Consider the following 56,232-nt stretch of genomic DNA (forward strand, 5'->3'; position numbering starts at 1 on the left):
TGATATTGAATCCGGGCACTACGGCGATACAGACCTTGCCGGGGTTCGCGCCGCGGGTGTGTATCACTGGCCAGGCGCGATTCACGAAGGCAACGGTCAGATGCAATTGATCATTGATGACAGTGCTACCCCCGACCAAAGAACCGCCATTCAAGCCATCATGATGGGTGAAGACACCGATGAGTTGGCAACCATGTGGTACGTCTTTAGTGCGATGTCTCCAACAAAGTACGAGACCCTGTTTGTCCCGATCGAGGCAAACTGGAATCGAGAAGAGAGAACAGGCTTTGCCAAAGTCTCTGGCGTTTTCGACGTAGAGGTAAATCCGATTCCGCATATCGTTTCAGGAGCACCCCATCGGGCCTCTATTCACCTGCCCAACGGATTCGAATACCGACACGCCGAGGCCGCCTCGGGGACCGCCAAGACACATGGCGGTGAAATCAGTCTGACCTTTGACGCGACCCACGCACATCTGGCGCATCTCAATATCTCGGGCCACGGTGTACTGGGCGCTTAAACGGGGGTTGGCATGGCTGTGAATTCGCCTCGCCCCGGCGTTGTGGATCGCGTGCTGCGGCATGACAACGGGATTGTTCTGTCATGCGTGCTTCTAATCATACTAGGGGCCTCGTGGTATACCGTCACCGGTATCGGTATGAATATGACAGCCATCGACATGACCCGGATGGCGGGTCCGGTCGGCAACCCCATGCAAATGGCGACCGAGGTCCGATGGACGCCGACATATGTTGTCCTGATCTTCCTGATGTGGTGGGTCATGATGATCGCGATGATGACCCCCAGCGCCGCGCCTACTGTTTTGCTTTTCACCGCGATCAAACGAATGGGGCCAGACAAGGCCCGTGCATCTAGACTCAGCTTGTACTTTCTGACTGGTTATCTGGTGGCATGGGCCGTGTTCAGCGCTTTTGCTACAGGGGCGCAATGGGGGCTTGAGCTGATCGGCTTGTCTGACGGGCCGATGATGACGATCAAGTCCAAGGCGTTCGCGGGAAGCGTTCTGATCGCGGCGGGGCTTTACCAGCTCTCGAACCTGAAAACCGCCTGCCTGCGCCATTGCCGCAGCCCGGCCCAATTTCTGGCGGATCACAACAGACCCGGTGCCTATGGCGCGTTTCGCACTGGCGCGTTGCATGGCGCCTTCTGTCTGGGTTGCTGCTGGGCTTTGATGCTGCTGTTATTCGTTGGCGGGGTCATGAACCTCTATTGGATCGTCGGCATCGCCATCTACGTCGCGCTGGAAAAACTGATGCCACGGGCGCGGTGGCTTGTTCCGCTTACTGGTTTGGCGTTGATCGCCGCAGGCATTTGGCTGGTTGCAAACCTACAAATCGCGGCAGGGTAATACGCGCATGAGGGCCAAAGGACCGGCCAAATTTCGGGTCCTGCATCAACTTTTAACAGGAGGTAATCATGCCTATTTTCATTACTTACGCATCCTATTCGCAGGATGGCGTCAAGGGAATGCTGAAGAAGCCCGTGGATCGTTCAGGTGCGGTCAGGGCATTGCTGAAGAAAGCCGGTGGCAAACTGTTGGCATTCTACATGACCACGGGCGACAATGACGTGGTGGTCGTCAGCGAATTGCCGGATGGCACGGATGCCGTGGCTATCGGTATGGCCGTTGCAGCATCAGGCGCAGTGTCCAAGGTTGAAACCGTGCGCGCGTGGAAGGCTAAGGATTTTGTCGCTGTTTCCAAGAAGGCCGCGAAACTTACCGGAGCCTACAAGGCGCCAGGCCGTTAATCAGGAAATACGCGCGGAGGGCCTGTAAGCCGGATCTTGTTCCGGGGTTGCCCCCTTTGATGACCATTCCTCTAGGCCGTGCATTGCTGCGCGGCTCAAGCTGCCAACCCGGTCCCTCTCGGCCAAGACGCGCTTAGCGGCGGTATCGGCTGACGCCGACCGGCCCGCGCGGGGACCCTATTTGGCATTGCTCCCGGTGGGGCTTGCCGTGCCGCCGCTGTTGCCAGCGGCGCGGTGGGCTCTTACCCCACCGTTTCACCCTTACCCTGGGCCGAGGCCCCGGGCGGTCTGATTTCTGTGGCGCTTTCCGTCGGGTTGCCCCGCCCGGGCGTTACCCGGCACCGTTGTCTTGTGGAGTCCGGACTTTCCTCTCGGGCTTACGCCCCAGCGGCCATCCGGCCCTCCGCGCTGGCGTTGGGTATGCTTTGGGACAGGTGGCGTCAAGAGTGGATGGGGCAATGAAGGGGCCAGCCCCTTTTTGGCCTGCGGCCAATTCAACCCCGAGATATTTTTGGCCAGATGAAGTGCGGATCGACTTACTTGGGCAGCGGTTCGAGGTCGGCTGGCACCAGAGGGCCTTTGCCCCATGGGCGGTATCTGAGACGCACGGCTGCGAGCAGTGTATCGTCGTCTGCCTCAGCCGTGTAACCTGCGGAACGGGCCAGAGCCCGGAATGTTTGGGTTTGATTTTTGTGCGAGTTCTCTTGGCACCGCAGACCGGCAAGCTTGGAATGTTCTAGGCGTTGCCATGGAAAGCGTGAACCAGGATCGGATTTACGGCCCGGAGCCATATCGGAATGGCCAATCACCCGTTCCGGCAGGATCGACCACCGTCGCATGATTTGACCAAGAAGGGTTTCAAGCACCGAAAGTTGGGGTTCAGGGAAGGGATGAAAGCCTGTGTTGTCCATTTCAATCCCAATCGAACGGGAGTTGATATCAGTCTGGCCTCGCCACTCCCCCGCTCCGGCGTGCCAGGCCCGGTGGTCTTCACTGACCATCTGCCACAGTGTTCCATCCCTACCGATGAGATAGTGTGCCGAGACTTCGCAGGCAGAATCACAAAGTCGGTCCAGCGCTGCCTTTGCACTGTCCATTGCCGTATAGTGCAATACGATAAGGGATGGCGTCAGCCCTCCCTTGCGTTCACTAAAGTTCGGGGATGGGCGCCAGATAGGTGTGAGTGATTCAGTTGTTGACGGCACTGCGGAACAGGCTGGGATCCCAGCCGCAGGCATAGCCGTCACCATCCGGGTCGAGGCCTTTACGGTCGCGCTGTGGACCACCATTTGCAAGGAACTCGATCTGTGCCTGATCGGGCGACGGGAAACGCGCGCAATTGCGTTGCGCCTTGGCCTGCAGATTGAAACCCGCGCGGCTGTAAAGTTGCGTTCCGACCGGGTTCGAGGTGTTCAGCGCATATTGCACAATATTGGGCTGGCCGTCCGAACCGCGCGGTGGAACGGCGGTGGGGGCGACCACCTCATAGGTTTGGCGGTTTTGTTCGATCAACGCCGCATCAGATTCGATGGTGCGGCGGCCAGAGACGGCTTCGAAATCCTGCTCATCGGAAATCGCTGTGTTTACAGGATCTTCGACGGGTGACGGTACTGGCGTGATTGCGCTTTGACCGGACGTATTGGCCAGTGCAGCGGCGGTAGCCGAGGCGAGGTCCGCATTGTCGCCGGTTGGCAACGCTGCCGTGCCGCCCGATGCGCCAAGCGGCTGTTCGGTTACTTCAGTCGGGCCAAGCAGCGGGTTTCCAGTGTACCCTTGTCCTGCCAGCTGTGCCTCACGCTGAGCCTGATAGGATGGTGTGTTGAAATCCGTACCGCCTATGGGGGCCACCGTATTGCAGGCGGCCGCCAACCCGATTGCGGGGATCAGAAGCGTAAAGCGCATCCAGCTGCTCCGTCTTGCGTTCTCTTGCCTGTCTTTAGGCTTACCACCATTTACCCGGCTTGGCCACAAACCCAGCCGCGTTTTCCAAAGCGTAGGCCGTGTTCAGCAGATCACCCTCTTCCCACGGGCGTCCGATCAGTTGCAAACCAAGCGGCAGACCTTGCTTGTCCAGACCAGCAGGTACCGAGACACCCGGTAGGCCAGCCAGGTTCACCGTCACCGTGAAGACGTCGTTGAGGTACATCTGAACCGGATCGGCTTCGGTCATTTCGCCCAGACCAAAGGCTGCGGACGGCGTTGCCGGGGTCAGGATCGCATCGACACCTGCGGCGAAAACATCTTCGAAATCTTTCTTGATCAGCGTCCGCACGCGGCGCGCACGGTTATAGTACGCATCGTAGAAACCGGCCGATAGCACATAGGTGCCAACCATGACACGGCGTTGCACCTCGTGACCGAAGCCCTCGGCGCGCGTTTTCTCGTACATCTCGGTGATACCGTCGCCCTGCGCCAGCGTAGCCCGGCGGCCATAGCGGACACCGTCATACCGGGCGAGGTTCGAAGACGCCTCGGCCGGGGCGATCACATAATACGCAGGCAGCGCATATTTGGTGTGGGGCAGTGAGATATCGACGATCTCGGCACCTGCGGCTTTCAGCATCTCGGCGCCGTCGGCCCACAGCTTTTCGATCTCGGCTGGCATGCCGTCCATACGATATTCTTTCGGGATGCCGATCTTCTTACCCTTGATGTCACCGGTCAGCATTGCCTCGAAATTCGGCACGGCCAGCTCAGTGCTGGTAGAATCCTTGGGATCGTGGCCGCACATCGCCTCGAGCATGATGGCTGCATCGCGCACGTTCTTGGTCATCGGACCCGCTTGGTCCAGCGAGGACGCAAAGGCCACGATGCCCCAACGCGAGCAACGGCCATAAGTCGGCTTGATGCCAGTGATGCCTGTAAACGCGGCTGGCTGGCGGATCGAGCCGCCGGTATCAGTACCGGTTGCGGCCAGACACAGGTCCGCCGCCACAGCCGAAGCGGATCCGCCCGACGAACCACCGGGTGTCAATTGCGCGTCGTCATTGCCACGACGCCACGGGCTAATCGCATTTCCGTAAACCGAGGTCTCGTTGGACGAGCCCATCGCGAATTCGTCCATGTTCAACTTGCCCAGCATCACCGCACCAGCATCCGCCAGTTGCTGCGAAACGGTGGATTCGTATTCGGGCTTGAAGCCTTCCAGAATTTTTGAGGCCGCCTGCGAGGGCACGCCCTTGGTGCAGAACAGATCCTTGATGCCGATCGGCAGACCACACATCGACGGCGCGTCGCCATCCTTGATCCGCTCATCCGCAGCCTTGGCACGCTCCAGAGCGATCTCGGGTGTCTTGTGGACAAATGCGTTCAGCGCGTCGGCTTCATCTATGGCCTTCAGGCAGGATTCGGTCAGCTCGACCGAGGTTACGTCACCCTTACGCAGCGCGTCGCGGGCCTCGGCCAGGCCCAGTTTGTTCAGATCGCTCATGTCTTACTCCACCACTTTGGGGACTGCGAAAAAGCCCTCGCGTGCGTCGGGGGCGTTGGCCAGAACCTTGGCCTGCTGGTTGCCGTCGGTCACCACATCCTCGCGACGTTTCAGACGCATCGGCTCGACCGAAACCATCGGCTCGACGCCTTCGACATCGACCTCATTCAGTTGCTCGATGAACCCAAGGATGGTGTTGAACTCGGACGCCAGCGCGGGCAGCGCGTCATCCTCGACCTTGATCCGGGCCAGTTTGGCCACCTTGGCGGCGGTGCTTTGGTCAATCGACATCGGAAAACCTCATATGCGTTAGGGGGCATTTACCCGTCTGATGCAGCAGTCGCAAGAGTACCAGGGGTTGGATGTGATCTTGTTTCGCCGAACGACTGCAGGCCGCTATTCAAATCAGAATGTGTCACACACAAAAAAAGTAAACCGATTAGTTCAGATCACATCTTGAAAAACTAAACTGTACTGTTCATTTCATATCCACGACATAGCCGCAAACCGGAGAATGAAAATGAAAACCTTCATCACTGCAGCCCTTTTGACAGCAACCATTCTGAGCGCACCGGCTATGGCTTTCGGTGTCCCCACGAACAACCTGATCCCCAACCTGTTGTTCCCTGAACCGGTTCAAGAACCGGTCACGCGGGGCCAAGTAAATTCGAGCAAATAACATAGATGATGTAGCCGGGCCGTCCCCCTCCGGCCCGGCCGAGATGCAAAAGGCTGCTGCATCTCCGACAACCAACAGCTACGATGGTCAGAACTAACCCGCCGGACTGCATCGAAAATCCGGCAAACCAACGGAGCGGAAGATGAGCGCACGCAAGCAATCGGTTCTGGACGCGATAGATGCGGCCAACAGGCAAGACACCAACCTCGACGATGGCCAGCCCGTCGAATTGCTCTACGGACAGCGGATGAGCGCCGAGTTGGACCGACTGTTCCCCGACGCTTCGGATATTTTGCAGATCGCCGCGCGCGGGCAGCACGTGGAACGCTGGAAGCTGGCTCGGAGCGAATACCCCGAAGGACGCGCCGGATATCTGGCCTGGCGCAAGGCGCAAGGTGTACACCACGCCGAGATTGTCATGGCGATGATGGAGCAAGCTGGTTACAGCGCGGACGAAGTTGAAACCGCTGGTCGCATGCTACGCAAGCAGGGCATCAAGCGCGATGACGAGGTTCAGGCGCTGGAAGATGTGATCTGCTTCGTGTTTCTCAAATGGTACTTTGCACCCTTCGCGGAAAAGCACTCGGCCGAGAAAATCCAACGCATCGTCGAGAAAACCGCGCGCAAGATGTCAGCTGAGGGTCGAGCGCGGGTTTTGACCGAGTTTGACCTGCCGGAACATCTGGCTGCCGCGTTTCAGGGCTGAGGCACGCGGGTCATGTGCCTGCGATACACCTCAATCATCCAACCCAGCATGACGGCGTTCAGGATGTGCCACATGAAATGCGTACCCAGTGGCACCTGCGCGCAAATGGGGTCGTCCAGCGCACGAAAAGTGATCGAGGCAATCAGGATCACCGCTCCGGTAGCGAGGCCACGGGCGGTATCCGGCACACGATTGCGCAACAGATAGGCATAAGTCAGGATCAGCAGCGGCACCGGCGCATAAGCTGCTGATCCCCCCAAGCCGGGAACGAATTGAAACAGAGGCACTGTTGCGACTGCATAAGGAATGAACAGCGCGGCCAGGAGCGCAGCAGGCAACAGATTCATATGCCAGACATCGCGATTGATCGCGAAGATATAGACCAGAATAAAAAGCAGAATCGGCACGACATCCGCCATCGCGGACCAAACCTGCGCGTGGGTGTGGAACAGGTAACTGCCCACACCGATCGCGGCCAAAATCAGCACCAACATCATAGCCAGCGGCATCCCCTGCCCGCGCACCCGCCACCACATGATTAGCGCTGCAACTAAAAACGCCGCGTTTGTCACGGCGTTGATCGGCTCGGCCCAATAGGCAGGCGTCAGCCGCTCGCAATAGCCGTCAATTTCCTGAAACCAGTCCATGAACTTTTACATAGCCGATGCTAAGTTGATGCCAACAGTTTGTTTTGGGAGGACGTTTTCATGAACATCATTTGGCTGGGCCACGGCAGTTTCCGCATCGAAACCGTTGGGCAGGTTCTGCTGATCGACCCCTGGCTGACCGGCAATCCGGTGTTGTCCGAAGAACAGCACGACGCCGCGTTGGACGGTGCGACGCATATTCTTCTGACCCACACCCATTTCGATCACGTGGCCGACGTGGTGTCGCTGGCCAAGCATCTGAATGTACCCGTGGTCGGCCAATACGACCTGATGGGATATTGGAGCGAGGCCGAAGGGCTGGAGACCATCGGGTTCAACAAGGGTGGCACAGTTGACCTGAACGGTGTGATGGTGTCGATGGTGCCCGCGTCGCACAGCTCGACCTTTTCAACACCCGAGGGACTGCGGACCGGAGGCAGTGAGGTTGGCTTCATGATCGCCTCAGAGGGGCGTATGCTCTACGTGTCCGGCGACACCGATATCATGGCCGATATGGATTGGATGGGCGACTACTACAAACCCGATATCGGCATTCTGTCGGCGGGTGGGCATTTCACCATGGATATGAAAGCGACGGCTTATGCGGCCAATCGGTATTTCAACTTTAAGACGGTGATTCCCTGTCATTACAAAACCTTCCCGGTTCTGGAGCAATCCGCTGAGGCGCTGGTCGACGGGTTACCGGGTGTCGATGTGATCGAGCCGGAGGTTATGAAACCCATCACTCTTTAGGGTCGCGCCGCGCGGCAAAGAAGGCTTTGAGCAGGTCAGCAGCTTCCTGCCCCGCGATTCCGTCATAAACTTCGGGGACATGGTGCGCCTGTTTATGGGTAAACACCCGCGCACCATGCGCCACACCGCCGGATTTCGGATCGGCGGCCCCGTAATAGATGCGCCGAATACGCGCCGCAGCCAACGCAGCCGCGCACATCGCACAGGGTTCTAAAGTTACATAAAGATCGTGATCCAGCAGGCGTTCCGACCCGACCTCGGCACAGGCGGCGCGCAGGGCAAGAATCTCGGCATGCGCTGTGGGATCACTCAGCTCACGCGTCCGGTTGCCCGCCGAGGCCACAACGCGACCGTCAGGCGCGACGATAACGGCCCCCACCGGGACCTCTCCGCGACCTGCTGCGGCCCGCGCCTCAATCAGCGCTTTGTCCATATGCGATCTGAACTCCATGCCCCTGACTGCATCAGAAACCTGTCTTTCGCAAGCGGGCGGGATGCGCTATGGGCTGCGGATGAGCAAAACCCCTCCTCCCGGCGACCGGATCGCCAAAGTGCTTGCCCGCGCGGGCGTTGCCTCGCGCCGTGAAGCTGAACGCATGATCGAAGCCGGTCGTGTGACCGTGAATGGCAAGACAATCGACAGCCCTGCGCTGAACGTCACAGCCAGAGACAAGATCACAGTGGACGGCAAACCGGTTTCCGAGCCGGAACCCTCGCGCTTGTGGCTGTATCACAAGCCGCCCGGCCTGGTGACGACAACACGCGACGAAAAAGGGCGCGCGACCATCTTTGACAACCTGCCCGAGGACATGCCGCGCGTCATGAGCGTTGGGCGGTTGGACCTGAACTCGGAAGGGTTGCTGCTGCTGACCAATGATGGCGGCATCAAGCGCAAGCTCGAGCTGCCCTCGACCGGATGGTTGCGCAAATACCGTGTGCGCGTGAATGGGCGCCCCAAGGACGAGGATTTTGCACCTTTGCGCAAGGGGTTGGTGATCGACGGTGAACGGTTCTTGCCGATGGATGTCTCTCTGGATCGCCAACAGGGCGCAAACGCTTGGCTGACAATCGGTCTGCGCGAAGGAAAGAACCGCGAGATTCGCCGCGCGATGGAGGATATCGGATATGCCGTGAACCGCCTGCTGCGCGTGTCATACGGGCCGTTCCAGCTGGGCAGCCTGAAACCCGGTGAGGTTGAAGAAATCCGACGCCGCGTGATGCGCGATCAGTTGGGACTGGACGCGGAACCCGAAGACAAAGCCAAACGCCCGGCGCGACCGCAAAGAAAACGGGCACCGATCGGCAAGAAAACTCGCAAGTGACGCAGGTTTAGCAACCTTCCCCCTAGCGCCAAGCCCGCGCATCTCCTAAATTTTCCGTAGTTGCTGCGATTGGGGAACGCCATGTCAGGGACCGGAGTACAAAAACTGGCCTACGCGGCCCTGCTGGTGCTGTTATTCGGCGTCTGCACCGGCGTGCTTGGGGGCTTGTAGCGCATGGCAAAACGATATGGCGGAAAATACAGCCCCGAGGGCGATGGGTCCGGCGACGATCAGACACCACGAGGTCAGTTTCAGGGCGCGCGTGTCGAGCCCGCAGGTGCGCGTGCCAATATTCTGTTCCTGCCAGCCATCCCCCTGATTTTTCTGTCGCTGAACGACGGTGCGATTGGGATGACTATCGGGCTGATCGCAGCCGGTATATTGACCGCTGCCGCTTTCCTGTTGCGCGAAGGCCTACGCGCCGAAGCTGCATATAACGCGCGCCGCACCGCTCGTCGCCCGTCCTTTCCCCGCAAGATATTCGCAAGTGTGCTGACCGGTCTTGGCGCCGCGCTGGCCTCATATCGCGCGGAATATTTGGATGCCGAGACTGCCGCTCAGGCCAGCCTACTGGCCCCGATCCTCTTTGGAGCCGTGGCAACGGTGCTGCATTCCGTATCATTTGGCCTGGACCCGATGAAAGACAAAGGAATGGAGGGGATTGACACCTTTCAGCAAGACCGCGTGGCCCGCGTTGTTGAAGACGCCGAATCCAACCTGACGAAGATGACCGACGCCATCAAACGCGCGGGCGATCGCCGGGTCGAAGCACGCGTTGAACGGTTTCAGGACACTGCCCGCGACCTGTTCCGCACTGTTGAAGAAGACCCCCGCGATCTGGCAGGGGCCCGCAAATACCTGACGGTCTACTTGCAGGGCGCACGCGACGCGACGATTAAATTTGCAGACGTTTATGCCCGCACGCGGGATGCGCAGGCGCTGGCGGATTACACGTCTCTTCTAGATGATCTAGAGCAGAATTTCGCAGCCCGCACCCGCAAGATGCTATTGGATGATCGCAGCGATCTAACAGTTGAAATTGATGTGTTGCGCGAACGGCTGCAACGCGAAGGCGTCCGGTTGGACTGACCGGCCGATTATTTGAGAGAGGATTATTCCCATGTCCGAAGAGATCAAGACCAAGGCGGTCGAGGCTGAAACACTGGTAGAGGAAGTAACGGCAGTTGCCCTTCCCGAGCCATCGACCGAAGTCGTCTCGCTTGAGGATGCCGACGAGCCGGTCAGCGCAGAAATCCGCAAGCGGATGAATGAGATCGACATGGGCAACACCAATTCGATCGTCGCTTTTGGATCATCCGCACAAGCGGAGTTGCAGGAAATCAGTCAGGCTATGCTGGCAGACGTCCGCAACAAGGACGTCGGCCCCGCCGGCGATAGCCTACGCAACATAGTGACCACGATCCGCGGTTTCTCGGTCAGCGAGCTTGACGTGCGCCGCGAGCGTAGCTGGTGGGAAAAACTGCTGGGCAAAGCCGCACCTTTCGCCAAGTTCACCGCCCAGTACGAAGAAGTTCAAGGCCAGATCGACAGGATCACCGATGACTTGCTGGGCCATGAGCACACACTGTTGAAAGACATCAAATCGCTGGACCTGCTCTATGAAAAAACCCTTGGGTTCTATGATGAACTGGCGCTCTACATCGCAGCCGGTGAGGAAAAGCTGACCGAGCTGGACAGCCACGACATTCCCGAGAAAGAGGCCGCAGTCCAGGCCGCGGCCGAAGACGAGCAAGTCATGAAAGCGCAAGAGCTGCGCGACATGCGCGCCGCGCGCGACGATCTGGAACGCCGTGTTCACGACCTGAAACTGACACGCCAGGTGACTATGCAGTCCTTGCCCTCGATCCGGCTGGTTCAGGAAAACGACAAGTCGCTGGTGACAAAGATCAACTCGACCTTGGTCAACACCGTGCCGCTGTGGGAAACGCAACTGGCGCAAGCTGTTACCATTCAACGCAGCGCCGAAGCCGCAGCAGCAGTACGCGACGCAAACGATCTGACCAATGAGTTACTGACCTCGAACGCAGCCAACCTGCGCGAGTCGAACAAGATGATCCGAGAGGAAATGGAACGCGGCGTATTCGACATTGAAGCGGTGAAACAGGCCAATGCTGACCTGATTGGTACAATCAACGAAAGTCTGGCTATTGCAGACGAAGGCAAAGCCAAGCGCGCCGCTGCCGAGCAGGAGTTGCAGAAGATGGAGGCCGAACTGCGCGACACACTCGCCGCCGCCAAGGCGCGGAAGGATGGTACCGGTGACAATGCCGGAACGGCGGTGCCGGGCTGACGGCAGGTTAGGTGTGCGGTTTAAGGGCCATCTGAAACCCGTATTGGGCGTGTTGTCGTTGTTGGCCTTGGCCAATTGCGACGAAACGCTTTCGTCTTCAGTTGCACCACAACCACGACCGGCAGTCGTGGCACCTGCGCCCAACGCCTATGTCCCCCCTTCTGCGGCAAGTCAGGATCTGGCCCGTTTCTATCAGCGAGTAGAGCGCGACCTTCTGACCCGTGGCCTGCTGCGGGTGGACGGTGGCGGCCCGGACACGCCCTACGATGCCGACGATCTGGCGCGTAATTTCGAAGCCATCGCCTTTTATAGCGAATATCCCGATCACGCAGTGACCGCCTCGTCGCTCAGGACGGATGGGCAACTCAGCCGTTGGACAAGTCCAGTGCGCGTTCAGACCGAGTTCGCCCCGTCGGTTCCGCCCGATGCACGCGAACAGGACACTGCACAGGTCGAGGCGTACACGGCGCGGCTGGCCAAGCTGACGGATCACCCGATTTCAGTTGTTAATCGCAAGGCCAACTTCCATGTGTTCTTTGCTGGCAAGGATGACGGCAGTTATGTGGTGGCACGTCTTAAGCAGCTCATTCCCAATATCAGCCAGGCCTCTCTGGATCTTGTCGCGAACCCACGTGCCAATATCGACTGTTTCGTTTTCGCTTCGGCCACAAGCAATGCTCCGAACCGTTACGTGCGCGCAGTGACGCTGATTCGAACCGAGTTGCCCGACTTGTTGCGCCGCAGCTGCATTCATGAAGAGATTGCTCAGGGCCTCGGACTGTCCAATGACAGCCCCACCGCACGGCCCTCGATTTTCAACGACGATGATGAGTTTGCGCTGCTGACAAGTCACGACGAGAAACTACTGACAATGCTCTATGACCCGCGCCTGACACCCGGCGTGACAGCCGAGGACGCCCGCCCCGTGGTGCGGATCATTGCACGCGAATTGATGGGCCAGCAGCTCTGAACCCAAGGAAAGGAGACCCCGATGGGTATTTTCGATTTTCTGACCGGAGAATTTATTGACGTCATTCACTGGGTCGATGACACCCGCGACACCATGGTCTGGCGGTTCGAGCGAGAGGGACACGAAATCAAATACGGTGCCAAGCTGACTGTCCGCGAAGGTCAGGCGGCGGTGTTCGTGCATGAAGGCCAACTGGCCGACGTATTCACGCCGGGTCTTTACATGCTTGAGACCAACAACATGCCGATCATGACGACCCTGCAGCACTGGGATCACGGCTTTCAGTCTCCGTTCAAATCCGAGATCTATTTCGTCAACACGACACGGTTCAATGATCTGAAATGGGGCACCAAGAACCCGATCATGCTGCGTGATCCCGAATTTGGTCCGACCCGCATCCGGGCCTTTGGCACCTATACCGTACGTGTGAAGGATGCCGCGAAATTCCTGGTCGAGATCGTCGGCACCGATGGTGAGTTCACCATGGACGAGATCAGCTTTCAGATTCGAAACATCATCGTTCAGGAATTCAGCCGCGTGATCGCCGGGTCGGGCATTCCAGTTCTGGACATGGCCGCCAATACCGCCGATTTGGGCAAATTGATCGCGGCTGAGGTTTCCCCGGTGCTGGACAGCTACGGGCTGGAGATGCCCGAATTCTACATCGAAAACATCTCGCTGCCGCCGGCGGTCGAGGCCGCGCTGGACAAGCGCACCTCGATGGGGCTGGCAGGTGATCTGGGCAAGTTCACACAGTATTCCGCGGCCGAAGCCATGACTGCTGCAGCCAATAATCCAGGTCAGGGCGGAGGCATGGGTGCCGGCCTTGGCATGGGAATGGGCGTGGCTATGGCACAACAGATGTCGAACATGGCAGCGGGTCAGCCTCGCGGCCCGTGGGGCAGTCCCGCACCCGCTGCCCCGCAACCCGCGGCACATGCGGCACCGCCGCCTCCCCCGCCTGTCGAGCATGTGTGGCATATCGCGGTTGACGGTCAGACCAGCGGGCCATTCTCGAAGGCCAAGATGGGCCGCATGGCAACGGACGGAGAGATCACCCGCGACACCCATGTCTGGACGGCTGGTCAGGACGGCTGGAAAAAGGCTGGTGAGGTGCAGGAACTGGCACAGCTGTTCACCATTTTGCCACCGCCTCCGCCCGGAGCGTGACCCTTCAGACGCGGGCGTAAGAACAGGCTCTCACGATGACCAAAGAACACAGATTTCCCTGCGAGCAATGCGGCGCGGATTACAGGTTCAATCCCGGTGATGGCAGTCTGACCTGCGACCATTGCGGACATTCCGAAGCAATCGGCGCTGGCCCCTGGGGTGGCGCCAGCCTGAAGGAACTGGATTTCGACGCTGCAATAGCGGATCAGCTGCCGGACAGCGAGATCGAGGAAACGCGTGTTCTGTCTTGCCCCAACTGCGCGGCTCAGGTCGAATTTGACCCCGCCACCCACGCCACCGAATGCCCGTTCTGCGCGACGCCAGTGGTTACGGATACCGGGACCAATCGGCACATCAAACCGCGCGGCGTGCTGCCGTTTGCTCTGGACGAGCGCACTGCTCACAAGGCGATGGGGGATTGGCTGGGTCGTCTCTGGTTCGCGCCCAACGGGTTGAAGGAATATGCCCGTAAAGGCCGTAAGATGCAGGGCATCTATGTTCCGTATTGGACCTTCGATGCGGACACCACGTCCAGCTATCACGGGGAACGAGGTACCATTTACTATGAAACGCGAACCGTCATGCGTGATGGCAAACGTGTTCAACAGCAGGTGCCCAAGGTGCGTTGGTCGCCGAAATCTGGTCGGGTGAAACGGTTCTTTGACGACGTTCTGGTGCTGGCCTCAAGATCTTTGCCCAAATCCTATACAGACGCGCTGGAGCCCTGGGACCTGCCCGCATTGGAACCTTATCAGCCGGAATATCTGGCCGGGTTCAGGGCCGAGGCCTACACGGTCGAATTGCAGGAAGGATACACCGAGGCCCGCGGGTACATGGCCCGCGTGATCGAGCGGGATGTTCGTTTCGACATTGGCGGTGACCGTCAGCGGATACATGCGATTGATACGGATGTGCGCGACGTGACCTTCAAACATATCCTACTGCCGGTCTGGATGGCGGCTTACAAGTATCGTGGCCAGACCTATCGGTTCGTCGTCAACGGGCGCACTGGGCGTGTTCAGGGAGAACGCCCTTGGTCAGCCATCAAGATCACCGTTGCCGTTGTGATGGGCCTGCTTGTAGCCGCTGGTGTCGGGTACCTGATGGCAACTGGCCAGCAGGGCTGACACGGGCCGCGACCCAAAAGAGTGTGAAATGTTAGCGCTTGACTTCTGTTGGTCCGACGCCATTCTGCGCCGCGTCAACGCCGAGGGGGAGGCACGCGTGGCACAGCCCAATCTGAACCAATTGCTGACCGCCCGGCATTCCTGCCGTGCATTTCTCTCTGATCCGGTGCCAAGGAAACAGATCGAACAAATCCTGACCAGCGCTGCGCGTGTTCCCAGTTGGTGCAACGCGCAACCTTGGCATGTCGTGATTACCAGCGGTGCAGAAACCGACCGCTTTCGTGCCGCATTACAGGAAGAGGCACAAACAGGAACCCCGGCCCCTGATCTGCCTTTTCCAACTTCGTATTCCGGGGCCTATCAGGATCGTCGTCGAGCCTGCGGGTGGGCTTTGTACGAGGCCGTGGGCGTGGAACGAGGAGACCGCGCAGCCTCGGCCCGGCAGATGATGGAAAACTTTACCCTGTTCGGCGCGCCGCATTGCGCACTCCTTACGAGCCCGACCGAGTTGGGGGCCTATGTTGCGTTGGACTGTGGCGGGTTTATCACTGCTTTTTCACTGGCGGCACAGGCTCTGGGCATAGCCACGATCCCACAAGCTGCGCTAGCAGCCTACAGCCCGTTCATTCACCGATATTTCGACATTCCGGACGACCGCAAATTTTTATGCGCGATTTCATTCGGATATGCCGACAATGAACACCCAGCCAACAGTTTTCGCACCGACCGCGCCGATCTGAATGAGATCGCCCAGTGGCTCGGGTAGCATACCAAGCGGAGAAAAGTTTTGCGCGCAGTATTACAACGCGTTTCGCACGCCAAAGTATCGGTAGACGGTCAGGTAATCGGCCAGACTGGACCGGGGTTAATGATCCTTGTCTGCGCAATGCAGGAAGATGATGAGATGAAGGCGGACCAGCTGGCTGCCAAGATTTCGAAGCTGCGTATATTCAAGGATGACGCAGGTAAAATGAACCGCTCGGTTGTGGATATTGAAGGCTCGGCGCTGGTGATCAGCCAATTCACTTTGGCCGCCGATACGTCTCGTGGCAACAGACCGGGATTTTCCGAGGCTGCGTCGCCGGAAGTTGGCAAGCATCTGTATGAAGTCTTTGCCCAGCGTCTTCAGGCCTGCGGTGTGCCCGTAGAAACCGGAAAATTCGGTGCAAATATGGCGGTTGAACTGGTCAACGATGGGCCGGTTACGATTTGGATGGAAAGCTGATGGACAGAAAAGAGCAAGCAATTCGCATCTGGCAGGCCGGTGTCGATGCCGTAGGTGGGTACACGGCAACCAGCAAGGTCTTGAGCGATGTTTCCGAGCCAGATCAGATTCTGGCCGTGGGCAAACCCGCAGCGGCGATGGCCCGTGCCGCATTAGATCATTTTGGCCCGCGCCCTACGCTGGTTGTCACCAAGGACGACCACGGGCGTGACCTGCCTGATCATGTAACGGTAATCGAGGCCTCTCATCCCGTTCCAGACGAGCGCAGCCTTCTGGGCGGTCGTGCCCTGCGTGAGACGGTAGAGGCAATGGATTCGGATTCGCATCTGCTGCTGCTGGTTTCAGGCGGTGCGTCCTCGTTGGCCGAAGATTTGCTACCGGGAAAGTCGTTGGAAGACTTGGAGCGATTGAACAAGAAGCTTCTGTCAGAAGGTCTGGACATCACGGCCATGAACGCCGAACGGCGCAAGCTGTCGCGGATCAAGGGCGGTGGATTGCTGTCCCATTTCAAAGGGAAAAAGGCGACAGTTCTGGCGATTTCCGATGTGCCGGGCGACGATCTCAACGTTGTCGGATCGGGGATTGGGGCGCTGCCTGCCTCAGTTAGTTTTCAGGCCCACACACAGATCGTAGCCTCGAACGCTCATGCACGTGAAGCCGCAATGGAGCTGGCGCAAGGCGTAGGCTTAAATGTGCATACCAACGAAGAATGCTTGCACGATGATTTCCTGAACGTTGCCGGAACGTTGGGCAAGCGTATCCGCGACATGCCCAGCGGTGTCATGGTGTTCGGTGGAGAGCCCACTGTGGTTCTACCGGAAAACCCTGGTCGCGGCGGCCGCAACCAAGCGCTTGCACTGGCACTGGCTCAAGAAATTTCTGGGTGCGATGGAATAACGATTGTTGTCGGGGGAACCGACGGCACAGATGGACCCACCCAAGCCGCAGGAGCCGTTATTGACGCTACTACGTGGGGTGACGGCGCTGAAACGGCTTTGCAGAATGCCGACAGCGGCAGTTATCTGGAACGTGCCGGGGCATTACTGGTCACGGGTCCGACTGGAACAAACGTGATGGATCTGCTTGTCGTAATCCGCTCATGATTTGACGATTCCCGAGGCGCCCGGATTTTGAAAAGCCCGGACAGTGCGGTAATGACGCCGCCTGCGAACGCGCTACGTGATATCGAAGATTTTCCTAACATCGGCATCGAGATGCCTGATGGCTGCGGCTTGTCCGCCCGCGTCTGGCGCGCCAGAGATGCGTTAGAAGACCCCGTCCCCGCCGTCTTGGAGTTTCTGCCCTATCGCAAGCGGGATGGCACTTCGGTCCAGGATGCCTTGACCCACCCTTGGTTTGCGCAACGCGGCTTTACCTGTATCCGCGTGGACATGCGCGGCAATGGCGGCAACACAGGTCTGATGGAGGACGAACACACCCATCAAGAACTAGACGACGCAGTGACAATGATTCAGTGGGTGGTACAACAACCTTGGTGTACTGGTGCGGTTGGGATGATGGGGATCAGCTGGGGCGGCTTCAATACACTTCAGGTCGCGGCCATGCGGCCCGACCCGCTGAAGGCAATTGTCACCTTATGTTCTACCGCCGACCGATATGCCGAAGACATCCACTATAAAGGCGACTGCCTGCTGAATGAAAACCTGGGATGGGGAGCGACAATGTGGTCTTATTCATACCGCTCGCCAGACCCGGCCTTGCGTTCGAACTGGCATGAGATGTGGGCGGATAAGACGACCTTTTACCTCAGGGCAAAATTGAATGCCTTTGAGGGCGAAAACTTGATATCAACGAAGGAACTGGAGGATTCCATACCACGTTATCAGGACTGAATTTCTGACATACGCTAGCAAGACTTTTGTCCTTGCCCGCGTAACCGAAATGCGCCTACTTTGACTCATGCGTCAATAAAAAGCCCACGAAGGGCTGCTAATACACTCAACTGGGAGATCTTTGAATGAACGAACAACTCACTTACATGACCAAGCAGGTTTCAGCTGGCAAGCTGACTCGCCGTGAATTCATGGGGAAAGCGGCAGCTTTGGGTGTGTCTGCTGCAATGGCCAGCACCATATTCGCCGATGCAGCACGCGCGGCAGGTCCAAACAAGGGCGGCGATTTCAAGATGGGCATGAGCAGCGGCGAATCCACCAATTCGCTGGACCCGGCGACTTATGCCAGCCCGGTACCCGCGATGAACGGACGCCTGTTTGGGGATACTCTGGTTGAAGTTACTCCGGACGGTATGATCGAGCCCCGTTTGGCCGAGAGCGTCGAAGGAAGCGCCGACGCAAAAGTCTGGACCTTCAAACTGCGTCCCGGCGTCGAATTCCACAACGGCAAGACCATGACCAGCGAAGATGTGCTGAAGACCATGGAACGCCACTCGAACGAAGACTCGAAATCCGGTGCCTTGGGCATCATGAAGGGTATCGAGTCGATGAAGGCAGACGGGGAATATTTCCAAGTCACGTTGACCGAGGCGAACGCCGACCTGCCCTATCTGATGTCCGACTACCACCTGATCGTTCAGCCCGATGGCGGAATGGAAAACCCTGGCGACGGCGTCGGTACAGGCCCATACAAGCTTGAAACAAATGAACCGGGTGTCCGGCACCTGTTCTCCAAGTTCGAAAACCATTGGAGCGATGAAGGCCATTACGACAGTGTGGAAAACATCGTGATCAACGATGCCACAGCCCGTATGGCCGCGCTGCAATCAGGTCAGGTGCACATGGCCAACCGTGTCGAACCTAAAGTAGCCGATCTGCTTGGACGAGCACCAAATCTGACCGTCGAGTCGACGCCGGGCCGCGGGCATTATGTATTCATCATGCATTGCGACACAGCGCCCTTCGACAGCAATGAACTGCGGATGGCGCTGAAATATGCGATCAACCGCGAGGAAATGGTCGACAAGATTCTGCGTGGATACGGATCTCTGGGTAATGACATGCCTATCAATGTCTCCTACCCGCTGTTCGATACTTCGATCCCCCAACGCGAGTTTGATCTGGAAAAAGCCAAGGAGCACTATCAGAAATCCGGACATGACGGATCCCCAATCATCCTGCGTACTGCGGATGGCGCGTTCCCCGGCGCGGTGGATGCGGCAGCCTTGTTCCAGCAATCGGCGGCACAGGCCGGTATTCCGCTGGAGATCAAGCGTGAACCGAATGATGGATACTGGTCCGAAGTGTGGAATGTACAGCCTTTCTGCGCCTCGTACTGGTCGGGACGTCCGGTTCAGGATCAGATGTATGGCACTGCCTATCTGTCGACCGCAGACTGGAACGACACCCGGTTCAAGGTCGAGGAATTTGATGCCCTTCTGCTGCAGGCGCGGGCGGAACTCGATGCCGAAAAACGCAAAGAGCTGTATTCCAAGATGGGATACATGGTGCGCGATACAGGCGGCCTGATCTGCCCGATGTTCAATGACTTCATTGATGGTATCAGCACTCAGGTTGCCGGCTGGGTGACTGACCCGAATGGCGAGTTGATGAACCAGTACATTGCACGCAAAACCTGGTTCGCCTGATAAGGGCCACGGATCATGCATCCTATCATCAAACTGGTTTCCCAGCGCTTGGCGCTGGGTCTCCTGCTTCTCTTCGGTGCATCGGCTCTGATTTTCGGCCTCACCGAAGCCTTGCCGGGGGACGCTGCACAAGCGGTCCTTGGCCAATCCGCAACCCCCGAGGCGCTGGCAAACCTGCGCGAAGAAATGGGCCTCGACCGCCCGGCCCTGACCCGCTATTTCGAATGGCTGGGTGGCATTGTGCAGGGCGATCTGGGCCAGTCTCTGACCAATAAACTGGACATCGCCGAAAGTATCGGAAAACGCTTGGGGAATACCCTGTTTTTGGCGAGTGTTGCGGCGATCGTTTCTGTGCCGCTTGCCATCTTTCTGGGCCTGCTGGCCGTCCAGTACCGCAACCGTTGGCCAGATAAACTGATTTCTGCCATCACACTTACCACGGTTTCGATCCCCGAATTCCTGATTGGCTATGTCCTGGTCTATTTCATCTCGGTCAAGCTGGGATGGTTTTCCTCGCTGGCGATGATCAATGACACGATGTCCTTTGGTCAGAAACTCTATGCAGTTGCCCTGCCCGCTTTCGTTCTGACGTTGGTTGTGCTGGCGCAGATGATGCGAATGACGCGCGCGGCGATTTTGAACCTTATGCAATCGGCCTATATCGAAACAGCCGAATTGAAGGGCCTGACCACGTTTCAGGTTATCGCGCGGCATGCCTTTCCCAATGCCATTTCACCCATCGTCAACGTTGTCATGTTGAACCTGGCCTATCTGGTTGTGGGCGTCGTGGTTGTTGAAGTGGTGTTCGTCTACCCCGGCATGGGTCAATACCTGGTGGATTCGGTGACCAAGCGCGACGTACCGGTTGTTCTGGCGTGCGGCGTTGTATTCGCCGCCGTCTATATCGGCCTGAATATGGTTGCCGATATCGTGTCGATCCTCGCCAACCCAAGACTGAGGCACCCGAAATGATGAAGAATATTCCTATTTCGGCTGCAATCGGTCTGTTTTTCACCGTCCTGTACTTTGTCGTTGCTTTCGCCGCACCGTTGATTGCGCCTTATGGCATGGCCGAAGTGGTCGGCGACGTGTGGGAGCCGTCAAGCGCCGAGCATCTTCTAGGCACGGACAATATCGGTCGCGACCTGCTAACCCGTATGATCTATGGCGGGCGCACGACCATCTTCATTGCGGCGGCGGCCACGATCCTCAGCTTTGTTACAGGCACATCGCTGGGTCTGCTGGCAGCGGTGCTTGGCGGATGGGCCGATCAGGTGCTCAGCCGGACGGTTGACCTGATCATGTCGATCCCGACCCTGATCCTGTCTCTGGTCATTCTGGCAATTGTTCCCGTGACGATCCCGATCCTGATTCTGGTAATGGGTCTGCTGGATGCCACTCGACCCTATCGCCTGTCACGATCCGTCGCTGTGGACATCAACGTGATGGACTATGTCGAGGCCGCCAAACTGCGCGGTGAAGGCCGGGTCTGGATCATCTTCCGGGAAATCCTGCCCAACGCTCTGTCCCCGCTGGTGGCTGAGTTGGGTCTGCGGTTCATCTTCATGGTTCTATTTATCTCGACCCTGTCCTTCCTGGGGCTGGGCGTCCAGCCGCCGCTGGCGGACTGGGGCGGTATCGTGAAGGAAAACAAGGACGGTATCGTCTATGGCATCGGTGCGGCGCTTTACCCTGCCGTGGCCATCGCGACGCTGGCAATCTCGGTCAACCTTGTGGCTGACTGGGTCTTGAACCGTACCACATCGCTGAAAGGAGGCCGGGGATGAGTGAACCGCTTCTCAAAGTCCGAGACCTCAAGATCGGTGCAACGGTCTACCCGCCGGGTGAGAAACCCCATGACATCGAAATCGTGCACGGGGTCAGCTTTGACCTCGCGCCCGGCAAGGTGCTGGGGCTGATCGGTGAATCCGGGGCCGGCAAGTCCACTATCGGTTTGGCCTCGATGGCCTATGGTCGGGGTGGAGTGAAAATCACCGGCGGCGAGGTTTGGGTCAACGGACGTGACATCCTGAAAACGTCCCACGGCGACATCCGCAAGCTGCGCGGAGGTGAGGTCACGTACGTGTCTCAGTCTGCTGCGGCATCCTTCAATCCCGCCAAGAAGATCATGGACCAAGTGGTTGAGGCTGCGGTTGAACAGAAAAAGTTCAGCCGTAAAGAGGCCGAGAAGCGCGCGCGCGAGTTGTTCGCAAAGTTGGGCCTGCCTGATCCAGACAACATCGGCGACCGTTATCCGCACCAGGTTTCGGGTGGTCAATTGCAGCGCTGCATGACCGCGCTGGCGTTGTGCCCCGAGCCTGATCTGGTTGTGTTCGACGAACCCACAACGGCGTTGGACGTGACCACGCAGATCGACGTTCTGATGGCGATCAAAGAGGCCATCGCAGATACCGGCGTTGCCGCGCTCTATATTACGCATGACCTTGCGGTTGTTGCACAGGTGAGCGACGACATCATGGTGCTGCGGATGGGTAATACGGTCGAATACGGCAACACCGATCAGATCATCAACAACCCGCAAGAGGATTACACCAAGGCGCTGGTCTCGGTGCGTTCGATTGAACACGAAGAGAAAAAGCCCACGCCGGAACCGGTGTTGACCGTTGATGGTATAACAGCGCGGTACAAGGGGCTGAATTTCGACGTGCTGCACAACGTCAATGTCGAGCTTCATCCGGGGCAAACGCTGGCAGTTGTGGGTGAATCCGGGTCCGGCAAATCCACGCTGGCGCGGGTAATCACCGGCCTGCTGCCCCCACGCGATGGAGAGATCAATTTTGCCGGTCGCAAGCTCTCGCCTGACCTCAAGGGTCGTACACGTGAGGACCTGCGCGAATTGCAGATGATCTATCAGATGGCCGACGTGGCGATGAACCCGCGTCAGACCGTCGGCACGATCATCGGCCGCCCGTTGGAGTTCTACTTCAACATGCGCGGCGCGGAAAAGCGCAAGCGGATCGTGGAACTGCTGGATGAGATCGAACTGGGCGAAAAGTTCATCGATCGCTATCCGGCGGAGCTCTCGGGTGGTCAGAAACAGCGTGTCTGTATTGCGCGTTCACTGGCGGCCAAGCCCAAGATGATCATCTGTGACGAGGTCACCTCGGCGCTCGATCCTCTGGTGGCGGACGGCATCCTGAAGCTGCTGCTTGATTTGCAGAAGATTGAGGATGTGGCCTATTTGTTCATCACTCACGATCTGGCAACGGTCCGCGCGATCAGCGACAGTATCGCTGTGATGTATCAGGGCCGCGTGGTCCGCTATGGTCCGAAATCACAAGTGCTGAGCCCGCCGTTTGATGACTATACCGACCTGCTGCTCAGCTCGGTTCCCGAGATGCATCTGGGCTGGCTCGAAGAGGTCGTCGCCCATCGCAAGATGGAAAGCGCCGGGAACTGATCGGACTGACAGCAATCTGATGAAACTTAAGAATCCCGGCACAAAGTCTGATGGCAGGTGTCGGGATTTTGCTATTGGGGACGCGAACAGGCAGCCCATACGCAGCGAATCCCGTAGGGTCGCATGAAGTTCAAATAAAAGGGTCGGGATATGGACCGCAAACTTCTTCTCATCATTCTGGACGGTGTTCCATGGCGCAACTTCCGCCGCCTGTTCGGCAATCTGGAAGGCTGGGTCGACAGCGGCGACGCGCAGGTCTGGAAACTGCGTGCGGTGCTGCCCTCGACCTCGGCCAGTTGCTATGCCTCGATCCACACCGGCGTTACACCGCAGGAGCACGGTTGCACGGGCAACGGCAATGTCTTCCGGCTGAGCCATAAGGACGTGTTCAGTCAGGTTCGCGAGGCAGGAGGCATCACTGGTGCCGTCACGCACAGCTACTGGTCGCAGTTTTTCAATCGCCACCCGTTCGATTACGTCCGCGACATCGAATATGACGAACCTGAAAGCAAGACGATCAACCACGGCCGGTTCCACAGCATGACCGGTTACGGCAAGGCCAATCAAATGACGCCTTCGGATGTTGATCTGTACGCAACGCTGACCAATCTGTGCCTACGGTTCGGATTGGACTATGGCATCCTGCACACCTGCACACTGGACAGCATGGGTCACCGATTCTTCCACGATTGTGAGGAGATGGACCACGCCTGTTTCGTTGCGGATGAAATGCTAGCCCCCTTCATCCCCCGTTGGCGTCAGCTTGGCTACGAGGTCATCGTCACCGCCGACCACGGTCAGGACGAACGCGGCCACCACGGCGGACGAAGCCCGCTACAACAGGAAACAGCATTATACTATTTCGGAGACGCCAAAGGCCCCGAGGCAGATGCGGTGATAGACCAGCTACAACTGGCACCCACGATTCTGGATCGCATGGGCGCACCGATTGCAGAGACAATGAAAGCCAAACCGTTCCTGATGTAATCAGTCGTAGGACCAGATCCCCTGCCCCAGCGCCTCAATGGCAATCGAGATCCGCTCAAAACTGTCTGCGGCGCGTTTCACTGATGTACGCGCCCGTAGATAGCCGTGCACAAGGCCGGGTTCGTTGATCCAGTGCGCCTTCCCGCCCGACGCGACGATCTTTTCGCAATAGGCCGGACCATCATCGCGTAACGGGTCACAATCGGCGGTCACGACCACAGTGGGCGGCAGACCCGAGAAATCGGTATCCTGCAAAGGCGCAAATGTCGGATCATCCTTCGGGGCAGAGCCGCCACAGCGCACCTTTTCGTAGAATCGGATTTCATCTAACGTCAAAAGCGGCGCTTGGGCGTGTTCAACGCACGATCCTGCCGAAGTGTCGCCACCCAGACCAGGATAGATGAGTACCTGCCCCAGTACGTTCTCCAATTGCCCTCGCCCTTGTTGCGCCACGGCAGCCGCCAGATTGCCGCCCGCGCTGTCCCCAGCTAGTACCAGGGGATCGCCAAACTCCCGCGCCACCCATTTCGTCGCGGTCCAGGCGTCCTGAAACTGCGCGGGGTGGACGTGTTCGGGGCACAAGCGATAGTCGACGGCAATGACCCGATACCCGGTTTGCGCAGAAATCTCAGCACAAACATCGTCGTGGCTGTCCAACCCGCCCACGACAAAACCGCCGCCATGGAAATAGACGACGGTGCGCGTTGGATCTCCGGCTGTATAGACGCGCACAGGTACGCCATCGGCGGACCGGTCCTGCACATCCAGTCCCGAAGGACGGGGTTGGCGAAAGTCCTGACACATCGCGTCATAAACGCGGCGCTGTTCCGCAATCGACAGGTCAACCGCATCGTCCGGATAGCTTTCAGCCGTTCGTCTTATGAACGCCCATGTTTCTTCATCAATCAGACGTTCATAATCCATTGTCCCTCCGCGGTCAGGCAGCCCATTCCCAAGGCCGGGTGAACGATCCCAGCACTTTACTGACATCGTCCTCGGATGAGCCGTTCGCGTCAAGCTGCGCAACAAGTCCACGCTTCTTGTCGTCGATCACAGACACAACGCGCGCATCGACGCCAGCCTCTTCCAGCGAGCCGTTATAGATGCGCGTGATCGCCTGTTTGCGCAGTTCCGGCTTAAAGACCTTGCCCACCGCCGTTTTCGGCAGCTCGTCCAGAATGGTCATGTGCTTGGGCTGCGCCGCGCGTTCGTGCACTTGCACACGGCAATACTCCATCAGCTCTTTTTCGGTTACGCTGGCCCCTTCGACCAATTCGACAAAGGCACAGGGCACTTCGCCCGAATATGCGTCTGGCTGACCGATAGCCCCGGCAAAGGCAACCGCATCGTGCCCCAGCAAGGCCTCTTCGATCTCAGCCGGGTCGATATTGTGACCGCCGCGAATGATCAGGTCCTTGGCGCGTCCTGTGATCCACAGATAGCCATCCTCGTCAAACCGGCCCAGATCGCCTGTGCGCAGGTATTTATCGAAATGATAAAGGTCTACGTTCTTGTCGGCTTCGGTGTAGGTATTTCCGGCATAGACACCGGGGTTCGAAATACAGATCTCACCAATCTCGTCCGCGCTGCATTCTTTGGGTCCGTCCGGCCCGTCTTGAAGGATTTTCACATCCGTATAAGGGAACGGTATTCCGATCGAACCGATCTTCTTTTCCCCGTCCACCGGATTGCACGACACCAGACAAGTTGCCTCGGTCAGACCATAACCCTCGACGATGGTCACACCCGTTGCTTCTTCAAAACGGCGGAACAATTCCACAGGTAGCGGCGCGGAACCCGAGAAGGCGGTTTTCACGCTTGAGATATCGGCGTCCACCGGGCGTTGCATCTTGGCAGCGATGGCTGTTGGGACGGTGATGATAAAGCTGACATTCCAGCGTTCGATCAGCTTCCAGAAATTATCGAACACCCCGTCGCCGCGATACCCTGCTGGCGTCGGGAACACCACATGCGCACCCGAGGAGACAGCGGCCATCACGATCACATGCACGGCAAAGACGTGGAACATCGGCAGCGGACACATGATCACGTCTTCTTCGGAAAACAGCAACGTGTGACCCAGCCAGCCATTGTAGATCAGACCCGAGTATTTATGCTGTGCCACTTTTGGCATTCCGGTGGTTCCGCCGGTGTGGAAATAGCAGGCAACACGGTCTTCCTTGCTATCCTCGAAAGTCAGCGTCGTAGGCTGATTGGCCAGCTCTTTGTTGAAATTTTTGTAAGTCGCATGAGCGAGTTGTTCCTTGTCACCCATTTTGGGGCGCAGGAAGGGCACCAGCCAGGATTTGGGTGGTGTGAGGTATCGGTTCAGGTCAATTTCAAGAATGGTTTTGACCTTGGGCGCATGGCGCACCGCCTCTTCGACCTTTTGCGCCACATCCGTTTTGGGGAAGGATTTCAGCGTCACCACCACCTTGGCTTCGGATTCGCGCAGAATGGCCGAGATCTGCTCGGGCTCCAGCAGCGGATTGATCGGATTAACGATCCCGGCAACCGCGCCACCCATCATGGTAACCAGCGTCTCATTACAGTTGGGCAGCACATAGGCCACCACGTCTTTTTCACCGATTCCGAGCGAGCGGAACAGGTTTGCAGCCTGATTGACTTTACCCAACAATTCGGACCATGTCAGCGTTTCAGCCTTGTCGGTCGGACCGGAAAACAGCTGAAAGCTGATCGCATTGCTGTTCGGAAACTTTTCCGCCGTGCGTGACAGCAATTGATGGAAGGTAGCCGGAACATCGCGGTCCTCCCACGCCATTTCCTGCTCAAACCTTGCCTTGTCTTCCAAACCCACAAAGGCCATGTGGCTCCTCCCTTATCTCTCCCGTGTCCGGCACGGGTTTTGTATCCACCGCCAAGATGGAAGCAAAACCGCGCAGGTTCAAGAAATGCCTTAGCTGTGAAGGCAGCAAAGAGGTAGAATTACGCTGCGGACTAAGCGGGCTTGCCCAAGCGTCAATTTATTCCGCGGCCATGCCATCGGTAAACTGCAGTCGCGCCAAACGGGCATAAAGCCCATCCTGCGCCACCAGATCGTCATGGGTGCCTTGGGCCACAATACGTCCGGCCTCCATTACCACGATCCGGTCTGCCTTTTTAACGGTCGCCAGCCGGTGCGCCACGATCAGAGTAGTGCGACCTGCGCGCATCTGATCGACAGCCCCCTGCACCGCACGTTCGCTTTCCGCATCCAGCGCCGATGTCGCCTCGTCCAGCAACAGAACCGGCGCATCTCGCAGAATCGCACGCGCAATGGCAATTCGTTGTTTCTGACCGCCAGACAGCATCACGCCACGTTCGCCGACAAAACTGTCGTAACCCTCAGGCAAGATCGAGATGAATTCATGTGCGGCAGCTGCACGGGCGGCGGCTTCGACCTCAGCGTCGGTCGCATCGAGACGACCAAAGCGGATGTTTTCGCGTGCCGAGGCAGCAAAGATCACCGGGTCCTGCGGCACCAGCGCCATGTGGCGGCGGAAATCAGCCCGATCAGTCTCACGCAGGTCGACGCCATCCAGACTGACCTGCCCCGAGGCCGGATCGTAGAACCGCTGGATCATCTGGATGACGGTTGTCTTACCCGCCCCCGAAGGGCCGACAAAAGCTACTGTCTCACCGGGGTTCACCTTCAGCGTCAGGTGTTCCAATGCCACGACATCGGGGCGCGAAGGATAACGGAATGTCACGTCGTCAAAGCGGATTTCACCGCGGACCGGAGATGGCATCGCCTTGGATTTGACCGGATCGGTAACCGTATCCTGCGCGTTCAACAGCTCGACCAGACGTTCGGTCGCGCCAGCGGCGCGCTGCAATTCGCTCCAGATTTCGGACAAGGCCGCCACGGACCCAGCCATAATGATCGAGTAGATGACGAACTGGATCAGAACGCCTTCGGTCATTACGCCGTTACGGACATCATTCGCCCCCATCCACAGCACACCGACTATGCCAGAAAATACAAGGAAGATCACAATCACCGTCAGAATCGCGCGCGTCCGGATACGGCGCAGCGAAACGACATAGGAGGTCTCGGTCATGTCGCCGAACTGCTGGCGGCTTGCCTGTTCATGGGTGAAAGCTTGAACAGTTTGCACCGCGCCCAGGGCCTCGCCCGCATTGCCGGATGAGGCGGCGATCCAGTCCTGATTTTCCCGGCTGATCACTCGTAACCGGCGCCCCAGCACCAGAATCGGGACAACCACCAACGGGATGAGCAGCAACACCATGCCGGTCAGCTTGGCCGAGGTCAGCAGCATCAACGCCAGTCCACCTATGAACAACAGCATATTGCGCAGCGCGATGGAAACGGAGGAACCCAGAACGGACTGTATAAGTGTCGTATCCGTAGTGATCCGACTTAGAACTTCACCGGTCATGATACGTTCATAGAACTCGGGGCTCATCCCGATAACGCGGTCGAACACTGCCTTGCGGATGTCGGCCACGACGCGTTCGCCCAAACGGGTCACCAGCGCATAGCGCAGACCGGTTCCTACGGCCAGAACCGCAGCGATACCGAGGGCGGCCAGGAAATACCACTCCAGCAGATCACCGTCTTCGATACGAAAATTGTCGACCACGCGACGCACAGCCAGCGGCAATGCAAGGGTCATGCTGGCGGTCAGCACCAACGCCACGGTCGCGCCTGTCATCAGCAGCCGGTAAGGGCGCATAAAGGGCCAAAGCGACCTTAGAACTCCAATTTTCTTGGACTTTGCTCGTTCTTCGCTAGCACCTGGTGCTGGACTGGCTGAGGCGGTTCTTGCCATGCTTGGCCCTTAGATCGTTTGTATTCTGGTGACCGCTTCTTGGCGGCAGCAAACAGCGCGGTCAAGCTGTGCAGCACAAATTGGCACCTGGTCAGGGCCTTTTGACGCAGAATTTTGGGGCTGACTTGGAGCGGGCGGCGGGAATCGAACCCGCTTCATCAGCTTGGAAGGCTGAGGTAATAGCCAGTATACGACGCCCGCTCAGCGCAGGTCGGTTTAAGGGATGCGTCAGGTGCCGTCAAGCGCCCTTCGGTTGTAGATTTCAATTTCCGAACAGCCCAAAAGACGGGAACAGCAAACACCCTGCAATTTATCCCTGATCGGGCAGCCACGAACACGAATCTAGATCAGCCGAAACCCGGATCATCATGTCGTATCGAAGCGGTTGTGCAGCCGTTTGGCCGATCAAGGTTGCCGGATAGGTCGTTGCAGCGGCCAGCGCATCCTGCAATGGAACACCAACTTGTGTGACCAGAGTGCGAATGGCCGTAGTTAAATCGAGATCCGCCCCGGCCAGTGTTCCGTCCTCAAGCGTCAGGCGCCCATCCGTTCGCGTAATCCGACGACCCTCCAGCTCGAACGCGGTTTGATCGGTGCCCGCCACAGCCATGGCATCACTAACCAGAAAGATCTGACCGGGCGCGGTTTTGGCGGCCCATGCCGCGCGCATCACCTCGGGGTGAACATGGATGCCATCTGCGATCATCCCTGCCGAAAGCCCCCCATTGGCCAGCGTCGCCCCGACCAGACCGGGTTCGCGATTACCCATCTGGCTCATAGCGTTGAAAAGATGGGTGACACAACGCGCGCCCGCCGTGGCATAGCGCTGACAGGTCATAAAATCCGCATCGCTATGACCCAGCGACACCAGCACCCCCGCCTCGAACAGGGCCTGAACCTGCTTTTCCGAGACAGATTCGGGTGCGAGCGTCACAATGAGGCAGGGCAATTCCCCTGCCGCCTTGATCAGCGCCGCCAAGTCTGCCTCTTCCATCGGTCGGATCAACGCTCCGTCATGCGCGCCCTTGCGCGCCACGGACAAATGCGGCCCCTCCAGATGCAGCCCTGCGACGCCCGGCACACCTGCCCGAACCGCCTGTATCGCGGCCTCGATGGCGGCTTGGGTTTTCTCAGGTGTGTCGGTGATCAGCGTCGGCAGCAACGACGACACGCCCAATCTGCGATGCGCGCGAGCAATCCTCCGGATCGTGCCCACCGAAGGATCATCGTTAAACATTACACCATCGCCACCGTTCACCTGCAGATCGACGAATCCGGGGCACAGAATGTCCCCGTTCAAATCGACAAACTGCCCGTCTTTCGGTGCGCGCTCGTCGGGTGCCATCCCGACCAATCTGCCATCGCGAAAGCTAATGGCGTGGCCGAAATGCAGTCCCGTGCCGTCGAACAGAGCCCCATTGCGAAATGTTGTCGAACCAGAAGTCATACCGTCTCTGTTACCTTTCTAAGATGGCGCGGCGCATCAGGGTCGATTCCGCGAGCGCAGGCCACGGATTCGACCATGCTGTAAAATGAAGTGATGGCGGATATGGGGTCGGTCAGCCAATGATCGGTTCGCGTTACCGGCAAACTGTTTGCGCGGGTCACCTTGTCGGTTGCCGCAAACACTGTTGCCCCTTTGCCAGCCAGTGCATCCGCAGCCTCGGCAGTCGCCTGTTCGGCCGCATCGCGGGCAGCGAAAACGATGGTCGGGAACCCTTCTTCCACAATTGAGACCGGCCCATGTAGAACCTCGGCCGCCGAATAACTTTCAGCGTGGATTTGGCAGGTTTCCTTGATTTTCAGCGCCGCTTCATTGGACATTGCGTATGACGGTCCACGGCCCAGAGTGAACAGCGAACGGCCCGTGATCGTCTCGGCCACTGCCGACCAATCACATAGGGCGGCCTTTTCAAGATGCCCCGGCAAAGATCGGATTGCACCGATCAGCGCGTCATCCCCCTTCACTTCGGCCAACAGCCACAGCCCCGCCACAAGTGAAGTAACAAATGTTTTGGTAGCCGCCACACTCAACTCGGGTCCGGCGTGAAGAGGCAGCAGCGCGTCCGCCACCTCGGCCAACCGCGACGCTGTATTGTTGGTGATTGCAATGGTCATCCCACCCGACGCCTTCAGAGACCGCGTCATACCAACAATGTCCGGGCTTTGACCGGACTGAGAGACGGACAGGCAGACCGCACCTTCAGCTAGCAAATCCGAGCCATAGATCGAACTGACCGATGGCCCCACCGAGGCGACGGGTAGTTTCAGCAACAACTCGCTGGCATATTTCAAATAAGTACAGGCATGGTCAGATGATCCGCGCGCAACCGTGATCAGAAAACGGGGATCGGCCTGTTTCACCCGTTGAGCGGCATCCTGAATGTTGGCTTCACCCTCGCCAAGCAAACGATCAACGGCGGCAGGGATTTCCAGAATCTCCTGCCGCATTTTCGAACTGTGTTCTGACATGCTTTTCCGGCCTTTCCGGTTACAACCGCAGTTCGGCGACAAAATCATAGGCGTCGCCGCGATAAAGGGAGCGGGTCAGTTCCGCGGCCCGTCCGTTTTTGAGGAACGAAATACGTTCGATGTTCAGCCCGGCTGCCCCTTCGGGCACCTCCAGCAACTCAGCTTCGGGCGCAGCAAGGTTAAGGGCCGAGATTTTCTGAACCGCCCGCACCGGTCGCCGCCCCATAGCCTCCAGCACCTCATACAAAGAGGTCGTTACCTCAATTGGATTCGGCAGGATATCCAACGGCAATGCCGCCCGCTCCAGCGCCAACGGGCGGCCATCGGCCTCACGCAAGCGGTATATGCGGGATATCTGTTCACCATCCTGCAGGCTCAGCGCCTCGACCTCTTCGGGGGTTGGCGCGAATACGCCGCGCTCCAACCATTTTGAGGTGGTCTGCATACCTCGGCTGGACATATCTTCAGTAAAGGATGTCAGGTGAGTCAGCGATTGCTCAACCCGCGGAACGCGTTCGCGAATGAACGAGCCCGAGCCCTGACGTTGTTCGATCACGCCCTCTTGAACCAACTCCTGTATCGCCTTGCGCACGGTGACGCGCGACAGATCGGTGATTTCGACCAGTTCTCGTTCCGATGGCAATGACGAGTTCGGTGCCAGAACGCCAGTTTCGATTCCTTCCTGAAGCCTGCGTCGCAATTGCACGTATCGTGGCCCCTTGTCGGGACTCAGCCAAAGATCAGCGCGCAAGAAGTCAGAGATGCTCATTTCGGATCTCCTTTGCCAATGCCAAAGCGCCAGTCAACGGTTCACCCAGCGGCGGGCGCACGGCGGATCGCATGTTATCAGGCAGGTAGGTCGCATAGTGGCCCGCAATCCCACCAGTCAAGCAGATCGTCCGACCCGGTTGCCAGCCGAGCCCATTTGCGATTTCCGCGATGTAATCCGAACCTGCTTGCAAAATTTGCACGGCAACACGGTCACCTTTCTTGGCTTCGGATGTCACCTGCGGCGCAAGCGCGCCGAATTGGGCGGGAGAAGCATTTTTAGCAAAGCGAACGATGCCAGCAGGGCCGCCCAGGTCAGTCAACAGACTTTGTGTCAGATTGGTCCCAACTTGCGTCCCATCATATGCGCACAAGGTTTCGGATAAAGCGCGGCGTCCGACCCACTGAGCCGAGGCCTCATCCCCCAGAACCGAGCCCCAGCCGCCGGCAAATCGCATCGCACCATCGGTTTGCATCGCCATGAAAGAGCCGGTTCCGCAATGAGCGACCAGACCATCCTGCGCCCCCAACGCCCCGCGCACAGCAGCCGGGCGATCATCTTCAACTCGTGCACTCATCAGACGCAGCGCGTCACGCAAACGCCCTGCGATACCCGCATCAGTAACACCCGCAAGACCAATAAAGGCTGGCCAGCCAATCATATCCTCGACCTTAATCTCAACCTGTCGCGACAAGGCATCCAATCCAGCCCGTATCTGATTCAGCGCACCATCAAAATCGGTGGACACATTGGCCGCCCCGGTTTCGGAGCAATGGACAGCGCCATCAATTTCGCACGCAACACGGCATCGCGTTCCCCCACCATCCACGGCCAACACAGCGCTATCATGAGATTCGATCATGACAATACCATTATAATACCTTTTTGGATTTTAAAAGGACGGAATGGGAAAATATACCGATGAATTCCACCTTATACGCAGAAAAAGTCTCAATCAGAAATAAATTATGGACAAGTGGTATTAGATAGGTATTGTATACGGTGTCACATGGGAGGGGATTCTCTTGACGCTGCCACAAACCGAACAACTGCACCCAAATGCAGCACTGTTGAACCGGGGTGACCTGATCACCTCGGCACGCGCTTTGGCGGAAGGCCAAATCGCCGCCGCGGCAGCTGTCCGAGGCGTGCTGGGCAATATAGCTCAAGGTGCCGAGGCCATGGCGAACACAATCCGCAAGGACGGAGTGCTACACTACGTTGCAGCCGGTTCCTCGGGCTTGATGGCGGCTGCTGATGCGCAGGAATTGGGTGGCACATTCTCGATCCCCCCTGCGCGCCTGCGCATTCATATGGCGGGCGGTCTACCAACCGGAGCTGAGATGCCGGGCGGCGCTGAAGACGCTACTGACGGCCTGCTGGAAGCCTTGGGCCAGGTACAGGACTTGGACACCATCATCGCCGTATCAGCCAGCGGCTCGACGCCCTACACCGTCGCGGCCATGAACATCGCCCAGACCTGTGGCGCGACTGTTATCGGCATCGCGAATAACGCGGGCAGCCCCCTGTTAGAAGCGGCCGATATTCCCATCCTGCTGGCGACCCCACCCGAGCTGATCTCAGGATCGACACGCATGGGCGCAGGGACCGCCCAAAAGATCGCGTTAAACATGCTATCTTCGCTGATGGCGGTCGAATTGGGTCACGTGCACAAAGGCATGATGGTGAACCTACGCGCTGACAATGACAAGCTGCGCGGCCGCGCAGTCGGCATCGTCGCCGGAATCGCCGAAGTTGATGCTGATACTGCGAAGCACGCGTTGGACATCGCGAACGGAGAGGTAAAGTCCGCCATCTTGATCGCCGCTCAGGGTGTTTCACCAGAGCAAGCCCACGCACGCCTACAGGCGACAGATGGAATTTTGAGCATCGCGCTTACACAAGAATGACAAAGAAAAATAAACCGGGAGAAAGACATGAAGAACAAAAGCCTGAAACTGGCCTTACTTGGCACTACACTAATGGCCACGACCGCCTATGCCGAGGACGTGACCCTGACCATCGAAAGCTGGCGCAATGACGATCTGACCCTTTGGCAGGACCAAATCATTCCTGCGTTTGAGGCAAAACATCCGGGTATCAAGTTAGTATTCTCCCCTTTTGCCCCAACAGAATACGACGCAGCGTTGAACGCGAAACTTGAAGCCGGGTCTGCAGGTGACATCCTAACCTGCCGCCCGTTTGATCGATCACTGGGTCTCTATAACGCCGGACATCTGGCGGACCTGTCTGGATTGGAAGCAATGGCCAACTTTTCCAACGTTGCCAAATCTGCCTGGCAGACGGACGATGGGTCGGCCACCTTCTGCGTTCCGATGGCTTCGGTAATCCACGGTTTCATCTATAACAAAGAAGCTTTCGCGGAACTGGACATCGAGGTTCCGACTACCGAAGACGAATTCTTTGCAGCGCTCGACAAGATCAGGGAGGACGGCACCTATATCCCGATGGCAATGGGTACCAACGACCAGTGGGAAGCTGCGACGATGGGCTACAACAACATCGGTCCAAACTACTGGAAGGGTGAAGAAGGGCGTCTTGCACTGATTGGTGGCACACAGAAATTGACCGATCCGCAGTGGGTCGAGCCCTATGTGACATTGGCTAGGTGGAAAGACTACCTCGGAGACGGTTTCGAGGCGCAAACCTACCCCGATAGTCAGAATCTGTTCACGCTCGGTCGTGCCGCCATCTATCCAGCCGGCAGTTGGGAAATTTCAGGCTTCAACACTCAGGCCGATTTTGAGATGGGTGCGTTCAAACCGCCGGTTCGCGAAGCGAATGACACCTGCTATATCTCGGACCACACCGATATCGGGATCGGCATGAACGCCGCCACGGAAAACCGCGAAGCGGCCGAGACCTTCCTGGCGTGGGTCGCCAGCCCGGAATTCGCAGAGATTTTCGGCAATGCCCTGCCCGGCTTCTTCCCTCTGTCGAATGCGCCGGTCGAACTGCAGGACCCTCTAGCCAAGGAATTTGTCGGTTGGCGGGACGAATGTGAGTCCACCATCCGTTCGACCTATCAAATACTGTCGCGCGGCGAGCCTAACCTTGAGCTAGAAACTTGGAACGCATCGGCCAATGTCGTTCGGGGCGCGGAAAGCGCTGCTGACGCAGGTCATCGTCTGCAGGAAGGGCTTTCCAACTGGTACGCGCCACACCAGTGACCTAACACCTACCCGGGCGGCGGTGGTGATCGCCCGGGTAACCCCGACACCTCATTGAAAGCTGTCCCATGAACCGCCCCCGCTTCCGCTGGCATATCGTCGTGTTTCTCGCACCAGCCGTACTTGTCTACACGGCGGTGATGATCTTTCCGCTGTTCAACACGCTGCGTCTGGCGCTGTTTACAGAGATCGATCAGACCCGCATATTTGTCGGTTTGCAGAACTTTGAGACACTGTTTTTCGATCCGATCTGGTCCGAGCAGTTCTGGAATGCGTTGGGCAATAACTTCTGGTTTTTCCTAATCCATATGCTGGTGCAGAACCCCATCGGGATCGCTCTGGCAGCACTGCTGAGCCATCCGCGCCTGCGGTTCGCCGCGCTGTACCGCTCGGCGATTTTCATCCCCACGATCCTCAGCTTCGTGATCGTCGGCTTTGCATGGAAGCTGATCCTGTCCCCGATCTGGGGCATCGCGCCCTCGATGCTGGACGCTATCGGGCTAAAATCCCTGTTCGCGCCCTGGCTGGGGAAGGAGGAATACGCCTTGACCACGCTGGCCTTGATCTCGGTCTGGCAATTCGTTGGCATCCCGATGATGCTGATCTATGCCGCCCTACTGACCATACCTGAAGAAATCCTTGAGGCCGGAGAGATCGACGGCATCACAGGCGCATCGGCTTTCTGGAAAATCAAGCTGCCGTTGATCCTGCCGTCAATCGGGATCATCTCAATCCTGACCTTCGTGGGCAATTTCAACGCCTTTGACCTGATCTATGCAGCACAGGGCGCGCTGGCGGGGCCGGATTTCTCTACCGATATCTTAGGCACGTTCATGTACCGCACCTTCTTTGGCTTCCAGCTGCAACTGGGCGATCCGCATATGGGATCTGCGATTGCTGGGGCCATGTTCGCGATCATCCTTGTGGGTGTCTGCATCTACCTGTTCGGCATCCAAACCCGGATGCGCCGGTATCAACTGTGAGGGTCCAGAGATGAACAAAGCACGTCAAAGCCCTTTCAACACGGCAGCCATGCACGGCGCATTGATCCTGTACACGCTGATCGCCCTGTTTCCGGTCTTCGTGATCCTGATCAACAGCTTCAAAACCCGTCGCGCGATCTTTCGCGAACCTCTCGCCCTGCCCAGCGCGGACAGTTTTTCGCTGATCGGATACGAGACGGTGATGAAACAAGGGGATTTCTTCCTCTACTTTCAGAACTCGATGATTGTCACCGTGGCATCACTGTTCTTCATCCTGCTGTTCGGTGCCATGGCGGCCTACGCGTTGTCTGAATACCAGTTCAAGGGAAACCTTCTGATGGGGTTGTATCTGGCGCTGGGGATCATGATCCCTATCCGCATTGGCACGGTCGCGATCCTTGAAATGATGGTGGCCACCGACTTGGTGAACACACTCTGGGCGCTTATCCTTGTGTACACGGCGCAAGGCTTGCCCTTGGCGGTGTTCATCCTGTCCGAGTTTATGCGACAGGTCAGTGACGATCTTAAAAATGCAGGGCGCATCGACGGGTTGTCGGAGTACACAATCTTCTTCCGGCTGGTGCTGCCTTTGGTCCGGCCCGCGATGGCGACCGTGGCCGTGTTCAACATGATCCCGATCTGGAACGACCTGTGGTTTCCGCTGATCCTCGCGCCTGCCGAGGAAACCAAAACGCTCACACTAGGCAGCCAAGTCTTCATCGGTCAGTTCGTCACAGACTGGAACGCAGTCCTGTCAGCCCTGTCAATGGCGATCCTGCCGGTGCTGGTGCTCTACGTTATCTTCTCACGCCAACTGATCCGCGGCATCACATCCGGAGCTGTCAAATGACCCGTGTTCTGATTGCAGGCCTTGGCAATATGGGGCTGAGCCATGCGCTGGCCCATCACCATCACCCAGACGTTCAGATCGTCGGGCTTGTGAACCGGTCTGGCCAAGTGGATCACGCGGAGCTTTCCGACTATCCAGCCTACGCGGATTTCGAAAGGGCGCTGGCCGAAACCACCCCTGAACTGGTTGTCATCGCCACTTATTCCGACAGTCACGCAGAATACGCCTGTGCTGCGATGCAGGCTGGAGCGCATGTCTTTGTCGAAAAACCGCTGGCCACCAATGTCATGGACGCGCGGTGTGTGGTTGAAACCGCCACAAGGCTGAACCGCAAACTGGTTGTAGGCTACATCCTGCGCCACCACCCCTCGTGGGTGCGTCTGATTGCCGAGGCGCGCGATCTGGGTGGGCCGTATGTGTTTCGCCTGAACCTGAACCAGCAATCCTCGGGCGCTGAGTGGGAGACGCACAAGGCTCTGATGAAGACAACTTCGCCCATCGTCGATTGCGGAGTGCATTATGTCGATGTGATGTGCCAGATCACAGACGCACAGCCCGCCCGTGTACATGGAATGGGCCTGCGACTGTCGGATGAGATAGCCGAGGACATGTATAACTATGGCCAATTTCAGGTAGTCTTCGAGGACGGTTCAGTTGGCTGGTATGAGGCCGGATGGGGCCCAATGATGTCCGAGACTGCCTTCTTCGTGAAGGATATCGTGTCGCCCAATGGCTCAGTCTCGATCACCGATGGAAACAAGGGCGCGTCCGCCGATATCGACGGTCACACCAAGGTCGGCGGCCTGTTGGTCCACACGCCAGACGGAGACCGCACAATCGAAATGCCCGATGAACCCGGCCATCAGAAACTCTGCGATGCCGAGCAGGCCTATATGCTGCGCGCCATCACTGAAGACATCGACTTGACGCGCCATATGAATGACGCCGTTCAATCCCTTGCCATTTGCCTGGCCGCCGATGAAAGCATTCGCACCGGCCAACCCGTTTCGCTAAAGGAGCCCACGTCATGACCGCTCTGACATTGACCAACGTAAACAAATCCTTCGGCAATGTGCATGTCCTGAAAGACATCACTTTGGAGGTTGAGGAAGGCGAGTTTGTCGTCTTTGTCGGACCCTCGGGCTGTGGCAAGTCCACATTGCTGCGCGTGATTGCGGGGCTTGAGGATGCCACGTCAGGCGAGGTTAATATCGGCGGTCAGCAGGTCAATCTGGTGCCGCCCTCCAAACGCGGAATCGCAATGGTATTCCAGAGCTACGCGCTCTACCCTCATCTCAGCGTGCGGGGAAACATGACCCTTGCGCTAAAACAGGAAAAGCAACCCAAGGCGGTAATCGAGGAACGGGTGGCCAATGCCAGCCGGATGCTGAATCTCGAACCGTATCTGGACCGTTACCCTTCGGAACTGTCGGGCGGCCAACGTCAACGCGTCGCCATCGGGCGAGCCATCGTGCGCGAGCCCAAGTTGTTCCTGTTTGACGAACCATTGTCCAACCTTGACGCAGCCCTACGCATGAACACACGGATCGAGATTGCCAATCTGCACCGGGCATTGGACGCCTCGATGATATACGTGACCCACGATCAGACCGAGGCGATGACGCTGGCCGATAAGATCGTTGTTCTGCGCGATGGGCGGGTGGAACAGATCGGCAGCCCGATGGAGCTGTATAACAACCCCGCCAACCAGTTTGTGGCCGGTTTTCTGGGTTCGCCGTCGATGAATTTCCTGCCTGAAGGAATGCTTAGCGATGGCGGTCAGAACACCATCGGCATTCGCCCCGAAGATCTGTTTCTATCCGATGATGGCCCCCTGACGGCGCAGGTCAGCCATGTGGAGAAACTGGGTGGAGACACAAACGTCATCGCCAAAGTCCGTGACCACGCAGTCACCGCCCGGCTGTTTGGCCAACACGCGATTTCCGAAGGTCAGGAACTGCGGTTCGCCTATGCCGCAGACAAAGCCTATCGGTTCGACGCAGCCGGTCAGAGATTGCGCTGACGGGCAGACCTGCAGCCAGCTCGAAAACTGAGAAACTCGCGCCTTGGTAGAGCGGGAATTTTAGCGATTTCCCGCTCAATTTCGTGTTTTGAACCTTTACTGCACATCATTCCTTAAGTTTCATATGCACGTTACCAATCTGTCACAAAGGATGCCTAAGGGCCGCTCATCAACTCAGACACGACAGCCAGGAGTCATCCATGAAAGACGCTGAACCCGCTACTCTTTCCGCCGACGATTGGGACGAGTTGCATTTCCCCCGCCCCGAAATCAACGACTTTGACCGCGTTGTTGAACTCACCATCTCGCGCCGTGGGTTCCTTGGCGGCGCTGTGGCCTTTGGTTCGGGCGCTTCAGCAATGGGTGCGGGTCTGATGGGTTCAACCGCGGCGCATGCCGTTACCACCTCGCGCTTTGCCTTCACGCCGATCGCGGCGCAGACTGACCGCACTGTTCACGTGCCCGAAGGGTATGAGTGGAAAGTGCTTATGCGTTGGGGCGACCCGTTGTTCTCAGCTGCTGACGGCTACGACATTACAAACGGTGGCCCGGTCGAAAATTCGGACAAAATCTTTGGTGAAAACACCGATGGAATGGAAACGTTCTCATTCCAAGGTCACGAACTGATTACGATCAACCATGAAAATTCGAACCGCAAAGTCAACCTGCCTGCTGCGCAGGCAGGTGTTCCGGCCAATGCCGACGAGGTATTGAAAATCCAGAACATACAGGGCGTAACCGTGATGGAGATCACCGAAGGTCCAAACGGCTGGTCGGTCGTCAAGGACAGCCCATTCAACCGCCGTATTCACCACAACACACCGATGAAGATCGTCGGCCCCGCAGCTGGCCATGATCTGCTGAAGACCGAAGACGATCCAACCGGCACCACGTCGCTGGGCACATTGAACAATTGTGGTTCGGGCAAAACTCCGTGGGGCACCTACCTGACCTGCGAAGAGAACTTCAACAGCTACTTTGGGTCTTCGAACGAAAACGCCAGCTACGACCAGAAGGTTGCAAACGGTATGAAGCGCTATGGTATCAAGGCCGAAAGCCGGAACCATTACGAGCTGTATGACCCGCGCTTTGACACCTCGAAAAATCCCAACGAACCGCACCGCGCAGGCTGGATTGTGGAAATCGACCCGACCAAGCCGGACAGTACGCCGACCAAACACACCGGTCTGGGCCGTTTCAAACACGAAAACGCCGAAGTGGCTCTGGCCGCTGACGGCCGCGTGGTCGTCTACATGGGCGACGATGAGCGCGGCGAGTACCTTTACAAGTTCGTTTCCAACGCAGCCTACACACCGGGCATCGACACCGTGAGTCTGTTAAATGACGGTACGCTCCACGTGGCCAAATTCAACGACGACGCAACCGGTGATTGGCTGCCCCTGACGCCGGAAACCACCGGGATGGATGCGGCGGAAATCCTGATCTTCACCCGAATGGCAGCCACGGCCGTGGGCGGCACGACTATGGACCGTCCCGAATGGGTCGCGTCAAGCCCGGTTGCGGTTGAGGCCTATTGTTGTCTCACCAATAATAAAAACCGTGGCGTCAAACCGAATGCTGGTGGCGACGACACGTCAGTCAACGGGCCAAACCCGCGTGAAGCCAACAAGTATGGTCAAATCGTGCGCTGGCGCCCGACGGATGACGACCATGCCGCTGAAACATTCGACTGGGATCTGTATGTCATGGCTGGAAACCCAACCGTACATTCGGACGCCCGCGCCGGTTCGGCAAATGTGAACGAGGGCAACCTGTTTAACTCGCCCGACGGGATGGCCATCGACTCGACTGGACTGGTCTGGATTCAGACAGACGGAAACGACGACAACGAGGAAGACTTCGCGGGCAACGGAAACAACCAGATGCTGGTTGGTGATCCGATCACCGGCGAGATAGCACGGTTCATGACTGGCCCGAACGGCTGCGAAGTCACCGGACTGGCGTGGTCCACCGACCGGCGAACTATGTTTGTCGGCATTCAACATCCGGGCGGTAACTGGCCCGACGGCGGTACACCTCGTTCCTCGGTGATCGCGATCAAGCGTGTAGATAACGGTCTGATTGGATAAACCTATCAGAAATGCCCCTGATCTTTACGGTTTCGGGGGCGTTCTTTCAAATGTCCTGACCCGGCTGTTCCAAAGGCCCTCCTGGGGCCAGTAGATGTCGCTCGGACAGCCACGGGTTCAGTTCCAAAGCCGCGTTCAGTGTTTCCCGCGCTTCTTCAATCCTTTTCAAACCCAGCAAGGTCAATGCGCGCCCGCTGATGGCGGCGACATGGTTCGGAGATAGCTCGATGGCCCTGTCCAGATCGGGCAACGCCGCCTCGAAATCTTGCCGCAGATAATTCGCGAAGGCGCGTTGGTTGTACCCTTCGGCATAGAAAGGACAATAGGCGACCAGGCTATCGAAATCCTCGATCGCACCCAACAGGTCCGCAGCTCTGAGGCGCGTCATTCCCCGATCCAGCACTTCCTGCGCGCTTTCATCAGGCGCGTCAGCCCAATACTCCCACAATCGGCTCGACAGAACGCGGGCAGCCTGTTCGGACTCGGCCTGCTGGATTTGGGATATGACGTTAAGGACATCGGCACTGTGATCCGGTGCGGCGGGGCATTCACCGCCGTTCGCTGCCGTTGACGCGACGAGCAGGATGAATGCAAAAGCGATTTGTTTCATGCGCCAATGGTGACGTCGAAATTCCGTTCGTCAACCCATCCCGTCGATGGCCCCGGATACCCCTGTCTCTTTCACGGCCTGCATCGCAACGAAGGTCGATGTATTGGCAACATGCGGCAGAGATGAGATTTTCTCGGCCAAAACTGCCCGATATTCCGACATTGAGCCGGTGCGGATTTTCAGCAGGTAGTCAAAATTCGACGCGATCATATGGGCCTGCTCGATCTCGGCCACTTTACGCACCGCTGCATTGAACTCGGCCAAAGCCTTCTCGCGCGTGTCGGTCAGGCGCACTTCGACAAAGGCCACATGGTCCAACCCAAGGCGGATAGGGTCCAGCAGAGCGCGATACCCGGTAATGATCCCCTCGGCCTCAAGCCTCTTTACACGTGCCTGAGTTGGGGATTTCGACAACCCGATACGCCGCGCAAGATCGGCAACCGAAATGCGCCCATCTTCAGCCAGAATCGCAAGGATCGACCGGTCAAACCGATCCAGATCAGGCCGGTTCATTTGCATCGAAAAACCCCTGAAATTCAGATCACTGAACTTCAGATACCGCAACTTAAGGCGATTGTCCTGGTAAATCAGCACTATATTACTCAAAAGCCCGGAGGAAACATGACACACAGCCTGCGCACCCATATTGATGGCCAAACTTATGCCGATCAAACTGAAGTTCTGGATACACTGATCACACAGGCAGACTTGTCCGACACGGATCGCTCTGCGATCTGCGCGGCAGCGGCACAGTTGGTGCGCGACATTCGATCCAGCACTTCGCCCGGTATGATGGAGGTTTTCCTCGCCGAATATGGTCTGTCCACAGACGAAGGCGTCGCGCTGATGTGTCTTGCCGAAGCGCTGTTGCGTGTTCCTGATGCAGAAACCATTGACGCGCTGATCGAAGACAAAATCGCACCGTCTGACTGGGGCAAACACCTTGGGCAGTCCTCGTCCTCTCTGGTAAATGCATCGACTTGGGCTCTGATGCTCACGGGTAAAGTTCTGGACGAAGGCAAGACCTCTCCGGTCAGCGTTCTGCGCGGTGCAATCAAACGGCTGGGTGAGCCCGTGATCCGCACCGCCGTGGGCCGCGCGATGAAAGAAATGGGCCGTCAGTTCGTTCTGGGTGAAACCATCCAATCCGCCATGGATCGCGCTGCCGGGATGGAGGCCAAGGGCTACACCTATTCCTACGACATGCTGGGTGAGGCCGCGCGCACCGAGGCTGACGCCGCGCGGTACCACCTTTCCTATTCCCGGGCGATTGCCGCCATTGCCGACGCCTGCACTCATGACGATATCCGCGCCAATCCGGGGATATCGGTAAAGCTGTCAGCCCTGCACCCCCGATATGAACTGGCGCAGGAACATCGCGTGATGGACGAACTTGTTCCCCGATTGCGCGCGCTGTGCCTTCTGGCCAAAGCCGCCGGGATGGGACTTAACGTAGATGCCGAAGAGGCCGACCGCCTTTCCTTGTCCTTGCAGGTGATCAAAGAGGTGATGGCCGAGCCTGCTCTGACCGGGTGGGATGGCTTCGGGATTGTCGTTCAAGCTTATGGCCCACGCGCGGGAGCAGTGCTGGACACGCTCTATGAGATGGCCGAGCGACATGACCGCAAGCTGATGGTCCGGCTGGTAAAGGGCGCCTATTGGGATACCGAGATCAAGCGCGCGCAGGTCGAAGGCGTTGATGGCTTCCCGGTGTTTACCCGCAAAGAAGCGACCGATATCTCCTATATCGCCAATGCCCGCAAACTGCTGAACATGACCGATCGGATCTATCCGCAGTTCGCCACCCACAATGCTCATACGGTCAGCGCGATCCTGCACATGGCTGATACGCAACCCTTTGAGTTCCAACGCCTTCACGGCATGGGTGAAACCCTGCACCAGATTGTAAAGGATCAAAGCAACTCGCGCTGCCGAATCTATGCACCAGTCGGCGCGCACCGGGACCTTCTGGCCTATCTGGTCCGGCGTCTGCTGGAAAACGGCGCGAACTCGTCTTTCGTGAACCAGATCGTGGATGAGAACGTGCCGCCGGAAGAAGTTGCCTCGGACCCGTTCAACGCCATCCAAGCACCCAAGCCGCACCTGCCTACTGGTCCCGAGTTGTTTCAACCGGAACGACCCAACTCTAAAGGGTTCGACCTGCAGCACACGCCGACGCTTGACCGGATCGACGCTGCCCGTGACGCGTTTCGGGCGCATCATTGGTATGCTCAGCCGCTCTTGTCCGAAGACGCACAACCGGACGCGGACCAGCCCGTCATCAACCCGGCGAAACCGCAGGACCACCCCGGCGCCGTCGCTCCGGCCAGCGCGCGCGATGTTGAACTGGCCCTTGCTTCGGCCTCGCCTTGGCAAGCCCCAGCTGCAGAGCGGGCGCAGGTTCTGAACAAAGCCGCCGATCTGTATGAAACCCATTACGGCGAGCTATTTGCCCTGCTGGCCCGTGAAGCCGGGAAATCCGTACCAGACGCCGTGGCCGAACTGCGCGAAGCGGTGGACTTTCTGCGGTACTACGCAGCTAACATCCCCGGCGCTGAACCAGCGGGCACTTTCACCTGTATCAGCCCATGGAATTTCCCGTTGGCGATCTTCACTGGCCAGATCTCGGCCGCATTGGCCACTGGTAATGCCGTTCTGGCCAAACCCGCGCCGCAAACTCCCCTGATCGCGCATCGCGCTGTACAATTGCTGCACGAGGCCGGTGTTCCACGCGACGTGCTGCAACTATTGCCGGGCGGCCCAACTGTCGGAGCCGCGTTAACCTCGGACCCGCGTGTGTCGGGGGTGGCCTTCACCGGCTCGACCGCAACCGCGCTGAAGATCCGCACGGCCATGGCGGACAACCTGCGGCCAGGTACGCCTCTGATCGCGGAGACCGGCGGACTGAATGCTATGATCGTGGACAGCACTGCTCTGCCCGAACAGGCCGTGCAATCCATCATCGAAAGCGCGTTTCAGTCTGCGGGGCAACGATGCTCGGCCCTGCGCTGCCTCTATGTGCAAGAGGATATTGCCGACGACCTGCTGACCATGCTGATGGGCGCGATGCAGGCGTTACAGGTAGATGACCCGTGGCTGCTGTCAACTGATTGCGGCCCGGTGATTGATCATGATGCGCAGCAAGGTATCGCGGATCACATCGCAAAGGCGCGCACCGAGGGGCGGGTACTCAAAGAGATGACAACCCCACCCGAGGGCATCTTCATTGCCCCAACCTTGATCGAAATATCCGGCATCGCTGCTCTCGAACGCGAAATCTTTGGTCCGGTTCTGCATGTCGCCCGGTTCAAAGCTTCGGAAATCGATCAGATCATCGCCGATATCAACGCCACCGGATACGGGCTGACCTTTGGCTTGCACACCCGCATAGACGACCGCGTGCAACACATCACCGAGGCCGTTCACGCAGGCAACATCTATGTCAACCGCAACCAGATCGGTGCCATCGTGGGCTCTCAGCCCTTTGGCGGCGAAGGTCTGTCCGGCACTGGCCCCAAGGCTGGCGGGCCGAACTACATGGCCCGTTTCTGCGCCCCGGATCGTCAGGTCGGCACAGGCGCATGGGGGGGCAACATGGGTGATCTGCCCGCACCGCAGGGCCAGCCCGCCGCCATCCGCACTCAATCCCTGCCCGGCCCGACCGGCGAATCCAACCGTCTTAGCGAGTTTTCCCGCCCGCCGCTGCTGTGTATGGGACCGGGCGCTGACGCGGCCAAAGCACAGGCCGAGGCCGTCGAGGCTCTGGGCGGCACCGCCATCCAGGCGACCGGCATGATCGACCTGCACCGGCTGGAAAACGTTGCCGATATATCGGGTGTTATGTGGTGGGGAGATGATGACACCGCGCGCGAGATCGAATGCCATCTGGCCCGGCGTGATGGCCCAATCCTGCCGCTCATCCCCGGCCACCCCGACCGGGCACGCGTACTGGGTGAGCGTCACGTATGCGTCGATACTACAGCCGCAGGTGGCAATGCTGCCTTGTTAGGAGGTGCGGCGTAAGCAGACCTTGACGCTGGGCTGGGAAAAGCCCAGCGTCGCCCCATGTTTCCGATCCGTGACCACAACCCCTCCGGGCGCACCCCCTTTGTCGTCTATCTTCTGATGGCGGCCAATATTCTGATTTTCCTCAGCTATGTGGGAATCATGAGCAACGATAGGCTCATCAGTCAGTTGTATTTCGACTACGCAATCATTCCGGCCCGGATTACCGACGGGTTCGCGTTCGAAACCCTCGTGACCTCGATGTTTCTGCACGGTGGCTGGATGCATCTGGCGGGGAATATGCTGTTCCTGTGGATCTTCGGAGACAACCTTGAAGATGAGATGGGCCACCTGCCCTTCCTGCTGTTCTATCTGCTCGCCGGCATCGGAGCGGGCCTGATCCATGTCGTTACCGCGCCAGACTCTGTGGTACCGACCATCGGTGCATCTGGTGCAATCGCCGGAGTAATGGGCGGTTATCTATTGCTGTTCCCGAAGGCCCGCGTGGATGTCTTGCTGATCCTGATCATCTATTTCCGAGTTTTCACCATACCCGCTTTTGTCATGTTGGGCATCTGGCTAGGCATGCAGTTTATGGGCAGCCTTGCCAGCAACCCCGACGAAGGCGGCGTGGCCTATTGGGCCCATACGGGCGGTTTCTTTGTTGGTTTGGTTCTTTGTGTACCCTTGTGGCTCAGGCGTGGTGGGCCAGCATTTTGGAGCCGGACACACGGTCACCCGCCCCACCCCGAACATAAATACAAGCTTTCGCAATCCCGAATCCCTCGGATTCCACGAAAGTAGGCTACCCTATGGGTTTTCAGGTATGCGACCACCGTTAAACCGGGTGATCTCTAGCGCTGCGTTCAGAACCAGCGCCCCCAGTTCAAATAACCGGCCCGAGTGAAAGCGAACTGACAAGCGAGAATCGGAAACCCCAGCGCACAGGCAGATATCCACATTACCATCACCTCGGCGTTTGAGCCGCTGGTGATAAAAGGTGGGATCAAACCAGGCACATTTGATCTGCATGGGTACGGACACGAAGGGCAAACAAGAAGTTTACGCCACATCGATGGCCCACGCGGGTAAAACGAAAAAGCACGCCTCGATCGGGGCGCGCTTACTCAAGGAATATGTCGGATGATCAACCGCGGATCACCTTGGCAAACTGGTCGAAGATCGGCTCATTGGAACAAACAACCTCACCATCTTCCAGTACGTTGCCTTCGGGGTTCAGCGGCTGAACGAAACCACCGGCCTCTTTCACGATGATAATCCCGGCGGCCACGTCCCAGGCGTTCAAACGGCGTTCCCAGAACCCTTCGTAACGACCTGCGGCCACATAAGCCATGTCCAGTGCTGCAGCGCCCCAACGACGTACCCCGGCGCAGACAGGCATTAGACGAGCCAGATCCTGCAGCGTTGCGGGCAGGTCGGAACGCCCACCAAAGGGCAATCCGGTCGAAAAGATCGATTCGATCATGCGATGACGGCCCGAGACGCGGATACGCGTGTCATTCATCCACGCACCTTCGCCCTTTTCGGCAAAGAACATCTCATCTTTGGCGGCGTCATAAATCACACCGGCGACGATCTTGCCCTTGTGTTCCAAAGCAATCGAAACGGCCCAGTGTGGTAGCCCGTGCAGAAAATTGGTTGTGCCATCCAGCGGGTCAACGATCCAGCGGCGGGTCGGGTCTTCGCCGTCAACAGCGCCACCCTCTTCGGCCAGCCAACCATAGGTCGGACGCGCGCCCAGCAGTTCCTCTTTCAGGATCGCCTCGGCGGCAATATCGGCCTTGGAGACAAAGTCACCCGCGCCTTTCATCGACACCTGAAGGTTCTCGACTTCACGAAAATCCTTGACCAAAGAACGCCCCGCCTTGCGCGCGGCCTTGATCATGATGTTGAGGTTTGCACTGCCAACCATTGTCCAAAGGCTCCTGTCCGGTCAAACCGCGCGTATACTGGTGCAATGCGCCCTTGCCAAGAGGAATGATGCGCATAGCAGACCCGCGTTATACGACTATTGAGACTGCAGTTTCCGCGCCTCGGTCCCGGCCAGTTCGATCAATTCTTTCACAAAGGGTTTTTCAAGGTCTTCGGTTCGCACTGCCGCAAAAAGACTGCGGGTGATCCCCTCCTTGGTCAGCGGGCGGGTGACATAGTCAGAATTGTACTTCACCTCTCGCACAACCCAGTCCGGCAACACAGATACGCCCCGGTTCGACGCCACCAGCAGCAGGATTACCGCTGTAAGTTCAACCTGTCGAATTGCGGCGGGTTCTACCCGCGCCGGGATCAGCAACTGGCTGAACACATCCAGCCGGGTGCGTTCTACCGGGTAAGTAATCAACGTCTGGCCCCGAAAATCTTCGGCCTCGATGAAATCTTTCTTTGCCAGAGGGTGCGATGAGGCCGCGACAAAAACAGCGTTGTAGTCGAACAACTCAATAAACTCGACGCCCGGCAAGTCTTCGGGATCAGAGGAAACGACCAAATCCACCTCTTCCTTCTGCAATGCAGGCAATGCGTCAAAGGCCAGACCCGGACGGATATCAACATCCACATCTCCCCAGGATTTTCGGAAGGTTTCCAGCACCGGAAACAGCCACTCGAAACAGGCGTGGCATTCGATGGCGATATGCATCCGTCCCGTGCGCCCTTCGCGCAGGGATGAGAATTCCTGTTGCGTCGCCTCGACTTGTGGCAAAATCTGTTCGGCCAGCCGAAGCAGGCGCAGCCCCGCTGCTGACAGCTTCATCGGCTTGGACCGGCGCAGAAACAGTTCAACCCCGGCCTGATCCTCCAGCCCTTTGATCTGATGGCTCAGCGCAGATTGGGTGATGTTCAACTGATCTGCCGCGCGGGCCAGCCCGCCACATTCATGGATGGCCTTGATCGTACGCAGGTGCCGGAATTCAATGTGCATTGTAGTGTGACTCATGTTGTTCTTGAGTAATATGAGTTTGTCTCACAAAGCGGAAACTGGCACAAGGGCCGCAGATTGGACCTGTGAGGCTGACATGACAAAACCTGAAATCTCATTCGAGTTTTTCCCGCCGCAATCGCTCGAGGCCTCATTCCGCCTGTGGGATACGGTGCAGACGCTCGCCCCACTGGAGCCACGTTTTGTTTCAGTCACCTACGGTGCGGGTGGCACAACGCGGGAACTGACCCGCGATGCGGTGTCGACCCTGCACAAATCGTCGGGTTTGCCTGTGGCGGCGCATCTGACCTGCGTGGACGCCTCACGCCAGGAGACTTTGGAAATTGCTGACACGTTTGCACGTGCCGGTGTCCAGGACATTGTTGCCCTGCGCGGCGACCCCCCAAAGGGGCAAGAGCAGTTCGTGCCTCACCCCGAGGGTTTCGCCAACTCAATTGAGCTGATCGAAGCCTTGGCTGAGACCGAAATGTTCAGCATCCGCGTCGGTGCCTACCCTGACAAGCACCCCGAGGCGCAGGATCTCGCAGCAGATGTCGACTGGCTGAAGGCTAAGTTGGATGCTGGCGCAGACGAAGCCCTGACTCAGTTCTTTTTTGAAGCCGACACGTATTTCCGGTTCCGTGACGCCTGCGAAAAGGCCGGGATCGACAAGCCAATCGTGCCGGGCATTTTGCCGATCGAGAACTGGAAGGGCGCGCGTAACTTCGCCCGCCGCTGTGGAACACATATTCCGGCGTGGGTCGAGAATGCCTTTGAAAAGGCGGTTCGCGATGATCGTGAGGATCTGCTTTCCACCGCGCTTTGCACCGAGCTGTGCTCGGACCTGATCGACGGTGGAGTGGACAAATTGCACTTTTACACACTGAACCGGCCCGAACTGACACGGGATGTGTGTTTTGCTCTGGGCATTACACCCAAGGCGTCGCTGCAGAACGTCGCCTGATCTGTCGCACATCATGATTCATTTTTGCCCGGATCCTACTCAGGCTCCGGGCTTTTCTTTGATGACCACAGAGCAAACGTAAGGAAGCTTTCAACAATACCTCACCCACCTCACTACTGTTCGTCAGAGATCAGCAAATTTCGCTAAAGTTTGACAAACTCACGCGGTCTCACAAACTGACGTTGTAGTGTTTGTTTACGAGTTAATTTGGGTATGGAGCCTGTTGAGAAAATCAATGCGCGCGCTGACGCGTTTTGGGCTTTGGGGTTGAACCAAAATGCCGGGCCGGACGAAATTCGCGAGGCCTGGCGCCATACCGCATTTCATGCACATCCGGACCACACGAACGGCGATTGCGCCAATTTTGCACGCGCCAAAGAGGCGTATGATTTTCTTCGCCGTGAAGGATTGACGGTGAAAGGCAAAGCACGCGGCCACCCGCGGCGGCCAAAACTGCGCAAACGTGTGATTGAACTGGAAAGCGCAGATATCAATGCCTGCCACGAGCTTCTGAATACAGCGCTGGTACATGACGCGGATAACAGTGATACGCAATCTGAGACGCACAGCACATCAGACGCGGACCATATTCCCGAAGCCGTCGGCTTCTATGGTCGTAACCTGACCTATTTTGTCTCTACCCCTGTTCAAGAAGGGGCCAACCGGGTGGCGCTTCCAACCTCATTTCTGGCGTCGGCTCGACAAATGGAAACCGAAGTACTTAATTTCCGCTCCAAAGGAACTGGCGGTGGCGAGGTCGTGGTGCCGGAAAACATTACGGCGCGAAAATTCCCCGGAGCCAAAAGTGTCCGTATCAAATTTGAGGCGGACCAGCAGATGCGGGATGAATTCTGGCTGGCAGGTTAGAAAACCCGGCCTGGTGATGGCCGGGCTTATCTTGGGTGAGTGGTGGTTTAGTTCGCAACCGGGCCTTCCGAGGTGAATTTCGGAATAACGCTGGTTGAAGCAGCATCGGGTTCGATCCCTGGCCAATTGCCTTCAGCGATGTTGATATTTCCGGGCACATCTTCTTCCCAGAAACCGACAACGACATCCGTGATGTTCAGGTACAGCTTGTCGTCAACGATCCGCCACAGGTTCGGGTTTGCCGGAACCTTGCCACCTTTCGAAACACCATAGGCGCAGTGGCCGTCATAGGCCGGCGCGTAATAGGCAGGGTTCTCAAGGAACTTGTCGCGGTTTTCTTCGCTCGAAAACGCCCAAGTTGCACCGTTATATTCTGCGGTGATATTGGCGTGGCCACGCACGGCCTCAGGCTGGGACTGCCCGACCGGCACTTGATCCAGGCTGCGATAGGCAACAACATCATAACCCGAGACGGCAAAACCGGTGCCGTCAACATACTGATCACCGGCGAATGCCGGAACGGCAAGGGTCAGTGCAGTCGCAATTGTCAGGGCAAATCGTTTCATGTGGTCAATCCTTTTGTCCTTGGTGTTGGCGCTTGCTGAGAGGATAGGTATTTTCGCCCCAATGGGCAGTCCTCCTCGCGCCGCTGTGACCGCGGAAGCAGAAACGTGAGAGGTTAGGTACCGAATGTTACAAAACTGCCCCGACATCCGGGGGTTGGACTCGGGGCATTGCAACATTACCTGTTGAGGCGAACGGACAATTCACTCGAACTTTGCTGAGAAAGATAACAGATGAGCGAGCAATCCCCATACACGCCCCCTACAGTCTGGACTTGGGACAGCGAAAGCGGCGGCCGTTTTGCCAATATAAACCGCCCCATTTCTGGCGCCACTCATGACAAGGATTTGCCGGTCGGAAAGCACCCATTGCAGCTCTATTCGCTGGCCACGCCTAATGGCGTCAAAGTCACTGTGATGTTGGAAGAGTTGTTGGCCTTGGGTCACGACGAAGCCGAATACAATGCGTGGCTGATCGACATTGGTGAGGGCGAACAGTTCGGCTCGGGCTTTGTCGAAGCCAACCCGAACTCGAAAATCCCGGCCCTGTGGGATCGTTCGGGGGATGAGCCTGTGCGCGTGTTCGAAAGCGCGTCGATTCTGTTTCATCTGGCCGAGAAATTCGACGCGTTCTTGCCGAAATCGGGGCCTGAGCGAACCGAAGTTATGAACTGGGTGTTCTGGCAAATGGGCAGCGCGCCTTATCTGGGCGGCGGGTTTGGCCATTTCTACGCCTATGCTCCTGAAAAGTGGGAATATCCGATCAACCGCTTCACCATGGAGACCAAACGGCAATTGGACGTTCTGGACCGGCAATTGGAAGGTAAGACCTTTATCACGGGTGATGAATATACCATCGCCGACATGGCGATCTGGCCCTGGTATGGTCAACTGGTTCTGGGCCGCCTCTACAACGCAGCCGAGTTCCTAGACGCGGGCTCCTACAAAAACGTAGTGCGTTGGGCCAAGGAAATTGATGAACGTCCCGCCGTTCAACGAGGTCGCATGGTCAATCGATCGTTCGGCGAACCGCATACCCAGCTGCATGAACGTCACGATGCGAGTGATTTTGAGACCCGCACACAGGACAAGCTGGAACAAGCGGCGGAATAATTTCGAGCAGCCTCGCGACTCCGAGGGTTGCGGGGCCGGCTTACTTTAGGATCGGAGGGTTGTCCGGATCACTGCCCGGCGTGACCCTCTCGACACTGTGCTTTGCTGGCTGAGGCAGATCGAATTTCAGGCCAACCCGCGCCAGTACGGTCGTCGCAGGATCATGCGGGCCGAAGAACCCCACATCCATCGCTCCGGCTTCGATACCAGAAAAGGTCAACGCCTCAGACGCGGCTTTGGCCAAAGCTGATTGAGCGCCATCAACTGCACCGACGAAACCCAGCATGTGGCCCGAGCCGCCCTCCTCCGTCTTGGTTCCGACCAGAAATGCAACTTCGGCCAGACCAACCGCCGTGGCGAGTTTCGCATCCAGCGCTTTCAACAGTTCATCTGGCAGGCCAACCGGCGGTAGGAACTCGGCCAGGCGTTGGTGCACTTCTTCCGGGGCGTGCTCTAATGTAGTAGCGAGCCATGCCAGTGCATCGGACGGAATAAGCATCGACGACGGTGCTACTTCAAGGTTCAGGCCCAGCCCGATGCCTTGCCCAGCCAGCATCGCGGATAGCACCCGCCCCGACAATGCAACATAAGGCACAGGACGTTCTGCAAAAAGAGCCAGGCGGTCCTCGCGATCAAAGGCCAGGACGAACCGGCCATCGGCGACATCGAACAACTCGGGCGTTATGTTTTCCCCCTGTGCCTCTTCCGCCAACAACAGGAACAGCTCGCTATCGGCGAGGCGTTCAAAGAACCGCAGGCGCGCCACGTCATCCTGTGGGTTGGCCTCCATTTCAGCCTGTGCGGCATCAATAGCCGTAGTTTCAGACATCCAGAACCTCTTGCACCCGCGCACGCAGAACCGGCAGCAGTTCCGCTTCAAACCACGGGTTTTTCTTCAGCCATGCCGTATTCCGCCAGGATGGATGAGGCAAGGAGAAGATACGCGGCGCATGGTCTCGCCAATTGCTAACGGTTTCAGTTACGGCAGTGCGCAGGCCAAGGTGGTATTTGTGCGCGTGCCCCCCGACCAGCACGGTCAGAGGCACCTCGCCCAAATTCTCCATTACCCGGCCATGCCATGTCTTCCCGCAGATGGGCGGCGGGGGCAGGTCAGCCTTGCGCTCATTATATCCCGGAAAACAAAAGGCCATTGGGACAATCGAAACGCGGGCACGGTCGTAGAACACGGTCTCGTCAATTCCCAACCAATCACGCAGGCGATCACCTGACGGGTCCGTGAATGGACGACCCGATGCATGAACCCTCGCACCTGGCGCCTGTCCAGCAATCAGCAGTCGCGCGCCGGGCTGGAACCAGACCACAGGGCGGGGCTCATGCGCAGTATGCGTCGCCCGAAATTTGTCCGCGCAAATACGACAGGACTCTATCTCTTTCTGCAGCGAATTCATTGGATCGCAATGGTTCCTGTATCAAACTGGTTGACGGTCAGAATGAAAGATAGTCAACGCGCAGCCAGGGGCCAACCAGCGCAAAAGTCACAAAACCGAATGAGGACTTGGACGTGCATTGAACATTTGTTTCATAATTCGACATAATGTAGCCAACATGGACCAATAAATTAACCGCTTGCACCCAACCAGAGCGGTATACCAAACAAACGCCAGAGCAGCAGGCCGGGAATGCTTGAGTTTGAAAATGTCAGTAAGTCCTTTTGGACCGGGACGCGCCGAAAGGTGATCCTGGACCGGGTCTCGTTTAGGATAGAACTGGGCCGGTCCATCGGCATTCTCGCACCAAACGGAACTGGCAAGACGACCCTCATCAACATGATGGCCGGTCTGGAAAAGCCGGATGAAGGCGTCATCCGGAAAGACTGCCGGATCTCATTCCCGATGGGATTTTCCGGCGGCGTGGTCAAGAAGCTGTCGGCCTTGGAAAACGCGCGCTACATCGCCAAGATCTATGGGATGGATCCCGATTATGTCGAAGCCTACTGCAGCTGGTTGTGCGGTCTGGGCGAATATTTCAATCAACCGCTGGGGACTTATTCATCGGGAATGCGGGCGCGATTCACATTTGCCCTTATGCTGGCGCTGGACTTTGACATGTACCTGATTGACGAAGGCATGCCCGCGACAACCGATGTCGAGTTCAACAGAAAAGCGGGCGATATACTGAGGGAGCGGTTGCGCACAACGACACTGGTGATCGTATCTCACAGCCCTGAAGTTCTAGAAAAATTTGCGCAGCAGGCCGCCGTTTTAGTGGACGGTCAGCTGTATATGTTCGACACCTTGGAAGAGGCAAAACAGTTATATGACTACCAAGCCCAAGGCTAAGAAATACCGCTGGCGCCGTAATCGTCAGGAATCGGGATCTGCGGATGCCCGTGCGGATGCAATGTCGCGCATCAGAAACGCGATGCAACCGTCCGACGCGGCGAATGACCCACAACCAGCCACCGACATCGACGCAATCAAGCGTGAGGGGCTGACTGGGCGGCAACTGCGTATTGCGCGCCGTCTGGCGCAGAAAAACGGTCTTGCTGCGACATCTGATTATGACGCCGTGCGCCTACTACGACAAAAGGGGATCGACCCGTTCGAGCGGGCCAATCTGCTGGATTTGGCGGCTGAAAAGAAGGGCGCGGAAGATCAGACAAAAGACAAGATCACCATCCAGCTGCCGCAAACGATAAAGCAACCAACTCATGATCTACCAGGTCCCGAGCTGAGCCCGGCAGAACGCCGAAATCTGGAAATCGGTGAAATTCAACGGGAGATTGCCCGCCGCCGCAAACGCAAGCTGTTCGCCCTTTTTGCGCGCTTGGCAGCATTTGTTTTGCTGCCCACTTTGATTGTGGGCGTGTACTTCTATCGGATTGCAACCCCGATGTACGCAAGCGATTCCGCCTTTTCGATTCTGCAAGCAGATGGCGGTGGGGCTTCGTTCCGCGGCTTCCTTGCGGGCACGCAATACGCCACGGCACAGGATTCGGTTGCCACTCAGGAATTTATGGAATCAAAAGACGCCCTACTGCGGCTAGAGCGGGACACGAATTTCTCGGAGATCTTCAAGCAGGAATGGATAGATCCCATTCAGCGTCTGCCACAGGACGCGACACTGGAGGACACCTACAAGCTGTTCAGGCGAATGATTACCATCGGCTATGACCCAAGCGATGGCATTATCCGCATGGAAGTCGCAGCACCTGCTCCTGAGATTTCGGTCGAGCTGTCCAAGCTGCTGCTGTCCTACGCAGAAGATACGATCAATGGTCTAACCGAGTTAAAGCGCGATGATCAGATGCGCGAAGCTATTGCCGGCTTTGAAATGGCTCAAGAGGAACGTCGGAAAGCGCAGGAGCAGTTGATAGACCTTCAATTGCAGGGGGCGGTGTTGGACCCGGAAAACGTTCTTGCCGGTCTGCGAGGGCGCATCAACGCAATCGAGATCGAGTTGCAGGAGAAAAAGCTGCAACTGGCTGCGCTACTGGACAATCTGCGCCCAAACCAAGCCAAGGTAGATGGCGTCCGCGCAGACATACAAAGGCTTGAGGTGGTGCTGGCCGGGCTGAACGAGAAAATGCTTGATGCGTCTGCAGGCGAAAACTCGCTCGCGCGCTTGAGCGTGCGCATTCAAATGGCCCAGGCTGACCTCGTGGCCCGGGACATGATGCTGCAGACGGCCATGGAACAAATGGAATCCACCCGGACCGAGGCGAACCGAAAAGTGCGCTATCTGACGGTGTCGGTGAACCCGGTCGCCAGCGAAGAACCCACCTATCCGCGCAAGTTCGAAAATACGATTTTGGCTTTCCTGTTGTTTGCTGGTATTTACCTGATGATCTCGCTTACCGCGTCGGTCCTTCGTGAACAGGTATCCTCGTAAGACACATGAAACATGTAAAAATCTCCGATCTCACGGTCGGCAATGATCTGCCTCTGACGATCATCGCCGGCCCCT

At 57.7% G+C, this 56,232-nt stretch carries 55 protein-coding genes, 1 tRNA gene, 1 other RNA gene and 1 pseudogene (2 of these 58 running past the window's edge); 36 read left to right on the plus strand and 22 right to left on the minus strand.

What is annotated here, in order from left to right:
• From ACR0D7_RS03935 to ACR0D7_RS03945, 3 genes are all read left to right on the plus strand, one after another.
• Window positions 1–520 carry the 3' portion of a DUF1326 domain-containing protein gene (locus ACR0D7_RS03935; RefSeq protein WP_170573241.1) on the plus strand. It extends 116 nt beyond the left edge of the window, so 520 of the gene's 636 nt are visible here — the last part of the coding sequence; its start codon lies beyond the left edge, outside the window; the stop codon is at window positions 518–520.
• A gap of 12 nt (window positions 521–532) precedes the next feature.
• Window positions 533–1,369 (plus strand): DUF2182 domain-containing protein, encoded by an 837-nt coding sequence (locus tag ACR0D7_RS03940; RefSeq protein WP_480677820.1) that lies wholly within the window; start codon window positions 533–535, stop codon window positions 1,367–1,369.
• Window positions 1,370–1,437: 68 nt separating this feature from the next.
• Window positions 1,438–1,770, plus strand: a complete 333-nt coding sequence (locus ACR0D7_RS03945; RefSeq protein WP_170573245.1) for a GYD domain-containing protein — start codon at window positions 1,438–1,440, stop codon at window positions 1,768–1,770.
• Between the two features lie 9 nt (window positions 1,771–1,779).
• Here the strand turns inward: ACR0D7_RS03945 and rnpB are convergent.
• The 5 genes from rnpB to gatC form a co-directional block, all read right to left on the minus strand.
• An RNA gene (gene rnpB, locus ACR0D7_RS03950) (RNase P RNA component class A) lies at window positions 1,780–2,177 on the minus strand.
• 129 nt (window positions 2,178–2,306) lie between these two features.
• Window positions 2,307–3,008, minus strand: a complete 702-nt coding sequence (locus tag ACR0D7_RS03955; protein ID WP_480677821.1) for an N-acetylmuramoyl-L-alanine amidase — start codon at window positions 3,006–3,008, stop codon at window positions 2,307–2,309.
• The gene (locus ACR0D7_RS03960) at window positions 2,959–3,672 is read right to left on the minus strand and encodes a hypothetical protein (RefSeq protein ID WP_480677822.1); all 714 of its coding nucleotides are present in this window, start codon (window positions 3,670–3,672) and stop codon (window positions 2,959–2,961) included. The genes ACR0D7_RS03955 and ACR0D7_RS03960 overlap by 50 nt, the downstream gene beginning before the upstream one ends.
• Before the next feature lie 40 nt (window positions 3,673–3,712).
• Window positions 3,713–5,200 (minus strand): Asp-tRNA(Asn)/Glu-tRNA(Gln) amidotransferase subunit GatA, encoded by a 1,488-nt coding sequence (gene gatA, locus ACR0D7_RS03965; RefSeq protein WP_480677823.1) that lies wholly within the window; start codon window positions 5,198–5,200, stop codon window positions 3,713–3,715.
• A 3-nt stretch (window positions 5,201–5,203) separates the two neighbouring features.
• The gene (gatC, locus tag ACR0D7_RS03970; protein WP_058280141.1) at window positions 5,204–5,491 is read right to left on the minus strand and encodes an Asp-tRNA(Asn)/Glu-tRNA(Gln) amidotransferase subunit GatC; all 288 of its coding nucleotides are present in this window, start codon (window positions 5,489–5,491) and stop codon (window positions 5,204–5,206) included.
• Between the two features lie 229 nt (window positions 5,492–5,720).
• Between gatC and ACR0D7_RS03975 the strand changes: the two genes are divergently transcribed.
• The gene (locus tag ACR0D7_RS03975; RefSeq protein ID WP_170573257.1) at window positions 5,721–5,879 is read left to right on the plus strand and encodes a DUF4148 domain-containing protein; all 159 of its coding nucleotides are present in this window, start codon (window positions 5,721–5,723) and stop codon (window positions 5,877–5,879) included.
• 142 nt (window positions 5,880–6,021) lie between these two features.
• Complete coding sequence (locus ACR0D7_RS03980) at window positions 6,022–6,585, plus strand: DUF4202 domain-containing protein (RefSeq protein WP_170573259.1); 564 nt, start codon at window positions 6,022–6,024, stop codon at window positions 6,583–6,585.
• On the opposite strand, the gene ACR0D7_RS03985 is transcribed toward ACR0D7_RS03980, so the two are convergent.
• Window positions 6,576–7,232 carry a ceramidase domain-containing protein gene (locus tag ACR0D7_RS03985; protein ID WP_480677824.1) on the minus strand — a complete coding sequence of 219 codons (657 nt, stop codon included), beginning with the start codon at window positions 7,230–7,232 and terminating at the stop codon, window positions 6,576–6,578. The two genes, ACR0D7_RS03980 and ACR0D7_RS03985, sit on opposite strands and share 10 nt — an antisense overlap.
• A 60-nt stretch (window positions 7,233–7,292) precedes the next feature.
• On the opposite strand from ACR0D7_RS03985, the gene ACR0D7_RS03990 reads away from it, so the two are divergent.
• A complete protein-coding gene (locus tag ACR0D7_RS03990) occupies window positions 7,293–7,985 on the plus strand; it encodes a metal-dependent hydrolase (RefSeq protein WP_480677825.1) in 693 nt (230 codons plus the stop codon).
• On the opposite strand, the gene ACR0D7_RS03995 is transcribed toward ACR0D7_RS03990, so the two are convergent.
• A complete protein-coding gene (locus ACR0D7_RS03995; RefSeq protein WP_480677826.1) occupies window positions 7,975–8,436 on the minus strand; it encodes a nucleoside deaminase in 462 nt (153 codons plus the stop codon). The two genes, ACR0D7_RS03990 and ACR0D7_RS03995, sit on opposite strands and share 11 nt — an antisense overlap.
• Between ACR0D7_RS03995 and ACR0D7_RS04000 the strand changes: the two genes are divergently transcribed.
• The 15 genes and pseudogenes from ACR0D7_RS04000 to ACR0D7_RS04070 all read left to right on the plus strand — a co-directional run bounded on the left by ACR0D7_RS04000 (window position 8,435) and on the right by ACR0D7_RS04070 (window position 24,080).
• On the plus strand, window positions 8,435–9,307 hold the full coding sequence (locus ACR0D7_RS04000) for a pseudouridine synthase (RefSeq protein ID WP_480677827.1): 873 nt from the start codon (window positions 8,435–8,437) through the stop codon (window positions 9,305–9,307). The genes ACR0D7_RS03995 and ACR0D7_RS04000 overlap by 2 nt on opposite strands.
• Window positions 9,308–9,481: 174 nt before the next feature.
• Entirely contained in the window at window positions 9,482–10,396 is a 915-nt protein-coding gene (locus ACR0D7_RS04005; RefSeq protein ID WP_480677828.1) for a 5-bromo-4-chloroindolyl phosphate hydrolysis family protein, read from the plus strand.
• A 31-nt stretch (window positions 10,397–10,427) separates the two neighbouring features.
• A complete protein-coding gene (locus ACR0D7_RS04010; RefSeq protein WP_170573271.1) occupies window positions 10,428–11,618 on the plus strand; it encodes a toxic anion resistance protein in 1,191 nt (396 codons plus the stop codon).
• The gene (locus ACR0D7_RS04015) at window positions 11,578–12,588 is read left to right on the plus strand and encodes a DUF2927 domain-containing protein (RefSeq protein ID WP_480677829.1); all 1,011 of its coding nucleotides are present in this window, start codon (window positions 11,578–11,580) and stop codon (window positions 12,586–12,588) included. The genes ACR0D7_RS04010 and ACR0D7_RS04015 overlap by 41 nt, the downstream gene beginning before the upstream one ends.
• A 21-nt stretch (window positions 12,589–12,609) precedes the next feature.
• On the plus strand, window positions 12,610–13,758 hold the full coding sequence (locus tag ACR0D7_RS04020) for an SPFH domain-containing protein (RefSeq protein WP_480677830.1): 1,149 nt from the start codon (window positions 12,610–12,612) through the stop codon (window positions 13,756–13,758).
• Window positions 13,759–13,793: 35 nt separating this feature from the next.
• Entirely contained in the window at window positions 13,794–14,885 is a 1,092-nt protein-coding gene (locus tag ACR0D7_RS04025; protein ID WP_480677831.1) for a TFIIB-type zinc finger domain-containing protein, read from the plus strand.
• Window positions 14,886–14,913: 28 nt separating this feature from the next.
• On the plus strand, window positions 14,914–15,651 hold the full coding sequence (locus tag ACR0D7_RS04030; RefSeq protein ID WP_480677832.1) for a nitroreductase: 738 nt from the start codon (window positions 14,914–14,916) through the stop codon (window positions 15,649–15,651).
• Window positions 15,652–15,672: 21 nt separating this feature from the next.
• A complete protein-coding gene (gene dtd, locus ACR0D7_RS04035) occupies window positions 15,673–16,110 on the plus strand; it encodes a D-aminoacyl-tRNA deacylase (RefSeq protein WP_480677833.1) in 438 nt (145 codons plus the stop codon).
• On the plus strand, window positions 16,110–17,213 hold the full coding sequence (locus ACR0D7_RS04040) for a glycerate kinase type-2 family protein (RefSeq protein WP_480677834.1): 1,104 nt from the start codon (window positions 16,110–16,112) through the stop codon (window positions 17,211–17,213). Before dtd ends, ACR0D7_RS04040 begins: the two co-directional genes overlap by 1 nt.
• A gap of 51 nt (window positions 17,214–17,264) precedes the next feature.
• Window positions 17,265–17,864, plus strand: a pseudogene (locus tag ACR0D7_RS04045) (CocE/NonD family hydrolase); the annotation flags it as partial.
• A gap of 224 nt (window positions 17,865–18,088) precedes the next feature.
• Window positions 18,089–19,672 (plus strand): ABC transporter substrate-binding protein, encoded by a 1,584-nt coding sequence (locus tag ACR0D7_RS04050; protein ID WP_480677835.1) that lies wholly within the window; start codon window positions 18,089–18,091, stop codon window positions 19,670–19,672.
• A gap of 15 nt (window positions 19,673–19,687) precedes the next feature.
• On the plus strand, window positions 19,688–20,644 hold the full coding sequence (locus ACR0D7_RS04055) for an ABC transporter permease (RefSeq protein WP_480677836.1): 957 nt from the start codon (window positions 19,688–19,690) through the stop codon (window positions 20,642–20,644).
• On the plus strand, window positions 20,644–21,459 hold the full coding sequence (locus ACR0D7_RS04060) for an ABC transporter permease (RefSeq protein WP_170383797.1): 816 nt from the start codon (window positions 20,644–20,646) through the stop codon (window positions 21,457–21,459). Before ACR0D7_RS04055 ends, ACR0D7_RS04060 begins: the two co-directional genes overlap by 1 nt.
• Window positions 21,456–23,093, plus strand: a complete 1,638-nt coding sequence (locus ACR0D7_RS04065; RefSeq protein ID WP_170573283.1) for an ABC transporter ATP-binding protein — start codon at window positions 21,456–21,458, stop codon at window positions 23,091–23,093. Before ACR0D7_RS04060 ends, ACR0D7_RS04065 begins: the two co-directional genes overlap by 4 nt.
• 150 nt (window positions 23,094–23,243) lie before the next feature.
• Entirely contained in the window at window positions 23,244–24,080 is an 837-nt protein-coding gene (locus ACR0D7_RS04070; protein WP_480677837.1) for an alkaline phosphatase family protein, read from the plus strand.
• Here the strand turns inward: ACR0D7_RS04070 and ACR0D7_RS04075 are convergent, their stop codons facing one another.
• From ACR0D7_RS04075 to ACR0D7_RS04110, 8 genes are all read right to left on the minus strand, one after another.
• Window positions 24,081–25,004 (minus strand): alpha/beta hydrolase, encoded by a 924-nt coding sequence (locus ACR0D7_RS04075; RefSeq protein WP_480677838.1) that lies wholly within the window; start codon window positions 25,002–25,004, stop codon window positions 24,081–24,083.
• Window positions 25,005–25,017: 13 nt separating this feature from the next.
• Complete coding sequence (locus tag ACR0D7_RS04080) at window positions 25,018–26,907, minus strand: acyl-CoA synthetase (protein ID WP_480677839.1); 1,890 nt, start codon at window positions 26,905–26,907, stop codon at window positions 25,018–25,020.
• A gap of 157 nt (window positions 26,908–27,064) precedes the next feature.
• Entirely contained in the window at window positions 27,065–28,873 is a 1,809-nt protein-coding gene (locus ACR0D7_RS04085; RefSeq protein ID WP_480677840.1) for an ABC transporter transmembrane domain-containing protein, read from the minus strand.
• 126 nt (window positions 28,874–28,999) lie between these two features.
• Window positions 29,000–29,074, minus strand: a tRNA-Gly gene (locus ACR0D7_RS04090).
• Window positions 29,075–29,183: 109 nt separating this feature from the next.
• Complete coding sequence (gene nagA, locus ACR0D7_RS04095) at window positions 29,184–30,320, minus strand: N-acetylglucosamine-6-phosphate deacetylase (protein WP_480677841.1); 1,137 nt, start codon at window positions 30,318–30,320, stop codon at window positions 29,184–29,186.
• A complete protein-coding gene (locus tag ACR0D7_RS04100; protein ID WP_480677842.1) occupies window positions 30,317–31,345 on the minus strand; it encodes an SIS domain-containing protein in 1,029 nt (342 codons plus the stop codon). The genes nagA and ACR0D7_RS04100 overlap by 4 nt, the downstream gene beginning before the upstream one ends.
• Window positions 31,346–31,364: 19 nt before the next feature.
• Window positions 31,365–32,114, minus strand: a complete 750-nt coding sequence (locus tag ACR0D7_RS04105; protein WP_480677843.1) for a GntR family transcriptional regulator — start codon at window positions 32,112–32,114, stop codon at window positions 31,365–31,367.
• Entirely contained in the window at window positions 32,101–32,976 is an 876-nt protein-coding gene (locus ACR0D7_RS04110; RefSeq protein WP_480677844.1) for a glucosamine kinase nucleotide-binding domain-containing protein, read from the minus strand. Before ACR0D7_RS04110 ends, ACR0D7_RS04105 begins: the two co-directional genes overlap by 14 nt.
• Window positions 32,977–33,139: 163 nt before the next feature.
• On the opposite strand from ACR0D7_RS04110, the gene ACR0D7_RS04115 reads away from it, so the two are divergent.
• From ACR0D7_RS04115 to ACR0D7_RS04145, 7 genes are all read left to right on the plus strand, one after another.
• Window positions 33,140–34,024 (plus strand): N-acetylmuramic acid 6-phosphate etherase, encoded by an 885-nt coding sequence (locus ACR0D7_RS04115; RefSeq protein WP_480677845.1) that lies wholly within the window; start codon window positions 33,140–33,142, stop codon window positions 34,022–34,024.
• 27 nt (window positions 34,025–34,051) lie between these two features.
• Window positions 34,052–35,305: an ABC transporter substrate-binding protein gene (locus ACR0D7_RS04120; protein ID WP_480677846.1), complete on the plus strand. Its 1,254-nt coding sequence runs from the start codon at window positions 34,052–34,054 to the stop codon at window positions 35,303–35,305.
• Window positions 35,306–35,373: 68 nt separating this feature from the next.
• The gene (locus ACR0D7_RS04125) at window positions 35,374–36,288 is read left to right on the plus strand and encodes a carbohydrate ABC transporter permease (RefSeq protein WP_480677848.1); all 915 of its coding nucleotides are present in this window, start codon (window positions 35,374–35,376) and stop codon (window positions 36,286–36,288) included.
• A 10-nt stretch (window positions 36,289–36,298) separates the two neighbouring features.
• A complete protein-coding gene (locus ACR0D7_RS04130; RefSeq protein WP_480677849.1) occupies window positions 36,299–37,138 on the plus strand; it encodes a carbohydrate ABC transporter permease in 840 nt (279 codons plus the stop codon).
• Window positions 37,135–38,169, plus strand: coding sequence for a Gfo/Idh/MocA family protein (locus ACR0D7_RS04135; RefSeq protein ID WP_480677850.1), 1,035 nt, complete (start codon window positions 37,135–37,137; stop codon window positions 38,167–38,169). Before ACR0D7_RS04130 ends, ACR0D7_RS04135 begins: the two co-directional genes overlap by 4 nt.
• A complete protein-coding gene (locus tag ACR0D7_RS04140) occupies window positions 38,166–39,161 on the plus strand; it encodes an ABC transporter ATP-binding protein (RefSeq protein WP_480677851.1) in 996 nt (331 codons plus the stop codon). Before ACR0D7_RS04135 ends, ACR0D7_RS04140 begins: the two co-directional genes overlap by 4 nt.
• A 200-nt stretch (window positions 39,162–39,361) precedes the next feature.
• Window positions 39,362–41,251 (plus strand): PhoX family protein, encoded by a 1,890-nt coding sequence (locus tag ACR0D7_RS04145; protein WP_480677852.1) that lies wholly within the window; start codon window positions 39,362–39,364, stop codon window positions 41,249–41,251.
• A 46-nt stretch (window positions 41,252–41,297) separates the two neighbouring features.
• Here the strand turns inward: ACR0D7_RS04145 and ACR0D7_RS04150 are convergent, their stop codons facing one another.
• Entirely contained in the window at window positions 41,298–41,861 is a 564-nt protein-coding gene (locus ACR0D7_RS04150; RefSeq protein ID WP_480677853.1) for a tetratricopeptide repeat protein, read from the minus strand.
• Window positions 41,862–41,891: 30 nt separating this feature from the next.
• Complete coding sequence (locus tag ACR0D7_RS04155; protein WP_170573310.1) at window positions 41,892–42,380, minus strand: Lrp/AsnC family transcriptional regulator; 489 nt, start codon at window positions 42,378–42,380, stop codon at window positions 41,892–41,894.
• Window positions 42,381–42,482: 102 nt separating this feature from the next.
• Here ACR0D7_RS04155 and putA point away from each other — a divergent pair, with 102 nt between their 5' ends.
• On the plus strand, window positions 42,483–45,884 hold the full coding sequence (gene putA, locus ACR0D7_RS04160) for a bifunctional proline dehydrogenase/L-glutamate gamma-semialdehyde dehydrogenase PutA (protein ID WP_480677854.1): 3,402 nt from the start codon (window positions 42,483–42,485) through the stop codon (window positions 45,882–45,884).
• Window positions 45,885–45,926: 42 nt separating this feature from the next.
• Window positions 45,927–46,670 carry a rhomboid family intramembrane serine protease gene (locus tag ACR0D7_RS04165; protein WP_480677855.1) on the plus strand — a complete coding sequence of 248 codons (744 nt, stop codon included), beginning with the start codon at window positions 45,927–45,929 and terminating at the stop codon, window positions 46,668–46,670.
• A gap of 343 nt (window positions 46,671–47,013) precedes the next feature.
• Here the strand turns inward: ACR0D7_RS04165 and ACR0D7_RS04170 are convergent, their stop codons facing one another.
• Together ACR0D7_RS04170 and ACR0D7_RS04175 are read right to left on the minus strand one after the other, a co-directional pair.
• Window positions 47,014–47,799, minus strand: a complete 786-nt coding sequence (locus ACR0D7_RS04170) for an inositol monophosphatase family protein (RefSeq protein ID WP_480677856.1) — start codon at window positions 47,797–47,799, stop codon at window positions 47,014–47,016.
• Window positions 47,800–47,895: 96 nt separating this feature from the next.
• Window positions 47,896–48,801: a LysR family transcriptional regulator gene (locus ACR0D7_RS04175; RefSeq protein ID WP_480677857.1), complete on the minus strand. Its 906-nt coding sequence runs from the start codon at window positions 48,799–48,801 to the stop codon at window positions 47,896–47,898.
• 94 nt (window positions 48,802–48,895) lie between these two features.
• On the opposite strand from ACR0D7_RS04175, the gene metF reads away from it, so the two are divergent.
• Window positions 48,896–49,762, plus strand: coding sequence for a methylenetetrahydrofolate reductase [NAD(P)H] (gene metF, locus ACR0D7_RS04180; RefSeq protein WP_480677858.1), 867 nt, complete (start codon window positions 48,896–48,898; stop codon window positions 49,760–49,762).
• Window positions 49,763–49,975: 213 nt separating this feature from the next.
• Window positions 49,976–50,629, plus strand: a complete 654-nt coding sequence (locus ACR0D7_RS04185; protein ID WP_480677859.1) for a DnaJ domain-containing protein — start codon at window positions 49,976–49,978, stop codon at window positions 50,627–50,629.
• A gap of 47 nt (window positions 50,630–50,676) precedes the next feature.
• On the opposite strand, the gene ACR0D7_RS04190 is transcribed toward ACR0D7_RS04185, so the two are convergent.
• On the minus strand, window positions 50,677–51,195 hold the full coding sequence (locus ACR0D7_RS04190) for a YHS domain-containing (seleno)protein (RefSeq protein ID WP_480677860.1): 519 nt from the start codon (window positions 51,193–51,195) through the stop codon (window positions 50,677–50,679).
• A 231-nt stretch (window positions 51,196–51,426) separates the two neighbouring features.
• Between ACR0D7_RS04190 and yghU the strand changes: the two genes are divergently transcribed.
• A complete protein-coding gene (gene yghU, locus ACR0D7_RS04195) occupies window positions 51,427–52,305 on the plus strand; it encodes a glutathione-dependent disulfide-bond oxidoreductase (protein ID WP_480677861.1) in 879 nt (292 codons plus the stop codon).
• 40 nt (window positions 52,306–52,345) lie between these two features.
• Here the strand turns inward: yghU and ACR0D7_RS04200 are convergent, their stop codons facing one another.
• Both ACR0D7_RS04200 and ACR0D7_RS04205 read right to left on the minus strand, forming a co-directional pair.
• Window positions 52,346–53,134 (minus strand): SseB family protein, encoded by a 789-nt coding sequence (locus ACR0D7_RS04200; RefSeq protein ID WP_480677862.1) that lies wholly within the window; start codon window positions 53,132–53,134, stop codon window positions 52,346–52,348.
• Window positions 53,127–53,714, minus strand: coding sequence for a uracil-DNA glycosylase family protein (locus ACR0D7_RS04205; RefSeq protein WP_480677863.1), 588 nt, complete (start codon window positions 53,712–53,714; stop codon window positions 53,127–53,129). Before ACR0D7_RS04205 ends, ACR0D7_RS04200 begins: the two co-directional genes overlap by 8 nt.
• A 231-nt stretch (window positions 53,715–53,945) precedes the next feature.
• Here ACR0D7_RS04205 and ACR0D7_RS04210 point away from each other — a divergent pair, with 231 nt between their 5' ends.
• The 3 genes in view from ACR0D7_RS04210 to kdsA are tightly spaced (at most 5 nt apart) and all read left to right on the plus strand, a layout consistent with a single transcriptional unit that may run on beyond the window.
• A complete protein-coding gene (locus tag ACR0D7_RS04210) occupies window positions 53,946–54,605 on the plus strand; it encodes an ABC transporter ATP-binding protein (protein ID WP_170383548.1) in 660 nt (219 codons plus the stop codon).
• Window positions 54,583–56,157, plus strand: a complete 1,575-nt coding sequence (locus ACR0D7_RS04215) for a KpsE/RkpR family capsule polysaccharide export protein (protein ID WP_480677864.1) — start codon at window positions 54,583–54,585, stop codon at window positions 56,155–56,157. Before ACR0D7_RS04210 ends, ACR0D7_RS04215 begins: the two co-directional genes overlap by 23 nt.
• A 5-nt stretch (window positions 56,158–56,162) precedes the next feature.
• Window positions 56,163–56,232, plus strand: partial view of a 3-deoxy-8-phosphooctulonate synthase gene (gene kdsA, locus ACR0D7_RS04220; protein WP_480677865.1) — the 5' portion only. Its footprint extends 764 nt past the window's final position; 70 of the gene's 834 nt are visible here — the first part of the coding sequence; the start codon lies at window positions 56,163–56,165; the stop codon falls past the right edge of the window.

The organism is Ruegeria sp. BB7 (genome assembly GCF_056539365.1).

Bases quoted from the DNA above. Each gene is read 5' to 3' on its own strand.
- ACR0D7_RS04185 (WP_480677859.1), top strand. From the start codon at position 49,976: ATGGAGCCTGTTGAGAAAATCAATGCGCGCGCTGACGCGTTTTGGGCT.
- ACR0D7_RS04140 (WP_480677851.1), top strand. From the start codon at position 38,166: ATGACCGCTCTGACATTGACCAACGTAAACAAATCCTTCGGCAATGTG.
- ACR0D7_RS04085 (WP_480677840.1), bottom strand. From the start codon at position 28,873: ATGGCAAGAACCGCCTCAGCCAGTCCAGCACCAGGTGCTAGCGAAGAA.
- ACR0D7_RS04050 (WP_480677835.1), top strand. From the start codon at position 18,089: ATGAACGAACAACTCACTTACATGACCAAGCAGGTTTCAGCTGGCAAG.
- ACR0D7_RS03960 (WP_480677822.1), bottom strand. From the start codon at position 3,672: ATGCGCTTTACGCTTCTGATCCCCGCAATCGGGTTGGCGGCCGCCTGC.
- ACR0D7_RS04075 (WP_480677838.1), bottom strand. From the start codon at position 25,004: ATGGATTATGAACGTCTGATTGATGAAGAAACATGGGCGTTCATAAGA.
- ACR0D7_RS03945 (WP_170573245.1), top strand. From the start codon at position 1,438: ATGCCTATTTTCATTACTTACGCATCCTATTCGCAGGATGGCGTCAAG.
- ACR0D7_RS03975 (WP_170573257.1), top strand. From the start codon at position 5,721: ATGAAAACCTTCATCACTGCAGCCCTTTTGACAGCAACCATTCTGAGC.
- ACR0D7_RS03990 (WP_480677825.1), top strand. From the start codon at position 7,293: ATGAACATCATTTGGCTGGGCCACGGCAGTTTCCGCATCGAAACCGTT.
- ACR0D7_RS04135 (WP_480677850.1), top strand. From the start codon at position 37,135: ATGACCCGTGTTCTGATTGCAGGCCTTGGCAATATGGGGCTGAGCCAT.
- ACR0D7_RS04145 (WP_480677852.1), top strand. From the start codon at position 39,362: ATGAAAGACGCTGAACCCGCTACTCTTTCCGCCGACGATTGGGACGAG.
- gatA (WP_480677823.1), bottom strand. From the start codon at position 5,200: ATGAGCGATCTGAACAAACTGGGCCTGGCCGAGGCCCGCGACGCGCTG.
- ACR0D7_RS04205 (WP_480677863.1), bottom strand. From the start codon at position 53,714: ATGAATTCGCTGCAGAAAGAGATAGAGTCCTGTCGTATTTGCGCGGAC.
- ACR0D7_RS04030 (WP_480677832.1), top strand. From the start codon at position 14,914: ATGTTAGCGCTTGACTTCTGTTGGTCCGACGCCATTCTGCGCCGCGTC.
- ACR0D7_RS04105 (WP_480677843.1), bottom strand. From the start codon at position 32,114: ATGAGCATCTCTGACTTCTTGCGCGCTGATCTTTGGCTGAGTCCCGAC.
- ACR0D7_RS03980 (WP_170573259.1), top strand. From the start codon at position 6,022: ATGAGCGCACGCAAGCAATCGGTTCTGGACGCGATAGATGCGGCCAAC.
- ACR0D7_RS03985 (WP_480677824.1), bottom strand. From the start codon at position 7,232: ATGGACTGGTTTCAGGAAATTGACGGCTATTGCGAGCGGCTGACGCCT.
- ACR0D7_RS03995 (WP_480677826.1), bottom strand. From the start codon at position 8,436: ATGGAGTTCAGATCGCATATGGACAAAGCGCTGATTGAGGCGCGGGCC.
- ACR0D7_RS04215 (WP_480677864.1), top strand. From the start codon at position 54,583: ATGACTACCAAGCCCAAGGCTAAGAAATACCGCTGGCGCCGTAATCGT.
- ACR0D7_RS04065 (WP_170573283.1), top strand. From the start codon at position 21,456: ATGAGTGAACCGCTTCTCAAAGTCCGAGACCTCAAGATCGGTGCAACG.
- ACR0D7_RS04010 (WP_170573271.1), top strand. From the start codon at position 10,428: ATGTCCGAAGAGATCAAGACCAAGGCGGTCGAGGCTGAAACACTGGTA.
- ACR0D7_RS04100 (WP_480677842.1), bottom strand. From the start codon at position 31,345: ATGTCAGAACACAGTTCGAAAATGCGGCAGGAGATTCTGGAAATCCCT.
- metF (WP_480677858.1), top strand. From the start codon at position 48,896: ATGACAAAACCTGAAATCTCATTCGAGTTTTTCCCGCCGCAATCGCTC.
- ACR0D7_RS04000 (WP_480677827.1), top strand. From the start codon at position 8,435: ATGCCCCTGACTGCATCAGAAACCTGTCTTTCGCAAGCGGGCGGGATG.
- nagA (WP_480677841.1), bottom strand. From the start codon at position 30,320: ATGACTTCTGGTTCGACAACATTTCGCAATGGGGCTCTGTTCGACGGC.
- ACR0D7_RS04070 (WP_480677837.1), top strand. From the start codon at position 23,244: ATGGACCGCAAACTTCTTCTCATCATTCTGGACGGTGTTCCATGGCGC.
- ACR0D7_RS04200 (WP_480677862.1), bottom strand. From the start codon at position 53,134: ATGTCTGAAACTACGGCTATTGATGCCGCACAGGCTGAAATGGAGGCC.
- putA (WP_480677854.1), top strand. From the start codon at position 42,483: ATGACACACAGCCTGCGCACCCATATTGATGGCCAAACTTATGCCGAT.
- ACR0D7_RS04210 (WP_170383548.1), top strand. From the start codon at position 53,946: ATGCTTGAGTTTGAAAATGTCAGTAAGTCCTTTTGGACCGGGACGCGC.
- ACR0D7_RS04190 (WP_480677860.1), bottom strand. From the start codon at position 51,195: ATGAAACGATTTGCCCTGACAATTGCGACTGCACTGACCCTTGCCGTT.
- ACR0D7_RS03955 (WP_480677821.1), bottom strand. From the start codon at position 3,008: ATGCCTGCGGCTGGGATCCCAGCCTGTTCCGCAGTGCCGTCAACAACT.
- ACR0D7_RS03940 (WP_480677820.1), top strand. From the start codon at position 533: ATGGCTGTGAATTCGCCTCGCCCCGGCGTTGTGGATCGCGTGCTGCGG.
- ACR0D7_RS04020 (WP_480677830.1), top strand. From the start codon at position 12,610: ATGGGTATTTTCGATTTTCTGACCGGAGAATTTATTGACGTCATTCAC.
- ACR0D7_RS04005 (WP_480677828.1), top strand. From the start codon at position 9,482: ATGGCAAAACGATATGGCGGAAAATACAGCCCCGAGGGCGATGGGTCC.
- ACR0D7_RS04150 (WP_480677853.1), bottom strand. From the start codon at position 41,861: ATGAAACAAATCGCTTTTGCATTCATCCTGCTCGTCGCGTCAACGGCA.
- ACR0D7_RS04025 (WP_480677831.1), top strand. From the start codon at position 13,794: ATGACCAAAGAACACAGATTTCCCTGCGAGCAATGCGGCGCGGATTAC.
- ACR0D7_RS04165 (WP_480677855.1), top strand. From the start codon at position 45,927: ATGTTTCCGATCCGTGACCACAACCCCTCCGGGCGCACCCCCTTTGTC.
- ACR0D7_RS04055 (WP_480677836.1), top strand. From the start codon at position 19,688: ATGCATCCTATCATCAAACTGGTTTCCCAGCGCTTGGCGCTGGGTCTC.
- ACR0D7_RS04175 (WP_480677857.1), bottom strand. From the start codon at position 48,801: ATGCACATTGAATTCCGGCACCTGCGTACGATCAAGGCCATCCATGAA.
- yghU (WP_480677861.1), top strand. From the start codon at position 51,427: ATGAGCGAGCAATCCCCATACACGCCCCCTACAGTCTGGACTTGGGAC.
- ACR0D7_RS04155 (WP_170573310.1), bottom strand. From the start codon at position 42,380: ATGCAAATGAACCGGCCTGATCTGGATCGGTTTGACCGGTCGATCCTT.
- ACR0D7_RS04125 (WP_480677848.1), top strand. From the start codon at position 35,374: ATGAACCGCCCCCGCTTCCGCTGGCATATCGTCGTGTTTCTCGCACCA.
- gatC (WP_058280141.1), bottom strand. From the start codon at position 5,491: ATGTCGATTGACCAAAGCACCGCCGCCAAGGTGGCCAAACTGGCCCGG.
- ACR0D7_RS04120 (WP_480677846.1), top strand. From the start codon at position 34,052: ATGAAGAACAAAAGCCTGAAACTGGCCTTACTTGGCACTACACTAATG.
- ACR0D7_RS04040 (WP_480677834.1), top strand. From the start codon at position 16,110: ATGGACAGAAAAGAGCAAGCAATTCGCATCTGGCAGGCCGGTGTCGAT.
- ACR0D7_RS04015 (WP_480677829.1), top strand. From the start codon at position 11,578: ATGGTACCGGTGACAATGCCGGAACGGCGGTGCCGGGCTGACGGCAGG.
- ACR0D7_RS04060 (WP_170383797.1), top strand. From the start codon at position 20,644: ATGAAGAATATTCCTATTTCGGCTGCAATCGGTCTGTTTTTCACCGTC.
- ACR0D7_RS04080 (WP_480677839.1), bottom strand. From the start codon at position 26,907: ATGGCCTTTGTGGGTTTGGAAGACAAGGCAAGGTTTGAGCAGGAAATG.
- ACR0D7_RS04170 (WP_480677856.1), bottom strand. From the start codon at position 47,799: ATGGTTGGCAGTGCAAACCTCAACATCATGATCAAGGCCGCGCGCAAG.
- ACR0D7_RS04130 (WP_480677849.1), top strand. From the start codon at position 36,299: ATGAACAAAGCACGTCAAAGCCCTTTCAACACGGCAGCCATGCACGGC.
- ACR0D7_RS04110 (WP_480677844.1), bottom strand. From the start codon at position 32,976: ATGATCGAATCTCATGATAGCGCTGTGTTGGCCGTGGATGGTGGGGGA.